Here is a 57,671-nt window from a genome sequence, read left to right on the forward strand (position 1 = left end):
CCTGTGGAGCATCTTGATTATTGCTGATGGTCAATTGCCCCAGGTTAAATTGATAACCTTTTAAATCTTTATCATTTTCAAAATAGAGTTTAATACCGTAAATTGTTTTACCTGCCAAGGCACTCAAATCAAAATCATCGGTAGTCCAGTTATCTGAAACTGTCAATTCTTTACGGGCAGCTTCATCACCGTAGGTATAATCTTTCTTGGTTGCAAATTCTACATAAACCTTGCTCCCTTTGCCTCCTTTGTGGGCAACATGTAATTTGGTTGTATCTGTCACCTTCAAGCGAGTAGAGTACAAATTAACATCTTGCTTGGTCGCACCTGAAAGATCCCCTGCAAATTTGAGAGAAGTTCCACCATTATAAGCATCTTCAAAATCATAGCTTGCTTTCAACTTATCGCCAGTTGATTTTTGCCACCAGCGCCATGTTGGAAGAACACCTGAAACTGAACGGTAATTCCACTCAGAATCCTTAGAAACCTTACCATCTACGAACCATTTTCTACCATGACCTGTATTAAAAGAAGTAGTAAAAGTATTACCTACTGCTGGCGTACGGTCCGCAACTAGGTTAGCAATCCCATACCAATCTTTATCACCTGGTTTTTGGCCAGTAGGATCACCTTGATAACCTGTAAAGAAGATATCTTCATTCTTATGGTAATCTTCACCAGTTTTTCCTAAACTTGTAATGGTATCTGGGGCGAACAAACCAAGAGAAAGGCGCAATTTCCCATTTTCATCTAAAATGTCATTCCATTTGACCTTGGTCTTGTAGGAACCACCCTGTTGCAATTCCAAACCTGCAAATACGTCATAAGGATTACGGCCAATCCAGTTGGCAGTTGTAATAGTGTAATCATTCTTAGCCTTATCCCAGTTAAAGTTAGCAAAGAAGTTATCTGCTGGAACCTTATCTCCTTCTGGTTGCATGAATTGGTAGTTGTATTCTCCCAAACCATCTTGGTGGTAACGTCCATAGTTATAAGTCATGGCATCGTACCAAGAATACTTGATTGGATGGTTTACCTTAGCAGCATATTCCTTGGTATAGAGCATAAACTGGCGCATCTTTTCTCCAAGAGGTTCAACCAAATCTCCAGTTGTTTCCTGGTTGATGAAATAGCCATCATAGCCATAATACTTGGCCATATCTACCAATTTACGGGCAATTGGGAAGCTACCATCTGCGTCTTGCTTCAAAGCTTCAGCGAATTTTTCTTGATCTGCAATACTATTAGACCAGTTAAAGAAGAGTGTACCATATACAGGAACCCCGTTACGGTGACCTGCATCAATAACGTCAGGAGTTGGAACAAGACCTTCCCAGAAGACCATTGAATCTAGATATTGCCAATAGTCAAAAGCATAGGCCTTGAACTCTTCTCCACCAACAGAAGCATGGTCTTTTGCTTTAGAATTGGTGTTGGATAGAGCTTGAACTTTTGCTTCCTTGCTAGCTTTTTCATTGACTAAATGACCTGTCCGACGTGAAGCGAGGGCGACAGACCCGCGGTTAATAGCATCATCTTCACGAGCACCTGGTTCCCATTTTAACAATTCTTCCCAAGAATTAAATTTGATTTCCTTTGGTTTTAATGTTTTTTCTGTATTTTTAGGGACATCTGGCTGGACTTCTTTTTCAGTCTTATTAGCTTCTGCTGCTGGCTTAGACTCATCTCCTTGGCTAGTTGCTTCAGGCTTTGCTTCCGTTTCCTTGTCAGACTTAGGTTTTGCTTCTGCAGATGGTGTTTCTGCAACCACCTCACTTGCTTTTTCCTCTGGTTTAGCTGCGCTAGCTGCTTCTGCAGTTTCAGTAGTTGCAGCTTCATTGCTTGCTGGCGAAGCAGTTTCAGATGCTGTCGCTACTCCTTCTGCCTTTTCTGGCTTGTTTTCTCTAGCCTGTTCTCCTTCATGCTGCTTGTCAGCTTCATTAGTTGGATACTCACTCTCTCCTGAAACAAGCTCTGTATTGGCTCCGTTATTTTCAGGAACTGCAGTTTCTTCAGCCAAGGCTGGACCAGCAAATAAAACAGCACCAATCATCAGCGAGCAGGCTCCTACTGATAACTTACGAATACTGTAACGACAACGTCTTTCAAAAAATGGATTCTTCATTTTCTCCTCCTAAAAAATTGATTTTGTTGCACAAAAGAAAGCGCTTAACTTTCTTTATAAAATTTTTATCCCAATCACAGGGACCAAGATAATTCCTCCCTCATTTTAAAATATTTCTTTTAAATGTCAATATATAAAAGGAAATACCTATATCTAGGTTAGAAATTGGTAAAATTAATATAATCAAGGCCCATTCTAACGAATTTTCTTTCTAAAATCTTAGCTTAACACTTGTTAGATTTACTTTTATCCTTTAAAATAGAATAGGAGAAATTCCGTTATTATTTTTCGGAGGAAAAAGAAATGTCCATTAATTGGCAGGAAATTTTATTTCACTTTTTAGGTGGTCTGGGACTATTCTTATATAGTATCAAGACCATGGGAGACGGTTTGCAACAAGCTGCTGGAGATCGCCTTCGTTTTTACATTGACAAGTACACTAGCAATCCGTTCTTCGGTGTGCTAGTTGGTATCGGTATGACGGCGCTAATTCAGTCAAGTTCTGGGGTCACAGTCATTACAGTGGGGCTAGTCAGCGCAGGACTTTTGACCTTGCGTCAAGCTATCGGTATTGTCATGGGTGCCAATATTGGAACTACCGTTACATCCTTTATCATCGGTTTTAAGCTAGGAGATTACGCCTTACCAATGCTTTTCATCGGAGCGATTTGTCTCTTCTTCACCAAGAATCGCTCTATCAATAACATCGGACGTATCATTTTTGGTGTAGGTGGTATCTTCTTCGCTCTCAATCTTATGAGCGGTGCAATGGAACCTCTAAAAGACCTGCAAGTCTTTAGAGACTATATGGTTGAACTAAGTAAGAGTCCTATTCTAGGTGTCTTTGTCGGAACTGGACTAACCCTACTCATTCAAGCTTCTTCCGCAACTATCGGTATCCTACAGAATCTTTACGCAAGTGGTTTGATTGATCTACAAGGTGCCCTACCAGTCTTGTTTGGTGATAATATCGGAACGACCATTACAGCTATTATTGCTTCTCTTGGAGCCAATATCGCTGCCAAACGTGTTGCTGGTGCCCATGTCGCCTTTAACGTGATTGGTACGGTTATCTGTATTGTCTTCCTTGTACCTTTCACTGGCTTGATTCAATGGTTTGAATCTACACTCAATCTGGCTCCAGAAATGACCATTGCCTTCGCCCACGGAACCTTTAATATCACAAATACTATTATCCAATTTCCATTCATCGGAGCCTTGGCCTACTTTGTAACCAAGCTCATCCCTGGTGAAGATGAAGTTGTCAAGTACGAGCCACTTTATCTTGATGAGCATTTGATTAAACAAGCACCATCAATCGCTCTCGGAAATGCCAAAAAAGAACTCCTTCACTTAGGAAATTATGCTTCTAAAGCCTTTGACCTTTCATACAACTACATCATTGACCTTAATGAAAAGGTTGCTGAAAAAGGGCACAAGACAGAGGAAGCTATCAATACCATTGATGAAAAATTGACTCGTTACCTTATTACTCTTTCAAGCGAGGCACTTAGCCAGAAAGAAAGTGAAGTGCTCACCAACATTCTTGATTCATCCCGTGATTTGGAACGGATTGGGGACCACGCAGAAGCCCTAATCAATCTGACCGACTATCTTCAACGTAAAAATGTTGAGTTCTCTGAAGCTGCTTTACAAGAACTAGCTGATATCTATCAAAAAACCACTGGCTTTATCAAGGATGCCCTTGATAGTGTAGAAAACAATGATATTGAAAAAGCTCAAAGTCTGATTGAACGCCATAAAGAAATCAACAATATGGAACGTGTTCTCAGAAAGACCCACATCAAGCGCCTCAACAAGGGCGAGTGTTCAACACAAGCTGGGGTCAACTTTATCGACATCATTTCCCACTACACTCGTGTATCAGACCATGCTATGAATCTAGCTGAAAAGGTCATCGCTGAACAAATCTAAGAACCAAGAAGCTATCCTGAATGGGATGGCTTTTTTCTTTTCCTAACCAAGAATTGCCTTTCTACCATATAAAAAATGCTTTGATCCACAATGGAATCAAAGCATTTTAAAGAGCTCCCCATACATAATCGCAGAAGCTGCAGTTCCTCTGTACTTAGCTTCTTCTCTTTTGATAAAGCGAGCCAAGTTGAGCAACTCAGGTGCCGGATGTTTGGGATTTAGGAGCAATTCACGATTGACCAGGCCTGAGAGACGAACTTCCAGCAATTGCTCATTTGTAGTAGGCAGTTTTTTAGCAGTCTCTAGGAGAGCAGCAACTAAATCTTCACTCAAATCATGTCGAGCATGATTGTAAAGATCTTTTACAAGGCTTTCTAGGTTTGGTTCTACCATCCCTACCACCTCCCTTATGTTTAATAATTTTTAATCAAATCAACTGTTGAACGATCCAATTTTTTCACCAAGGCTTGCAAGAAAGCTTGCGCTTCTAAGAAGTCATCCATTGCATAGAGGGTTTGGTGAGAATGGATATAACGAGCGCAAACACCGATTGTTGTAGATGGGACACCACCATTTTTCAGATGAGCTGCGCCAGCGTCTGTTCCGCCTTTACCACAGTAGTATTGGTACTTGATACCAGCTTCTTCAGCCGTTGTCAAAAGGAAATCCTTCATCCCTGGGAGAAGCAAGTGACCTGGGTCGTAGAAACGAATCAAGGTTCCATCTCCAATCTTGCCTTGACCGCCATAAACATCACCAGCAGGTGAGCAGTCAACTGCTAGGAAAACTTCTGGGTCAAACTTGGTTGTAGATGTATGAGCACCGCGGAGACCAACTTCTTCTTGGACGTTAGAGCCAAGATAGAGTTCATTGCCAAGTTTTTGACCTGACAGAGCTTCTGCTAACTCACTAACCATGAGCACACCGTAGCGGTTATCCCAAGCTTTTGAGATGATATTTTTTTCATTGGCTGTCAAGATTGCAGAGCTATCTGGTACGATGGTATCGCCAGGACGGATGCCAAAGCTTTCTGCCTCAGCCTTATCCGCAAAACCGCCATCAAAGACGATATCTGCAATAGCTGGCATAGTTGGTCCAACCTTTCCACGAGTCAAATGTGGAGGGACAGAACCCGAAATCACAGGAATTTCACGACCATCACGAGTCAAGAGTTTGAAACGTTGGCTGCTAACCACCATAGGATTCCAACCACCGATTTCTACGACACGGAAGGTACCGTCTGGCTTAATCTCACTAACCATAAAACCAACTTCATCCATATGAGAAGCGACCAAGACGCGTGGTGCATCCGCAGCTTCTGAATGTTTGATCCCGAAAATACCACCCAAGCCATCTGTCACCACTTCATCCACGTGCGGTGTCAACTTTTCACGAAGATAGGCACGAACAGGCGCTTCATGACCTGAGATCGCAGCAAGTTCTGTTACTTCTTTGATTTTTGAAAATAATGTTGTCATTTCAGTTCCTTCTTTCTTTCATCCATTTTACCACTTTTTATAGGAGAAGGATAGCGGGAAGGTGGATTTCTAAATTAGTATCTTAGTCTTACTGTATCTTAGAAAAAGCTTGTATTTTCTTGCATGTGAGGTGAAATCTAAGAACTATTCCAAGACAAACCAAACTATTAATTCACAAACAAAAAAACAATCCAATGCTATATTTGTTCAGTTTTTCATGAAATTTGCAGAAAACAGTTGACTTTGCCTTCTTATTTCTTTAAAATAGTACAAAACTAGGAAAAGGAAAAAATCATGACCAAAACAATTCTTGTTACAGGTGGAGCTGGCTACATTGGCTCCCATACCGTTAAAGCTCTTTTAAATGCTGGCTATCAGGTACATGTTCTAGATAATCTCTCTACAGGAAATCGTTCGGCTGTAGATAGTCGTGTTAGCTTTAAACAACTGGATGTTTATGATGCTAGTTCCCTAAAAGCTTATTTAGAAGAAAATCAGATTGATGCTGTTCTTCATTGTGCAGGTGAAATTGTTGTGAGCGAAAGCATTGAAAACCCAAGCAAATACTTCACTGCCAATGTTGCTGGTATGAACCAAGTTCTCAAAGTCTTATCTGAAGTTGGTATTCAAAAAATCATGTTCTCTTCGACTGCTTCCCTCTATGGTAATAACTGTATTGACAAGCCTGCAACTGAAGATACCCTGCTCGACCCTGTCAACCCTTATGCAGAAACAAAACTGATGGGTGAACGAATGATTTACTGGATGGCCAATCGCTACGATTGGAAATATGTCATTTTCCGTTACTTTAATGTAGCTGGGGCTGAAATGGATGCTTCAAACGGTCTGCGAGTGAAAAATCCAACTCACATCATTCCCAATATCAACAAGACCGCATTGGGACAAAATGATAGCCTAAAAATATTTGGAGATGACTACGATACACGTGATGGTTCATGTATTCGGGATTACATTCATGTCTTGGACCTTGCACAGGCTCATGTTAAAGGAATGAACTACCTATTTCAAGAAGACAGTTCTTCTCAAATCTTTAACTTGGGAACTGAAAAAGGCTATACCGTCAAAGAAATCTTTAAAACTGCTGAAGAATTACTGAATCAAAAAATACCACACGAAATTGTTGCTCGCCGTGCTGGTGACCCAGCCAGCGTCCTAGCAGACGCATCAAAAGCTAAAAAATATCTTGATTGGAAGGCTAGCTACTCCCTCGAAGATATTATTTTATCAGATTATCGTTGGCGTGTTAAAGAAGGCAAAAACATTTTAGAATAGGAGAACAGAGGAGAAGGTCCTGGTACTCTCTCCTTGTTTTATTCATTAAATTGTCAGAAAATTTATTGACAGATTAAAGAAATCGTGTTACAGTAATATCCGCAGGTATCTTTCGATACCAAATCTACATAAAAGGATGGGGTATGAAACTTTCTCATTATTTAATTGGCTTACTTCTACTCCTAGTCTTTCTCTCTATTAGCATTGGGACCAGTGATTTTTCATGGGGAAAGCTCTTTGCTTTCGACCAGCAGACCTGGCTTCTCTTTCAAGAGTCCCGTCTTCCAAGGACCATTAGCATTCTCCTGACTGCCTCTAGTATGAGTATGGCAGGACTTCTCATGCAGACTATCACTCAAAATCAGTTTGCTGCTCCGAGTACAGTTGGAACGACTGAAGCCGCCAAACTGGGAATGGTATTGAGCCTCTTTGTCTTTCCGTCGGCTAGTCTGACCCAAAAGATGCTCTTCGCTTTTGTTTCATCCATCGTATTTACTCTCTTCTTCCTAGCCTTTATGACCATTTTTACCGTAAAGGAAAGGTGGATGTTGCCTCTGATTGGGATCATTTATAGTGGAATTATCGGTTCTGTGACAGAAGTTATCGCCTATCGTTTCAATCTGGTTCAGAGTATGACAGCTTGGACCCAGGGCTCCTTCTCCATGATTCAGACCCATCAGTATGAGTGGCTCTTCTTAGGGCTCATTATCCTGATTGCCGTTTGGAAATTGTCCCAAACCTTTACCATCATGAATCTAGGAAAGGAAACCAGTGAAAGTTTGGGAATTTCCTACTCCCTACTTGAAAAACTGGCCCTCTTTCTGGTTGCGCTAACGACAAGTGTCACCATGATTACCGTGGGTGGCTTGCCTTTTCTCGGGGTCATCGTTCCCAATCTTGTTCGCAAGCGCTACGGAGATAATCTAAGTCAAACCAAACTCATGGTCGTACTGGTTGGGGCCAATCTGGTTCTGGCCTGCGATATCCTATCCCGAGTTCTGATTCGACCCTATGAGCTGTCTGTCAGCCTCTTGCTAGGAATCATCGGTAGCCTCGTCTTTATCCTACTTCTCTGGAGAGGGGGACAAAAAGATGCAGTCTAAAAGCAAACATAGCAAACTCTTCTGCCTTCTCATTATTCTGGCCATCGGAGCTTGTCTCCTCTACTTTTGGCCCATCACTCACTTGTCAGCCTTTGCTTGGAAGTTGCGTTCACAAAAGATAGTTGTTTATCTCTTGGTAGCCATCGCGACAGGAATTTCGACCATTAGTTTTCAAACCCTGACGGAAAATCGCTTCCTGACACCTAGTATTTTGGGAATCGAATCCTTCTACGTCCTACTACAAACCCTACTACTGGTTTTTGAAAGCAAATTTCTTCAACTTGGGAAGTCTCCTATCTTAGAATTTCTAGTCTTGCTTTTGCTTCAATCCCTCTTCTTTCTCGCCTTACAAGGCTACTTGAAGACGCTGATGAAGCAAGATCTGGTCTTCATTCTGCTAATCTGTCTAGCACTCGGAAGTCTCTTTCGAAATATCAGTACCTTCCTCCAAGTCCTGATGGATCCAAATGAATACGATAAACTGCAGAACAGTCTCTTCGCTTCCTTTCAACATCTCAACACTTCCATCCTAGCCATCGGTTCTCTGATCATCCTCGCTTTGACAATATTTTTCTTTCGAAAAGCAGTCATTCTGGATGTCTTGCACCTGCAAAGAGAAACGGCTCAGATACTGGGACTCGATGTTGAAAAAGAACAGAGAGAGCTCCTCTGGGGCATCGTGCTTTTGACTTCAACGGCCACTGCCTTGGTAGGGCCTATGGCCTTCTTCGGCTTTATGCTGGCCAATCTCACCTACCTGATTGTCAAAGATTATCGGCACAAGTTGCTCTTTATCGTGGCTATTCTGATTGGATTTATCAGTTTGACCTTGGGGCAAGCCCTCATTGAACGAGTCTTTGCACTGGAAATTCGCATCAGCATGATCATTGAGAGTGTGGGTGGCTTCTTATTCTTTATCTTACTTTACAGGAGGGCGCGTCAGTGAAACTGGAAAACATTGGCAAATCCATTCAAAAACAAGATATTTTGCAAGGCATTACCCTTGAAGTCAGTCCTCAGAAACTGACAGCCTTCATTGGTCCAAATGGTGCTGGGAAATCAACTCTCCTCTCCATCATGAGCAGACTAACCAAGAAAGATCAGGGAATTCTTAGTATCAAAGGCCGTGAAATCGAAAGCTGGAATTCACAAGAACTGGCTCAAGAACTGACTATCCTAAAGCAGAAAATCAATTACCAAGCCAAATTGACGGTTGAAGAACTGGTCAGTTTTGGACGTTTTCCCTACAGCCGAGGTCTACTGAGACCAGAAGATTGGGAAAAAATCCGAGAAACTATGGACTATTTAGAACTGACCAACTTAAAAGACCGCTACATCGATAGCCTGTCTGGAGGACAACTCCAGCGGGTCTTTATCGCTATGGTACTGGCCCAGGATACAGACTTTATCTTGCTGGACGAACCACTCAACAATCTCGATATCAAGCAAAGCGTCAGTATGATGCAGATTCTCAAGCGACTGGTGGAGGAACTCGGAAAGACCATTATCATCGTCCTCCACGATATCAACATGGCCAGTCAGTATGCAGATGAAATTGTCGCCTTCAAGGACGGTCAAGTCTTTTGCAAAGGAACGACAAATCAAATCATGCAGGCCGACCTGCTCAGTCAACTTTATGAGATTCCCATCACGCTGGCGGATATCAATGGCAAAAAGATCTGTATCTATAGCTAGCCATTCTGAGCCCCTGTTAGAGAAAGCTCTGTCTCTTAATAAACATCACTAAGAGACTCCCTACATCGTTATCACATTTTAAAAAGGAGAAATCATGAAAACATCCCTTAAATTTTATCTTACTGCCCTAGTGGCCAGCTTCTTGCTCCTACTTGGTGCATGTAGTACCAACTCAAGCACTAATAAAACGGAGACAAGTAGCTCTGCTCCAACAGAGGTGACCATTAAAAGTTCACTAGGTGTAGTCACACTTTCAAAAGTCCCTGAAAAGATTGTGACCTTTGACCTCGGTGCTGCGGATACTATTCGCGCTTTAGGTTTTGAAAAGAATATCGTCGGAATGCCTACAAAAACTGTTCCGACTTATCTTAAAGACCTAGCTGGAAAAGTTAAAAATGTTGGTTCTATGGTTGAGCCAGACCTAGAAGCCCTTGCTGCTCTTGAACCAGACCTAATTATCGCTTCACCACGTACCCAAAAATTCGTAGATAAGTTCAACGAAATCGCTCCGACTGTTCTCTTCCAAGCAGGCAAAGATGACTACTGGACTTCTACCAAGACTAATATCGAATCCTTAGCAAGCGCCTTTGGTGAAACTGGTACACAGAAAGCCAAAGAAGAATTGGCCAAGCTAGACAAGAGCATCCAAGAAGTCGCAACTAAAAACGAAAGTTCTGACAAAAAAGCCCTTGCTATCCTCCTCAATGAAGGAAAAATGGCAGCCTTTGGTGCCCAATCTCGTTTCTCTTTCTTGTACCAAACCTTGAAATTCAAGCCAACTGATACTCAATTTGAAGACTCACGCCACGGACAGGAAGTCAGCTTTGAAAGTGTCAAAGAAATCAATCCTGACATCCTCTTTGTTATCAACCGTACCCTTGCCATCGGTGGTGACAACTCTAGCAACGATGGTGTCCTAGAAAATGCCCTCATCGCTGAAACTCCTGCTGCTAAAAATGGCAAGATCATCCAACTAACACCAGACCTCTGGTATCTAAGCGGAGGCGGTCTAGAATCAACAAAACTCATGATTGAAGACGCACAAAAAGCTTTGAAATAAGTTGCTTCAAACTCAATCACATCTTTACATGATAAAACGCATCCTATCAGACTCACTCAAACCTGATAGGATGCGTTTTTATCATTTTGAAATCTGTTTGTCCAACCTCATTCCCCTTCTTGATTCCGTTTAAGGGCAAAATGGTCTGGGACGGGGTCCTTGCCTGTTTTCGACCAGGGATGGCAACGTAAAATCCGAGCCAAGCCCATCAAAACACCCTTGAAGCCATGTTTTTCAATAGCCTGAATCATGTAGTTGGAACAAGTCGGCTCAAAGCGACAAGAGGGTGGAAAGGCTGGTGAGATAAAACGTTGGTAAAAGCGCACAGGCGCTATTAAAATTCGTTTCATTATTTCTTGGTTACAGCCATGGTGTGTAGTTGGCTGATTTCTTTTTTATTAAGACGACGGGATTCTCCTGGACGGAGTCCTGTCAAGTCTAGATGTCCAAAACGAGTCCGTGACAACTTGTCCACTTGGAGACCGACAGCTTCAAACATCTTTTTAACCTGGTGGTTACGCCCTTCATGGATAGTCAACTGCACCACAGAGCGATTTTTGACTGGATCCACTTTAAGAATCTCATAGACAGCCGGCTTGGTTTTCTTACCATCAATCTCAAGTCCACGGGTCAAGGGGCGGAGATTATCCTTATTGGCCACACCTTTAACACGCGCGACATAAACCTTGTCAATCTCATTACGAGGGTGAATCATTTCATCCGTAAAATCTCCATCATTGGTCAAAATCAAGACTCCTGATGTATCCCAGTCCAAACGACCTACAGGGTAGATACGCTCTTTCACGTTGGGCAAGAGGTCAACAACAGTCTTGCGGCCCTTGTCATCTGTCACACTGGAAATGACACCGCGTGGTTTGTTAAGCAGATAATAGACCTTTTCTTCGTTGTAGATAGGTTGACCTTCAACTTCGACCTTGTCGCCTGACTTGATGGTCGTTGCTAGTTCACGTACCACCTGGCCGTTAACCGTCACCAAACCTTGCTTAATCAGCTCTTCTGCTTTTCTCCTACTGGCCACACCTGCGTGGGCAATATACTTATTGATTCTCATCTTCTTCTATCCTTTCACCAAATAATTGGCTTTCTTGGGCTTGAATCTCAAGCTCATCAATCACTGGTAATTCTTCTAAATGGTTTATCCCCATGTAATCTAGGAAATAATCTGTAGTCACATAGAGGTTGGGACGACCCAAGACTTCTTTTTTCCCGTCTTCCTTAATCAAGTCAAAGGCCTGCAACTTTGCCAAGGCCCCACTCGAGTTAACCCCACGGATGGCATCAATTTCGATCCGCGTAATCGGCTGCTTGTAGGCAATGATGGACAAGGTCTCAAGGGCAGCCCGAGATAAACTCTGGTTGATAGGCGCCTTGGAATATTCCTTCAAAATCTCTGCAAATTGAGGCTTGGTCACCAATCTGTAAGCCCCACCTGTCTCAATCAGAGCCAAGCTGGAATCTGGGTCCTTTTCATACTTCTGGGCTAATTTTTCTAAACTCTGTTGGATGCCTGTCGGTGGCAGAGAGAGGAGTTCAGCTAACTGGCGGACTCTAATCCCATCTTCACCCGCTACAAACAAGAGCGCTTCTATTTTTGCTAAAGTACTCATCTTTCCTCTCTATCAAGTCTAGCTTTGGGTCACTTGACTTTCTTCCTTCTTTTCCATGAGATAAATATCTCCGAAACTCTCCTCTTGCACGAGGATCAACTCCTGGGTTTTGATTAACTCTAGGGTTGCCAAAAAGAGGGTAATGACCTCTTGCACATTCTGGGCTTCCTTAAACAAATCCTGCAAGCGCAATTGATCTCGTCCAGTCAAGGACTCTTTCACGATAACCATCATGTCCTCAATCTTATACTCATCCCGCAAGATAGTCGTGTGATTCTGTGCAAACTCCTCTTTTTTCTTGGCTAGGATATTTGAAAAAGCCAAAAAGAGGTCAATGGTCGTCTTGTCATGCACAAGCTCCGCATCTTCGTAAATCAACTCTGTCGGCGCTTTGGAATAGTGCTGGGCCCGTTCTTGGTGCTTGGCTTCCAAGTGCTCACCCAAGAGCTTGAACTTGCGGTATTCTTCGATTTGAGAGAGAAGATCCTGCTCTAGGTCATTCTCCAAGTCTGTCACTTCTGCTACCTTTGGCAAGAGCTTGCGGCTCTTGATCAGCATGAGCTGACTGGCCATAACCATGTACTCACCCGTCACTTCCAGACGCATGGCCTGCAGGGTTGAGACATAAGCTAGATACTGTTCGATGACTTCTGTAATAGGCACATCGTAGATATCCATCTGGTACTTAGAAACCAGGTGCAAGAGCAAGTCCAGGGGCCCTTCAAAATCTTTTAATTTAATATCCATTATCTATATTTTTCTAAGGTGAGGACTGTTTTTAATCCTAATTTTTTTGCAATTTCGTACAAATCGACCTTGTTTTCAATTTGTCGTAGAATGAACTGTTCCCGCAAGGCTTGGGCTGATAAGGCTGGAAAACCTTTCTCCTTGACAAAAGCTTCTAACTGACGAAAGGCCCACTGACGAGAATAGGCTTTCCCTGCCCTTTCAAAGAGGTAGGTCTGGGCCATCAAGGGTTCCAATTCTGACAGTAAGGTCGTAGGAATGGTGACAATCCTCTGTTGGGAAGCCTTCTTGATTCGCAACACCTGAAAATCCAGATTGATATCCTCAACCTTGAGAGCCAAAATCTCACTCGGCAAGAGCCCCATTTCTAGGATAAGAAGAGCCAGTAAACGGCCCTCTGGATAGGCACTTTCCTGCCAAAAAGAGTCTAGATCTAAAATTTCTGGCTTTTCTGTCTTCTTTTCAGCTTGTTTAGCTAATTCCAAGCGGTAAAAACTATCCACTTCTCCTTTTTGATAGAGAAAGTAGAGAAATTGGTTACAGGCCGAAATCTTTCGCTTCTGGGCGCTGATTTTTAGATTGGCTAGCTGGGCTTGGTAAATCTTGAGACTGGTCTCCGAAATGCGCTCGCCCACGACGTCTAAAAATTGCTCCAGATCATACTTATAGGACTGCTTGGAATTTGCAGACAAGCCCTGCTTTTCTTCTAAAAAGGCTGAAATCCTATCTCTCATTTGCATCGAATCTCATATTCCTTACTAAAGTCATGCAAGAGGGCATTGACTGCCTTGAGGATAGACTTGCGCGTGATAATTCCTTGGAAAATACCAGACGCATCCACAACCGGCAAGAAGGACTCATCTACCAACTTGTGCAAGACCTCTGTAATGGTAAAATCAGGCGAGACGACCGCTACGTCCGTTTTGGTCATATGAACGATATCCGTATCCGCCATAATTTCTTGACTCAAGTCATGCTCCATCTGATAAGCCATAATATCTCTGAGCCCAATCGTCCCAACAAACTGTTTTTCATCTGTCACAACAGGAACACGGGTATAGGTCATCTGACTGAGCAAGAGGGTCGCATGATCCGCATTGTGGGTATCAATCAACACGGCTAGATTTTCAGCAGGGGACAAAAAAGTTTCCTCCTGCCCCAACAAGAAAGTCTCAAACTCCTTGGCAATCATCGGCTAAACTCCTTGGACAAGCCCGGATACACCTCATGGTCTCGTGTCAAAAAGTCCACTTTGAAATAACTGTCATCAATCTCCACACGAGCATAGAGACATTCTCTGACGGTACCACGTGGTTGACTGATAGAACCTGGGTTTAGAAAAAGAGTCTTTCCTTCCATCCAAGCATTTGGCACATGCAAGTGACCATAGAGGCAGATATCGGCTTCTTCTTCCTGAGCCCAGTAGTCCAACTTTTGAAAATTGAAATTGATATCAAACAAATGACCATGAGTTTGGATAATCTTGGTCGAACCAAGCTCAGTCACCAGACGTTCTGGATAGCCTGCGTAGAAGTCCATGTTCCCTTTAACAACACGGATGCCTTCCCAAAGGGAAGAATCAGGACGCAGTTCAGAATCGCCGTTATGAAAAACGGCGTCAACTTTGCCCACATAGCGATCACGGATTTCTTCCACAATCAAGCTATCGCCATGGGAATCGCTCATTACAATGATGGTTTGCTTTGCCATGATGGAAATACCTCCAAAAGTTTCTTAACGGCTAAGGCACGGTGAGATTGACTATTTTTTTCTTCAAGGGTTAATTCAGCTGAGGACTTGCCTGTCTCTCCTACAAGGAAGAGAGGGTCATAGCCAAAGCCATTTTCACCCTTAGGTTCAAAGTTAATGTAGCCTGACCAGTCTGCTTCGACAACCAAACTTTCCTTGTTTGGGCTGGCTACGACTAGGGTTGTATGGAATTGAGCCGAGCGGTCCTTGAGTTCAAAGACCATGGCCAATTCGTGTAAGAGTTTGGCATTATTTTCACGGTCAGTAGCTCCCACACCTGCAAAACGAGCTGACCAGACACCTGGCAAGCCACCTAGAACATCAACTTTGAGTCCAGAATCATCTGCCAGAACCATCTTGCCCGTTAATTGGGAAATAGTTTCTGCCTTGAGGCGGGCATTTTCTTCAAAAGTCATGCCTGTTTCTGCTACTTCAGGCAGGTCAGGGTAGTCATTAAGATTTTCCACATCGTAGCCTAGCTTGTCAAAGATAGCTCGGAATTCCTTGGTCTTGCCCTCGTTACGAGTCGCAATCAATAAGGTTTCTCTGACCTTGTTTGTCTCAAAGAAATCATGAACATCGACCCCTTCTTTGGGCAATTCCACATACAAGAGTTGCCCATTTTCAACCAAGAGCAGAGCCCCTTGACGTTGGATGACTTCCACATTTCGTCCCATTTCTTGGTTGAGGATATCTACCACAAAAGACAATAAACGGTAGAGAGAACCATAGCGTAAAACAGTAACAGAAACAGGAAAACCTCGATCCTCATCTCGAAATCTTTGGGCAAACTCCAATAGAGGAAAATCCAAGTCATCATCCGTCAACGTCCGGACGCCACCAAAAATAGCATAGGACCCGACATACCAGTCCTGGTCATCCTTGTATTCATAAATTTTATTTGTCATAATTCTACATGCTCCACATGAATCTCTTTTTCAAGCCATTCTTCACCAATTTGTGCAAAACTTTGGCTGCTGGCTGTTGTGTAAAAACGGTGATGGAGTGGTCCGGCATCGCGACCACGATTGATTTCAAAATAATTAAGTAAGACTGAGATATCCCGTACGCACTCTGCCCCACTATCGATGAGCTGAACCTTGGGTCCCATGACATTTTGAATAATGGGTCTGAGGAGTGGATAATGGGTACAACCCAAAATCAGGCTATCCACCTTTCCAACCAAGGGACGTAGGGTTTCATAAACTACTTTCTTAGTGACACTGGTTGACAGAGCCCCAGACTCCACCAAGGGAGCAAACTTGGGACAGGCCAAACTCTCCACCTGTAAGTCCGGATCCAGATCATTGATTTTCTGTCGGTAGATGTCAGATTGTACCGTCATAGGCGTTCCAATGACTCCGATTTTCCCACCTTGGCTGGACTTGATGGCTGCCGAAGCTCCTGGCAAAATTACACCTAGGACAGGAATATCTAGTTGAGCCTTGATTTCTTCCCAGACGACCGCAGTCGCTGTATTACAAGCAATGACAATCATTTTGACATCCTTGGTCAAAAGAAAGTTGACCAACTGCCAAGTATATTCACGAATTTGCTCAGCAGGACGGGGCCCGTAAGGCGCGCGTGCCGAATCTCCAATATAGACGATTTCTTCATGGGGAAGTTGGCGCATGAGCTCGCGCACAACGGTCAAGCCCCCGACACCCGAATCCAAAAAACCAATTGGTCGATTATCCATACAGTCTTCTTTCTAGTCTTTTTTCTGATTGATAGTTCATTATGATTATTGATCCTTATGAACTGAATGACATCCTAATCAACAACTATCTCTCTTAATCATAATCAAATATCAATAGAATGCAAGGAAAAAGTCTCATCCCTAAAACCATAGCCAACATAGTGAGAAGTCTGGAACTTTCATCCCAGACTTTTCCTTATTTATTTTTTCTTTTTATTGTTAGCAAGGGCTGCCTTTTGTTGGCGGATGATTTGGTGGTAAACTTGTTGTACCTTAGCTTCGCTTGGTTTTTGACCATTTGCACTCAAAAGAGTACGAACTGCTTCAGCATTCAAACGTGGGTTGTCAGCGAATTCTTTTTCAATTTGCTTACGAACCAAGTACATTCCTCCAAGAGCTCCTCCTAGAAAAGCTAGCACAATCAATACAATTGCTAAAAGTAAATCCATCATTTTTCTCCTGTTTCTTTTTGAGTCTCTTTCATTATACCACAAACTAGCCACCCTGACTAGTTTGTTTTACGCTTTCAGGGATGGAATAAATAGCAAAAAGAACCCTGCTTTTCTGCAAAAGAGGGCTCCTTACTGAGTTTATACTCAATGAAAATCAAAGAGTAAACTAGGACGCTAGCCGCAGGTTGCTCAAAACACTGTTTTGAGGTTGCAGATAGAGCTGACACGGTTTGAAGAGATTTTCGAAGAGTATTAATTTCATATTTCTGCCTATCCATTTATACTAATAAAAGACTGAGACACCAGATCTCAGCCTTTTTCTTTATCCCAAAACCAATTCATCACTGACCAGACTTTGACCACTATTTTTCTGGAAGAGATGCATGAGATTTTCAACCGTCAGATGCTTTTTCTCCTCTCCCTTGACATCCACCACTATCTTACCCTGATAGAGCATAATGATACGATTGCCGTACTCAATCGCATGGTTCATATCGTGGGTAATCATCAAAGTCGTCAACTGATGGTGTTCCACAATCTTTTGCGTCAAGTCCATCACCATTTGACTCGTTTTCGGATCAAGCGCCGCAGTGTGTTCATCCAAAAGCAAAAGTTTAGGTTTCACCAGAGCTGCCATGACTAGGGTCAAGGCCTGTCTTTGTCCTCCTGAAAGGTATTGGGTATCCACTTTCAAGCGATTTTCAAGGCCAATATTCAACTCTTTCAAGGCCTCTTGGAACTGGATTCTCTCCTTCTCCTTCACGCCCCAACCAAGCCCTCTCTTCTGCCCACGTCTCAAGGCAATAGCCATATTCTCCTCAATCGTCAAACGAGAAGCTGTTCCCATCTTAGGATCTTGAAAAACACGGGCAATATCCTTGGCTCTCTTTCTTACACTAAGATTTTTAATGGATTTGCCTGCCAATAAAAGGTCCCCTTCATCCACCGATAGATTGCCAGCCAAGATATTCATCAAAGTGGATTTCCCTGCTCCATTTCCACCAATCACAGAGATAAAATCTCCCTCTTCAACCTCTAAGTCTAATCCTTTGAGGACATGGTTCTCATTGACCGTCCCTGCTTCAAAGGTTTTGTGAATATTTTCAAGTGTTAACAAACTTGCCATAACTTTCTCCTCCTATTCATTTCTCAGTTTCAAACCACGAATCTTTAATCTCTTTTGCAGTTCTGGTGCAAATAACACTAAGGCTAGCAAGATTGCATTAAAGAGACGTACCAGGTTTTGATCTAGATTTGGAATTTCATAGATATTTAAAATAATCAAACGGTAAACAATGGCACCGATTCCGATAGATAACAAGCGACCTCCAATGGTCAAGTCGTGTATCAAAACTTCTGCAATAATAACTGCACTCAAACCAACAACGATGGTTCCTGTCCCAGAGGTTACGTCTGAAAATCCATCATTTTGAGCGAACAAGGAACCACACAGGGCAATCAAACCATTTGAAATCATGTAACCAACAATCTTCATGGTGTCTACATTGACCCCATTAGCCTCACTCATCGGAATATTGTCCCCAGTCGAACGCAAGACCAATCCAATCTCCGTTTTCATCAAAAGAGTCAAGACCAAACAAACAAGTAGGAGACAGGCCAAACTGAATGAGAAAACAGCTTCTTCATTTGTCAGCCCCAAGCTCGCCAATTGTTTAAAGACAGTTGAAGAATCTCCCAAGGAAAGGTTGGGCACACTGCCCATGATTTTAATATTGATTGAATAAAGCCCTGTCAAGGTCACAATCCCTGTCAAGAGAGCTGGGATTTTCATCTTGGTGTGGAGCATTCCTGATACAAGACCAGCTACCATACCTGCCAGCAAAGCAAGTAAGGTCGCAATCCAAGGATTTGTCCCTGCCTGTATCTGCGATACAACGACAGCTGCCCCCAAAGGAAAGGCTCCTTCAGCAGTCATATCCGCAATATCCAAAATACGGAAAGTCAAGTAAACTCCAATGGCCATAATCGACCACAACAAACCTTCTGATAAACTAGATAATACAAAACTCATCTTAAACCTCCCTATTCCTTGCTTTCCAACTTACTAATATCAATTCCTAGTGCATCTGCTATTTCTTGATTTGTATGCAATTCCAGTTTTTCAGGCAACTCAACTGCTATATTTTCTGGCTTCTCACCTTTTAAGACACGAACCAGCATTCTTGCTGTCTGACGTCCCAATTCTTCATAATTGGTTCCGTAGTTATACAAGCCACCAACAGCAATCATTTCTGTTGAACCACCAAATACTGGAACCTTGTGTTTAATAGAAACCTGCTTGACTGTTTCCATGGTTGATGAAATGATATTATCCGTTGGTACAAAAACCATATCCACCTCTGCCATCAAGCTTTCTGCTGCAGCCTTGACGTTGTTAGTATCCAAGATTGTTTTTTCAACAACGGTAAAGCCTTTTTCTTCCAGAAGACGCTTAGCTTCATCCTTTTGAACAACTGAGTTTGGCTCGCTCTGAGTATAGAGAATTCCAATCGTTTTAGCTTTTGGCAACACTTTCTTTATCAAATTGATTTGGGTTGAAATGGCATCTGATGACTGGTCACTTGTCCCAGTTACATTGCCCCCAGGGTGTTCTCTTGACTCAACCAACTTGGCACTGACAGGATCTGTTACCGCTGAAAAAATAACCGGTGTCGTTTGTGTTGTATTGGCCAAGCTCTGAGCAGAAGGCGTTGCGATGGCTAGAACGACATCACTAGATTCTGCTAGCTGCTGGGAAATTGTTTTTAGGTTTCGTTGTTCTCCCTGTGCATTTTGCAAATCAATCTCAATATTTTTACCCTCAACATAGCCTTGTTTAGCTAGTTCATCTACAAACCCTTCTCTAGTAGCGTCCAAAGATTGATGAGTAATAAATTGCGAAATACCGATACGAAAAACGTCTTTTTTCTTATCTGCCTTCAACTGATGCAAACTAATCAGAGAGGTCAAGAGGATCCCCACTACCAAGAGAGGGGCTAGTAATTTTCGAACAACTTTCATAATGAAACTCCTTCTCAGAAAAGATAAAACAAAAAACCGCCTAGATACTATCTAAACGGATGCTTGAAATAATCTAACAAGTTATAACTTTGCTAGTCCATTTAGATATTCATCTATATGGACCACAATCAAAAATCTTAGCCACATAGATACAAACAAATTGCTTGAACTGTTTGTATCCATGGTGACATGTCTACAAACACTATCTAAAGTAGCTAAAGTAAAAGTTTTGATTCATCGTTACAGCTTGTTTCTTATTCATTTCTTTTTCTGCTTTCTTTTTTGATGTTTCTTATCTTACCACCTTTTTCATCACCTGTCAAGAATATTTCAGAATTTTTTAAAATTTTTCGAAAATTCTTTCATAATTCTTTCAATTCTTTTAGGATAATTTCAAAGATTTGCCCATTAGACAAAATAGAACGATTTGAAGACTTTTATGGTATTTAGTTGTACTAGAGTCTTTTAAAAGTGTTTTGATGGCTTGTATTTCTTCTTTGGTTGATTTCATATCACTATTATATAATGCATTTTGATTTTAGTGTAGTATTAAACTGACTCTTGGCAGTCGGACAAAAAATCGACAGTTATTTTATACTGTTTAAAACCATTAGTCAATACGACAATCTCTTTACTTTTCGGTTATCAACTCTGTAGATTGCTAACATATCCAACATAAGCCAAGTATCCCGAGGATAGGCAGCAGAAATGAATTATTTATACTCTGGATACCACTTAAAATCACGAACTGCTTTGGCCATATCTGTTTCCTTAGCGCGTGCAAGACCTTGCTCTTGTGCTTTTTTAGCGACTGCTTCTGCTACTTTAATAGAAACATCTGCTACATACTTGAATGGTGGCAAGACAGGAGCTCCTGGTTGGCCTGGATTGACAATACCACTCAATGAATGCGCCGCTGCTCCAATCATTTCATCAGTCAAAAGACTTGCTTCAGAAGCCAGCATACCTAGACCAAGACCTGGGTAAATCAGGGCATTATTTGCTTGACCAATCACATAGTCTACACCTTTATAAGAAACCGTATCAGCAGGAATTCCTGTTGCGACAAAAGCTTTACCATCTGACCATTCAATCAAATCTTTGGCACTAGCTTCTGCCAATTTAGTTGGGTTTGACAAAGGGAAGATCATTGGATGTTCTGTGTTTTCACACATAGCTTCTACTATTTCTTTAGTGAAGGTATTAGGCTGAGTTGAAGTTCCTACAAGAATGGTTGGCTTCACAGTCTTCACTACTTCAAGCAGGTCAGTCAACTTATCTGCGTTACTAAAGTCAGCACGTTTCTTAGCAAATGGTTTTTGCTCTGGTGTCAAGTCATCCATGTCATCAAAGAGAAGACCTTGTTTATCAACCATAAAGAACCGTTTATAGGCTTCTTCTTCAGAAAGACCTTCACTTACCATTTCACGAAGAACACGAGAGGCAATTCCTGCACCCGCAGTACCACCACCATAGCAAAGATAAACTTGATCTATTAATTTTTCACCACTAATATCCAGCGAACCAAAGATACCACCCAAGGTAACGATTCCTGTACCTTGAATATCATCATTAAAGGTCGGAATTTGTTTCCGGTATTTTTCAAGAATATTGGCAGCATTCAAGCGGCCGAAGTCTTCCCAGTGAAGGTAGAGTTTAGGAAAGAGACGTTCTGCTGTTTGAACAAATTGGTCAATGAAGTCGTAGTAACGATCTCCGCGGACCCTTTCGTGACGATTTCCTAAGTAATTAGGATTGTCACGAAGTTCTTCGCGGTTAGTCCCTGCATCAATGACTAAAGGAAGGACCATCGAAGGATCGATTCCAGCAGCACCCGTATAGACCATCAATTTCCCAACAGAAATATCGACACCATTTGTTCCCCAGTCGCCAATTCCAAGGATTCCTTCTGCATCTGTTACAACAATGAGACGAATCTCGCGATCCCCGGCAGCGTTTTTCAAAGTAGCTTCAATATTTTCAGGATGATTGATATCAAGATATCCCGCATATTGGGGATCTACAAAAAGATCACTATAGCCTTCAATCGTATCTGCAATGGTTGGATCATATACAATTGGATTGAATTCTTTCAAATGTTGAGAAAAGAGGTAATAGAAAAGAGTCCTGTTGGTATTAAAAATTTCCATTAGGAAAAGACGTTTTTCCAAATCATTGGCTTTTGTTTGCATTTGTGCATAAGTTTGCGCCGCTTGTTCTTCAATCGTTTGAACATACGGTGGCAGTAAACCAATAAGGCCTAGTTCCTTTCGCTCCTCTAAGGTAAAGGCAGTACCTTTATTGAGGAAAGGATTGTTTAAAATATCATGTGCAGTCATAGTGCAAGCTCCTTTTTACTTATATTATACCACATGAAACGAATTGTTCGTAAAACGTTGTTGTTTAAATAATACAATTGTATACGCATATGTTATAAATTTCTGAACTCATCAAACTCTCGATGATCTCTCTTTACTAAAAGTTTCGAGTAAAATAAACCAATCATACAAATTGACAATCCTAATTAAAATAAATATCATCTAGGTATATTATGTAATACTTTGTATTTTTTAAGGTGTTTTTTGTCATATAAAACTTGTATTCTATTTATATGACAACTAAAAACTATTTACAACAATATATTTCCCAAAAAGTGAAATAGTTTCGAACACAGAATAAAATGAGCCAGGAAGAACTTTCGGAACAAGCAGGACTCGGGCTTAAGTATATCAATCAACTTGAAAACCAAAATGTGAATCTGACCATTCACATTCTTGAAAAAGTGATTGATGCCCTAGAAATGACCCCAGAGGAATTTTTCAATTTTGATAGCCTTGAATCAACCTCTGATAAGAGTGACAATCTTTCACTCAAAAGAATCAACATGAAGATTAAACAGCTCCCTATTGATAAACGAGAAAAAATGTTGGTCATTTTTGAGAGTATCTTAGATAATCTTTGAGATCCCTGACTCACTTACATTTTAACTGGTGAATACTCGTATAGTCAAATTGTAGGATACGGATAAAAATTATTTATCTGCTGTTTTCCACTTATTTTCCTTCTCCAACTAATGAAAGTGAACCCATATGAATTTAAAAGATCTACAATATTTTTATGACCTCTGCCAGCTTCAATCCTATACGGAAGTAGCAAAACAACATAAAGTCAGCCAACCATCTATTTCTTATGCTATCAAGCGCTTAGAGGAATACTTTAACTGCAAATTGATTCACCATGACCCCTCGCATCGTTCCTTCAAGCTAACTCCTCAAGGACAAATCCTTCTAAAGCATACAGAACTGATTTTACCTGAGGTCATTTCTACTCGCAAAGAAATTAATCGCTCCTTGGCACAATACTCTACTGTAGGATTCCCTCCTATTATCATTCAGTATCTCTTTGCTGCCTTAAACGAAAAAGATAAATTCGATTTTTTAAAAAAGATACGCCCTATCCGCGGTGGCTCCGTAGAGTTATTAAACCTTCTCCTTAAGGGAGACCTTAATGCAAGCCTACTCGGTTTGATTGAACCTCTCAACTATCCTTCAATAGAGTCACACGAGCTATTTCATAAAGAACTGTATGTCGTTTTATCTAAGAACCATCCTTTTGCCACTGTTCCTTCCCTCGCTTTTGAAGAATTAGTAGATCAATCCTTTATACTCTTAGACGAACACTTTGTTCACCTGAAAGCTTTTGAAATGCTTAATCAAAAGCATCAAAACAAGGCAGAAATATTCTTTAAGACGGATGATATTGTCATTCTTAAAGAACTTTTAAAGAAAGGGATTGGCCTTAGTTTACTAGCTGATATCGCACTTTCTGATGAAGATGATGATTTAATAAAAATCCCTCTTATGATAAGATAACTTTTACAGTTTATTACGCTTACCTTAAATCAGCTACACCGTCATCAGAAATAGAAGCCTTATTTAAACTCCTTAAATCATATGAATAGAAAAACTCTAACTATCAATGAACTGATAGCTAGAGTTTTTTACATTGTAGATATTAGACTCAATGAAAATCAAAAAGCAAACTAGGAAGCTAGCCGCAGGTTGCTCAAAACACTGTTTTGAGGTGGCAGATAGAGCTGACGTGGTTTGAAGAGATTTTCGAAGAGTATTAGACTATAGTAGATTGAAGCTAGAGTAATACGCCGCGACTTCTAAAACTTTTCTAGAAATTAATTTGACTTTCCTAATCGAGTTGTTAAGATTTTATTTCATCTCACTATGATTCAATGATTTCTAAGAATTCTATTTCTTTCGAAAACTCTTTCAAAGTTTTTCCAAATCAATCCAACAAAAAAAGGTTTATAATTCCCATAAAAATTGATATGGAAATTATAAAACCATTATTAGTTTAACCCTTGTTGGTAACGCGCCAATTCGGCTTGGTTAGCCCAAACATAGTGACCTGGACGGATTTCTACCATAGATGGCTTATCTGTCTCATAATCATGTTGATCTGGATCATATACTTTCAAGACCTTCTTACGTTCCAAGATTGGATCTGGAATTGGTACCGCTGAAAGCAAGGCTTGAGTATATGGGTGAATTGGATTGTTAAACAATTCTTCTGTTTCTGCAACCTCTACAATAACACCCTTGTAAATAACTGCGATACGATCTGAAATAAAGCGAACGACAGACAAGTCATGGGCAATAAAGAGATAGGTCAAACCAAGTTCTTTTTGGAATTTTTTAAGCAAGTTCAAGACTTGGGCACGCACAGAAACGTCCAAGGCTGAAATGGGCTCATCCGCAATAACAAAGTCTGGTTGCATGACCAAGGCACGGGCAATACCGATACGTTGACGTTGACCACCTGAGAATTCATGAGGGTAACGAGTCAAGTGCTCAGCAAGAAGACCCACTTCACGGATAATATTTTGAACTTTCTCTTTACGTTCTTCTTCATCCTTAAACAAACGGTGATTGTAAAGACCTTCAGAAATAATATAATCAACAGTCGCACGTTCATTCAAACTTGCGGCAGGGTCTTGGAAAATCATCTGGATACGACGAATCAATTCCGCAGCTTGTTCACGCGATTTCTTACCATTAATCTTTTGACCATCAAAAATAATATTCCCATTACTTGTATCATTAAGACCGATGATGGCACGACCAATAGTTGTTTTCCCACTACCTGACTCACCTACAAGCGAGAAAGTTTCTCCCTTGTTGATAAAGAAGTTAGCATTTTTAACCGCGACAAACTTCTTACTTCCTTCACCGAAGGAAATTTCTAAATCTTTGATTTCTACTAATTTTTCAGACATTTCCTTCCTCCTAGTCAGCCAGATGGGCAAATCCCATTTTATCACGGATCTTATCGTGAAGATTTGCAATCACAGCTGGTTTTTCTACTTTTGGAGCATCCTCATGAAGTAGCCAAGTTTTAGCCCAATGTGTCTCTGATACTGAGAATTGAGGAGCTTTTTGTTCAAAGTCAATCTGCATTGCATAGTCAGAACGCAAGGCAAAGGCATCCCCTTTCAGGTCAGTATAAAGTGACGGAGGTGTTCCTGGGATTGAGTAAAGTTCCCCTTTATCATCAGCAAGCTGAGGCAAGCTAGACAAGAGACTCCATGTATATGGATGGCGAGGGTCATAGAAGACTTCCTCAACAGTTCCATACTCAACGATTTCTCCCGCATACATAACTGCTACCTTATCCGCAATACTTGCTACCACACCAAGGTCATGGGTGATAAAGATTGTTGTGAAATGGTACTCGTTTTGTAAAGATTTTAGCAAATCAATAATCTGTGCTTGGATGGTTACATCCAAGGCAGTTGTTGGCTCATCACAGATCAAGACATCAGGTCGGCAGGCAAGGGCAATCGCAATAACGATACGTTGACGCATCCCTCCAGAATATTGGAATGGGTATTCATCAAAACGTCTATCTGCATCTGGAATCCCAACCTTATTCATGTAGTCAATCGCCAATTCTTTCGCTTCTTTAGCTGTTTTGCCTTGGTGTTTTACAATAACTTCTGTAATCTGACTACCAATTGTTTTAATTGGGTCCAAACTAGTCATTGGATCTTGGAAGATAGTCGCAATCTTAGCACCACGAATTTGTTCCCAATCCTTGTGAGAAGACAAGGCTGTCAAGTCCTGACCACGGTAGTCAATACTTCCTTGGGCAATGCGACCATTTTCTTCAAGCATACCTGTGAAAGTCTTTGTCAAAACAGATTTCCCTGATCCTGACTCACCTACCAAGGCTAATACTTCTCCTTCAACTAGTTCAAGGGAAACGCCGCGAATGGCTGTCAATACTTTGTCACGAACGTCAAATTCCACGACAATATCGCGAGCAGTCAAAATTACATTTTTTTCTTTTGTCATTTCTACTCCTATCTATGTGTACGTGGATCACTAGCATCCGCTAGGTTTTGACCAACTACGAAAAGTGACAAGGATACCAAGACCAAAGTTGTCAATGGAATCCAGAAGAGGTATGCATTTGTTGTTACGTTCTGTGAATAATCTGAAATCAATCGACCTAAACTTGGTACTGTAATAGGCAATCCAAGTCCAAAGAATGACAGAAAGGCTTCATAGGAGATAAATGCTGGAAGCATTTGTGATGTAGTCGTAACAATAACAGATACCAATTGTGGCATGATATTTTTAATGACAATTTTGTATGTTGGAGTTCCGAGTGTGCGTGAAGCAAGGTTGTACTCTAAGTCACGGTAACGCATGATTTGGATACGAATTGAGTAGGCAATCCCAATCCATGTTGTTACACTCATTGCAAAAATCAGATTCCAGAATCCAGCTCCGATTGAGTAAGTCAAGACAATGACAATCAAAAGAGATGGGATGTTTGAGATGACGTTATAAACTTCCATCATCACACGGTCTACTGATTTCGAAATTCCCCAAATACCACCGACAAAGACACCGATAACCAAGTTAATCACTGTCGCAATCACAGAAATGAGGATAGAGTTACGAGCTCCGAACCAAACACCGTCAAAGAGCGATTTACCGTTACTGTCAGTACCGAACCAATGCTCAGCATTTGGCTTAATATAACGAGCACTAAAATCGTTCACTTTGCTGACATCATTGAAATCAAACTTAGAAAACATTGGGTAGATGAAACTCATCAAAATGATAGCTACCAAGATTCCCAACATGACTACAGTTGATTTCTTCTTCATAAATTGTCTAAACACTGAACCCCAGTATGAATAAGCTGGCGCATCAATGGCTTCAGAGGCAAAATCGTCACGTTTTACAAACTGAAATTTTTCTTTATCGATTGTAGACATTATTTGCCTCCTTTCTCAGTCAATTTAATACGTGGGTCAATAATAGTCATCCAAATATCTCCCAAAAGAAGTGAGAAGATAGAAATACATGTAAAGATGAAGACAAGACCTACGACCATAGAGTTATTAGATGCTTTTACAGAGTCAATCAACATTTTACCCATACCTGGGAAGGCGAAGACTGTTTCAGTAAGGGTTGCACCACCGATAACCCCGATAACAGCACCAGGAATCCCTGAAACCAGCGGAACCATGGCATTTTTAAAGATGTGTTTGTTTGAAATTTCTTTTTCAGACAAACCTTTTGCACGAGCAAAACGAACAAAATCCTGTGATTGCAAGTCAATCATGTAACGACGAATCCAAATAGCGGTACCAGGAGCACCCAATAAACCAAGGATAACTGCTGGTAAAACATACGAACGCCAATCTCCAGCACCCAAGATAGGGAATGAATCTGGAAGACCAATTGATGATCCAATCAAACGAACAATGTAAACCAAAGCAATGGTTGGAAGAGCCATCAAGAAGGTCAAAGCCCCTGTTGAGAAGCTATCAATCCAAGTGTTCTTGAAGCGAGCCATAGCTGAACCAAGTGGCACGGCAATCGCATAAGAAATCACCAAACCGATCAATCCAACGATTGCAGAGCTAGCAATCATAGAAGGATATTGGTAGTTGCTTTCAGTTGCAGTATATGGGTCATCTTTCCCATAGTTAGCTACTTCACGAGAATCAGCCTGACTAGGCGATTTGTAGGTTCTTGAGTAGATATTAACTGAAGATGTTTTCTTACCAGTTGGGAATTGCACTTCTGATGTCTTAGTTTGACCTTGTCCTTGTGTGATAACTTGAAGCACAGGAGTATTAGCATAAGTTGGATATGAATCACCCAAATTCAAGTTCACAAAGTTTTGGTGAACAAATGGGAACTGACTATTGAAGTACAAGAGGTACTTGTGTTTAGTCCCTGAACCTACCAGAGACCAGCCGATAGCGGGATCATTTTCAAAACGCAAATAACGCTCCAAATTTGGATTTTCTGGGTCCTGAATCTTGTTTGTGTGGTCGATATCAAGCAAGTTTGCATAGAATTTAAACACACGTTCAAAAATTGGAATTTCACGTGTAGCGTAGAATTGGCCACTTTCAGTAAATTCTCCCAGGGTCCAACCATGACCGATTTGTTTGATGTATTTTTCATAGATAGCCTTGTTGGTATCATTGGCTTCAACTGTTACAGAAGCATCCATCTGGCTAGCTTTTTCTTGCAACTCTTTGGTATCGTAGTACTCGATATAGCCCATACGCTCATAAACGGTATTCTCATAGTTATCACGTTTATCAGCAGTTGTAGCAATCTTGTTATAGTTGGTATCCTGTTTGAAAATCAATTTTCGAGGAACCATTGTATAGATAATCGTGTAAGTCAAGGTTGTTACTAAGAAGATAGAAACCAATGACCGCAAAACACGCATAAAAATATATTTTTTCATATCATTTCCTTTAAAAATCCCAAAAGAACCTTCTCCTCATGGAGAGAAAGTTCTATTGAAAATTATTTACTTCACATGACTTGCCAATTCTTTTTGAACTTTTTCGTTTGATTCTTTTTTCTCTTTAATCCATTTCTCACGAGCTTGTTCATAATCAGCCTTTGTTACAACTTTGTCTTGTAACTGAATATATTTGAAGTAGAGATTTGAACCTTTGTCTCCAGATTGGCTATAAGAAGCTGAGAATGGTACAACACGAGAAATGAATGGTGCAGCACCACTAGAAGACATAGCTGGTAAGAAGAGTGAACTGTCTGTCAACCAAGCTTGAGCAGCAGCATATTTTTCATAACGTTTGTTAAGATCACTTGTTTCTTTTCCAGCTTCATCAAGCAATTTATCGTAATCTTTCACACCAACTTTAGCTGCAGCTGCATTTGATGGGTCATCATACCCCATATAAGTTTTCGTTTGCTCACTATTAGTTGATTTAAGGATATCAAGGTAAGTTGATGGATCTTCATAGTCAGGATTCCATCCAACCGCACCTGAAAGATCCCAATCCTCAGCTGCCGCATTAGCAGCATAATAAGTCGCATTAAAGAATTCATCTTTAGAAATTTGTTGAATATCGATGACAACATTTTCTTCGCCTAAAACTTTTTCAACTGATTGTTTGAACGACTGAATCCGTGCGACAAAGTTTTTAGAGGTTTGGTCTACTGGAACATCCAAGTGGATAGGGAATTTCACACCTTCTGCTTCCAGAGCAGTTTTAGCTTTAGCAAATTCTGCTTTAGCTTTGTCAGCGTTAAAGAGACCGTCTTGACCATCAGCAAAGTTTACATCTTTCCACTCATCTCCATAAGTCTTAACTTTTTCAGCAACCAAGTCACCGAAAGTTTTTTCGCCTGCAGTCACAAAGTCTGGTTTCACAAATAAATTACGAACTGCGAGAGGAGCACCTTCTTTACCGTTAACTTGAGCAGAATAACCTGTACGGTCAAAGGCAAAGTTCAAGGCTTGGCGGAAGTCTTTGTTAAGAAGAGCTTTCTTAGTAGATGTTTTCTCTTCATCTGTCGTTTTAGATGTATATTTGTAATTTTGTCGATCGATATTTACACCTAAACCTCCAATACCAGCTCCTGACGGAGTGTAGAAAATATTATCCTTGTATGACTCCTCTACCTTTGAGAAGTTTGAACTTGTTGGGTAAAGACGAGCAAAACTATAAGCTCCACTTGTAAAGTTACGCTCAAGTGATTCTTGGTCCGAACCATCAAAATATGCAAGTGTTGCTGTATCTAAATGAACATTCTCTTTATCCCAGTACTGCTCGTTCTTAGCAAATTCGATAGAAGATTTAGCAGTCAAACCTTTAAGCAAGAAAGGTCCATTATATAGCAATGATGTAGGATCTGTCGCTTTAGCAAAATCAGAGCCTTTTGATTTTTCAAATTCTTCGTTTAATGGCCAGAAAATTGAATAAACCATCTTAGAGTTCCAGTAAGGTTCTGGTTGGTTCAAAGTATACTCAAGAGTATAGTCATCAACCGCTTTAACACCTACTGTAGAGAAATCTTTTGAATTCCCAGCCAAATAATCAGATAAACCTTTAACAGAAGTTTCAGCTAGATATAGAGCTTCTGATTTCTTATCTGCCGCATGTTTCAATCCATTCACGAAGTCTTTAGCAGTCACTTCGGCATATTCTTCACCATCGGATGTCATCCATTTGACACCTTTACGAATTTTGTAGGTATATGTCAATCCGTCTTTTGATACAGACCAGTCTTCTGCAACCGCAGGAGTCAAATTCCCGTATTTGTCATTTGTGAAGAGGCCATCGATCCCGTTTGAAGTAGCCACTTTCGTACTCTCTTTTCCAGAGATAAGATAGTCCAATGTTTCTGGATCAGCTGAATAGACATAGCCATAGGTCTTTGGAGCTGTCGAATCAGATGATTTTGAATTCCCACAAGCCACTAACACACCCGTCGCAAACAAAGCAACTCCTGCTGCAACAAATACTCTACTTTTTTTCATTTATTTACTCCTCTTATAAAGTATAGGTTATCATCAATTATATCATAGATTTCAAGAAAAGTAAACGAATTTTCAGAATATTTAGGCTTATTGACACAAAAAATCTGAAAAAGCTATTGACTGAAAATCATTTTCAAGGTATAATAATAAACGTTAAGGCGGTATAGCCAAGTGGTAAGGCACGGCTCTGCAAAAGCTTGATCGTCGGTTCAAATCCGTCTACCGCCTTCTATAACTTGATTTATCAGGTTTCAAATGAACAGAAAGCCCAATTTAAAGGGCTTTTTTCTTTTTCTTCTGATAAATACATATAACTGACAAAAATTTTTGGAGCGAATTTGGGGCAAACTTCTTTTTAGGAGAAAATTTTTTGAAATAAACTGAAAAAAGCTTCGTCACGCCTGGTGACAAAAGCCTCTAGTTTACTCTGTTTCTTCTTCTATTTCGACTTCTGTAATTTGGACTTTTACCTTGGTAACACGTCCATTTTTTACCTTATCATTGGTTAGGATAAGCTGTTTGTTTTGGCTGACCAATTCATAGCTGAGTTTCTCAGTCGTTGGAATGGTCCCAACTCCTGTCAAATAATAACCAGCAATAGTATCAACGTCATCACTTTCCAGTTCAACATCAAAGTAGTCATTAAAATCATTGAGATTCATGGTGCCTTGAACAATATAAGTATCTTCTCCGATTTGATGAACTTCGATTTCTGCCTTATCTGTTTCGTCATCGATTTCCCCAACGATTTCCTCTAAGAGGTCTTCAAGTGTCACCAAACCAGCCATCCCACCGTATTCATCTAGCAAGATTGCCATTTGTCTTTGGGTATTGCGCAATTCTTTTAGCAAGTCATCCACAAAAATAGTTTCAGGAACAAAAAGTGGATCTTGTAAAATTTTCTTCCATACAATATTGTCAAAACCATCCACAAAGGCTGCCTTAAGAAGACTCTTGGTGTGAATAATCCCAATCACGTTATCCTTGTCGCCATCATAGACAGGGATACGAGAATAATTTTGTTTTAAAATACTTTGGATAATGGTTTGACTATCATCCTGAATATCCACCATAAAGGCATCCGTTCGAGGAACCATGACTTCTCTGGCCATCAATTCGTCCAGTGAAAAAATCCCCTGTAACATCTCAATTTCGTCAGCATCTAGTGTTTCTTCACTATTTGTCAGCATGTACTCAATTTCATCACGGGTCATTTTTTCGTCAGCATCGTCAAAGGTCATAGGAGTCAAGTTACTCAAGAGATTGGTAGATGCAGATAAGAGCCAAACAAAGGGACTAACTAGTTTCCCCAGCCCAATGATAACTGGCGCTGTACGAATCGCCAAGGCATCCTTTAGATTAAGAGCGATTCTCTTAGGATACAATTCCCCAAAAACGATGGAAATATAAGTCAAAAATGCTAAAGATAGAAAACTTGCAACGGCATAAGCTGTTTCGCCATTTCCAAGCCAAGATGCAATTTCTCGTCCCAGAGTGTCTGCCAAACTCGCCCCAGATAAGATCGTAATCAGGGTAATCCCTACTTGAATGGTTGATAAAAAGTGGTTAGGATTTTCTAGTACCTTCAGCAGACGAATATAGCGTCTATCTCCTTCTTCTGCCTTTTGTTCAACCCGTGCACGATTAAGAGAAACCATGGCCATTTCTGTGGCTGAGAAAAAGGCATTTAACACCGTCAAGATAAACAATAAAACAAATTGTAGCAACAAATTCTGACTACTTGGGTCTTCCATAGTTCTTCTCCTAAAATAGTATCTTATCCTTTATTATATCACAAAATATAGTCCAATACATATTATTTTTTCTCATACTCTTCGAAAATCTCTTCAAACCACGTCAGCTTTATCTGCAACCTCAAAGCTGTGCTTTGAGCAAGCTGCGGCTAGCTTCCTAGTTTGCACTTTGATTTTCATTGAGTAACAGTATCTATTGTAGCCCTGCTTAAACTAGTAAGAAAGAACTCCTATATCGACAAGTGACATAGGAGTTTATTTTGTATTTTACTGAGTAACAGTCACTTCTCCAGTTCTGTAATCCAGTTGAAGCCCCTTTTGAACATTGGGAACTAGAACATTAAATTCCAATTCTCCGTCTGAAGACTTGGCTTCAATCTGTGAAGCTGAAGGTACTAAATCCTCGTTTGAAGCATAATAAAGGGTTACACGGTAACGGACACGCTTGTTTTGGTCCAAGGCTTTACGTACCAGGCTTTCATAGTAGTTTTGCCCTGTCGAATCCTCAGCTTGCGCCTGATTTGCCCAGGCTGTTTGAACAGCAATATTTTTAGGATTGCTTGTCGAGGCATCAAAACCATCCAAGCCACCTATCAAGGCATAGCCTAATAAATGACCTCTATCGACCGCATGAGTATAAGTCCCCTTTAGATTCTTAACCTGATGCCATCCCGGAGGAGTCCATGAATTCGAACCATTCCCCGTTTCTTCACGATTTTTATACTGGCGAGTAGCCTTAGACAAGAGGGCATTTGCTACAGTTGGCACGGTTTCCTTGCCCACTGTCTTTGTTTTATTATCAGCGTAGGGTTTACTTGAAACCTTGGCATCTAGATTTGTTTTATTACCATTGACGATAAAAGCACCCGAGCCATTCCACTCCAGACTCCCTTTTACTTGACTCTTGACTGCGTCTGTTAAGACACTCTCTGCCAATGCTTGACTAGGAGCTTCAGACGCTTGTTTTTTCTGACTAAGCTTGGTTTTGGGACTATTAGCTGTCGACTGCATCTGCTTGATATAATAGCTCCCTGCAGACAAAAGCAATAACACTAGCAGTCCGATTAGTGTCTGTCTTGTTTTTTTATCCATTTTTCTCCTTATCTCTAGAAAAAGACTGGTTCTCCAGCCTAATTTCCTGTAAATTTATGAATTAATTCCTGCCATTTTGCTGGAGACAGGATAGCCCATGGATCTTGACCCTTGCCCAAGATTCCATAACCGACCATTAAACCAATTCCTAGGGCTAAAACACCTAAAATCAGTACTATGATGACTAAAAGTAAACGCTTGACTACGTAGCTTGATTTCTTATTCATCTTCATCACTTGCCTCAATCCGCTGAATCTTAGCACCTAGCTGCGCCAACTTCTCATGGAAACGGTAATAACCTCTATCCAAGTGAACCAATTTACCAACAACGGTTTCTCCTTGCGCTACCAAACCTGTCAAAATTAAGGCAGCACTGGCACGAAGGTCAGTTGAAAGAACTTCTGCCCCCTGCAAAGGTTGACCACCAACAATACGAGCTGTATCACGGATAATCTCAGAGTGCAAGCCCATGCGACGCATTTCTTCTAGATGTTGGAAACGATTTTCAAAAACTGTCTCCACCATAGTTGATTCGCCTTTTGCGACGGTCATCAAGGCTGTAAATTGGGCCTGCATATCTGTTGGAAATCCTGGGTGGGGCAAGGTTTTTACATGAACAGCTTTTAGATTTTCTAGTTGAGAGCGAACTCGAATTCCTTCAGTCTCCTCTGTCACTTCCACTCCCATTTCAAGCAATTTGGCAATCAAGGGACGGTTGTGCTCCCAGACAGCGTCTTTAATAAAGATATCACCACCAGTCATGGCAGCAGCTACCATAAAGGTTCCTGCTTCGATACGGTCTTGGACTACATTGTGAGTCGTACCATGAAGTTTCTCAACACCGGTAATGGTAATGGTCTCTGTACCAGCACCCTTAACCTTAGCTCCCATTTCATTGAGGAGAATGGCTAGGTCAACAATCTCAGGCTCACGCGCAGCATTTTCAATCACTGTCACCCCATCAGCTAGCGTCGCTGCCATCATCAAGTTCTGAGTAGCACCAACACTTGGGAAGTCCATATAGATATGAGCTCCATGTAAGCGATCAGCCTTGGCTTCGATATAACCAGCTGTCTGACTAATCTTAGCCCCCATAGCTTCTAGACCTTTCAAATGCAGATCAATAGGGCGGCTACCAATCGTACAACCACCTGGCATGGATACCTTGGCATGTCCTACACGGGCAAGAATTGGTCCCAAGACAACGATAGATGCACGCATCTTGCTGACATACTTGTAAGGAGCTTCCTCAGTGATATCGCCAGTCGCGTCCACCTCAACAAGATGATCTTCTTCATTAAAATCCACCTTGGCATTTAAACCACGAACCACCTGATTCATAGTGAAAACATCTGACAAGATAGGAACGTTCTGCAAAACAGTCTTTCCTTCACTTGCTAGAATTGTCGCTGCCAACAAGGGCAATACTGCATTTTTTGCTCCCTCGATCGTAACACTTCCTACCAGACGATTATCGCCACCTTGAACCACAATTTTTTCCATACTTATTTCCTTTACATTTGATTTTATAATAATCCTCTAAGCGCTTCTTGCCACAACTGATATAGGCTGATAAAGAAAGAACTCATGATATAGCCCATTACAATGCTGAAAAAAGCTACTAGTAAACGAACTTTTCCTGTGTTCTCAGCTGTTACTTTTAAGACTTTTTCCCATCTAACAAGATTCTTTAAAAGGTAAAAACTCACATAAATAAAGAGCATGTGACTGCTTAGAGTGAATAATAATTGAACCATTTGACTATTATACCATCTTCTCTGTTTGTGCGCTAGTTTGGAAACTTCACTTAAAAACTAGGGATTGTTTTTCAAGTAATCAATTGCATCTTGTAGGGTTTTAACTGGCACGATTTTCATATCTGTCTTGATTGTTTTGGCTGCTTCTAGGGCTGTTTGGTAGTTGTTTTTCGCATCCGGATGCGCTTTTTGTTCTTCTTCGCTAACAGGGTTATCTGGGGCAAAGAAAATCGCGGCACCTTCTCTAGCCGAAGCTACAACTTTTTTATCAATACCTCCAATATCCCCCACATTACCATCACGGTCAATGGTACCTGTACCGGCAACGATACGGCCATTTCGAAGACCTGGGTCAGCTATTTGGGTATAGATGGCCAGACTAAACATGAGACCAGCACTTGGTCCGCCGATACCAGCTGTTGAAAAGCGAATTGGGACATCACTGGTCACTTCCGTACGGTCAATCAAGCCGATTCCAATCCCATTTTTGCCATTTTCCAAGGTGATAATCTTACCTTCTGCAGACTTTGTTTGCCCATCCTCTTCATAGGTCACTTTAACTGAGTCCCCTAATTTTTGAGAATTGACGTAATCAATCAAATCTTTGGAACTATCAAAGGTCTGATCATTGACTGCTGTGACGGTATCAGAGATGTTGAGAATCCCTTTAAAGGTTGAATTATCTGTCACAGTCAAAACATAAACCCCAAGGTATTTGAGTTCAATATCCTTACCAGCTGTTTTTAGTCCTTGATACTTGGCCATATTTTGCGATGTTTGCATGTAGAATTGATTGATCCGCATAAATTCAACATCGGAAGAGCCACCTGTAGTCTCCTGAGCACTACGAATATCTGTAAAAGGCGTCAACCATGCATAAATCATATGAGCTAAAGTGGCATGTTGGACACCAACCGTAACGAATTGATAGGCACCAGCTTCCTTATCTTCTGTGTCATTGACTTTAAGGACTTGGCGAATATCTTCCGAACCACCTGGAACTTCTATATAGTAGGGCAAGGGCACTACAAATGCCAAGAAAGTCACAATTAAGGCCGCAATGACATATAAGGGCCATCTAATCTTTTTTTTCATTTTTTATTTCCTCCAAAATACTCTCAGGAACATAGCAGGTAATATCCTGACCAAACTTCAAAAGTTCTCTAACACCGGATGAACTGAGATAGAGATGTTCAGGTCGACTATGTAAATAAATGGTCTCTATATTAGGAGACAGCTGATGGTTGTAGTAATCAAAACTGGCTTCATATTGCAAATCCGACGCATTTCTCAAGCCTCGCACTAGGAAAGTAGCCCCCAGTCTTTTTGCAACATCAACCACCAATTCATCATGAGAAAACACGACTTCAACATTCCCCAAATGTTCCAAAGCCTTTTCTAGTCCCCGTTTACGATTTTCAAGAGGGAGAAATCCTTGTTTATGGGGATTGAAAAAAATACCGACATAGAGCTTATCAAAGAGTCTGCTCGCCCGTTCAATCATATCCAGATGCCCATTTGTCATCGGATCAAATGAGCCTGTGAATAAGCCAATCTTATCTGACATAAACTGTCACCTTACTAATTCCATAAATTTTTTCCTTCCAGATACCCAGGCAGGCAATTTCTTCTGGAAGTTCAACGGCCTTATCCGTCTCACACACGACCATGACATCTTCAGAAAAAAGGTCTCTCTCAGCCATTTTTTCAATATCTGCTACGATTTGTTCCTTGGCATAAGGAGGGTCTAAGAAAATGAGATTAAATTTCCCAGATACCTGTTCCAATGCCCTTTCTGCATCCATCTTGAGGAGCTCAAATTTTCCAACTTCCTTGGTCATCTGAATATTTTCAGCCACGATAGCCTGAGCCTTACGGTCTCGCTCCACCAAAACAGCACTGGACATGCCACGTGAGACTGCCTCGATAGATAAACCACCACTACCTGCATAAAGGTCCAAGACTCGTCCCCCTTCAAAGTAGGGACCAATCATGTTAAAAATAGCGCCCCTAACCTTATCCGAAGTAGGTCTTGTCGTCTTGCCTTCTAGTGTCTTGAGGGGACGTCCCCCATAGATTCCTGATACGATTTTCATACCGTTTATTATACCAAATTATGGGCAAAAAGAGAAAGAAAACCGAACCTTGCGGTTCGATTCTCTACAAAATATTTTCGTAAGTATCGCGGACTTCTTGAGGCCAAACACTTGTTTGCACTTCCCCAATATGTTTCTTGCGAAGTAGGAACATGGCCATCCGAGATTGTCCAATTCCTCCACCGATTGTCAATGGGAATAGGCCATTCAACAAAGCCTTGTGCCATTCCAATTCCAAGCGGTCTTCATCACCTGTGATGGCAACCTGACGGCGAAGCGTTTCTTCATCTACACGGATTCCCATAGAAGACAACTCAAAGGCTCCACCTAGAGATTCATTCCAGACAAGAATATCACCATTTAGACCCTTGTAGCCATTTTCAGATTCGCTTGTCCAGTCATCATAGTCTGGTGCACGTCCATCGTGCGGTTTACCGTCTGGTAATTCACCACCGATACCAATCAAGAAGACAGCACCAAATTCTTTACAGATAGCATTTTCACGTTCTTTCGGTGTCAAGTCTGGGTAGCGTTCTACCAACTCTTCTGTATGGATGAAAGTGATTTGTTTTGGCAAGACAGACTCGATGTCATAGCGAGCTTCTACTGCTAGCTCAGTCAATCGAATAGCCTTGTAAATCTTTTCAACTGTTTCTTTTAGATAAGCGATGTTACGTTTACCATTTGGAATGACTTTTTCCCAGTCCCACTGGTCAACATAAACAGAGTGGGTCGCATCCAACGAATCTTCGTCTGGACGAAGGGCCTTCATGTGGACGAAGAGACCTTCACCCTCACCGAAACCAAAACGAGCCAAAGTATGGCGTTTCCATTTGGCAAGTGAATGCACCACTTCATAGGTTTCATCAGGAATCTGCAAAACCTTGACAGATACTGGATTTTCCACACCAGACAGGTTATCCTGCATCCCGTCACCGACCTTGCTCAAGATAGGACCTTGAACTTCGACAACTTCTAGCTTATCTTTCAAATACTGGGTAAAAGTGTTTTTGACAAAGGAAATTTCTTCTTGTTGATGGATAAAACTTTTCTTCATAGGCTACTCCTCAAAAATTAATTAAAAGCATTATACACCTATTTCCAAGAAAAGAAAAGAGAAAATTTAAAAAAATCAGTGCTCCTTCGAACACTGATTTCATGGACCTTTAGTCATTGCGACCAAAGATACGTAGAATACTGAGGAAAAGATTGATAAAATCAAGATAGATACTGAGTGCCATTGAGATGATCCAACCTGTCGCTACTTGTCCTCGTGACTGCTCATAAACATAGCGAATCTTTTGATTATCCCAAGCAATCAAACCAGAGAAAACCAAGACCATGGCAATACTAATCATGTAGTCAAAGAAGCTATTGGCTAAAAATAGATTCACAACCATGGCAATGATGAGACCAACAAGCGCCGCCATCAAAGCTCGTCCCATTCCACTCAAATCCTTCTTGGTGAAAATCCCGATTGCCGCCATGACAAAGAAGAGAAGAGCGCTGGATACAAAGGCTGACAAAACTGTTCCCGGTGTATAGAAGGCTACGACAAAGCTAAGGGTGAAGCCATTCAGTAGGGAGTATACTAGAAATACTGGCAGAGCTGCTGGGCTATTTTTTGCAGCCATGCTACTTGCAACAAATACCAGAGCAAGTTCTGCAAAAGTTGCAACCATCAACCAGAGACGGCCATGCATTAAAAAGTAAGTCAATTGAGCCTGAAAGACTGTCAACATCAAAGCTGACACCAGAGCTGATAGTCCAATTCCAATCCCTACAAAGGCATAAACCTTAGCGTAAAATTGATTGAGACCTGAACGTTCTTGAATAATTGTTTGATTCATTCTGATTCTCCTTTTTCTATAACTATATCTTGATTATAACAAAGTTTTTTTAAATTAGCTGAAATAAAACATCAAAATGCCTGCGGCAACTGCCACATTGAGACTCTCCGCCCTACCTTTCATACCAATATGAACCAGCTGATTGGCACTTTCAGCCATGATAGGACTAATCCCTTGCCCTTCATTTCCCATGACTAAAGCAAAATTTTCTAGGGGAGAAAGCTCACGATAATCCTTGGAATCTCTCGATAAGGTCGTTGCCAGAATGGGCAAATTGCTCTTCTTTGCCTCTTCTATAAAGGTAGCAACAGGCATACGATAGATGGGCAAATGAAAATGGCTTCCTTGCATGGAACGCAGAGTCTTGAGACTGTAGATATCTGCTGACTTGTCTGAAACAATGACCCCTGTCAAACCTGCCGCGTCCGCAGTCCGAATCATGGTACCTACATTACCAGGATCTTGGACATCTTCTAAAAATAGAAACTTACCCTGACTAAAATCAGGCGGTCCCACTTCTTCTTTTTGAATAACTGCGACAATGCCTTGAGGTGTTTGCGTATCTGCCAAATCCCGCAAAATCTCCTCTGACACCCAGACAATTTGCGGAAAAGCAGATAACTGATCTCTATAACTTTCTAGGGCAAAAATTTTCTCAATCGTCACTCCAGCTTGAACAGTTTCTTCAAACAAGTGCCAACCTTCAATCAAATAAGTAGACTTACGGTATTTTTTTTGGTGTAATTTCTTGGCATTTTTTACCACAGAATTGGCTTTTGAGGTTATAATAGTCATAGAAATATTATAACACAATCAAAGGGGTTTGGTATGCAAAAGGTTAGAATGATCGCCCAAGGTAGGGTGCAGGGAGTCGGCTTTCGTTGGGGTGTTTACAGCTTGGCACTTGAAATTGGTGGCATCACAGGTCGAGTCTGGAATAATGACGACGGCACAGTGGAAATTTTAGCCCAAGCAGACTCATCTACTATCATGGCAAAATTTATCCAAGAAATCCGAAAAGGACCCACACCTTTTTCAAAAGTCAGCTACTTAGATGTCAAACTAAGTAACTTTCCTCCTTACCCTGACTTTAAAATCGCAAATTAGGTCTCTAGAACTATTGTATATTTTGTAAAAAAACAGTAGAATAGAAAGGTATAATTTTTAAAGAAGGAATAAAAACAGTGAAATCTATTAAACGTTTTGCACTCTCAGCTATGGGAGTGGCTATGTTGCTAGTCTTGACTGGCTGTGTTAGAGTCGATAAAGCCACAGGAAAGCCAATAGGATTTATTTGGAATACTATCGGAGCGCCTATGGCTGAAGCTATCAAGTACTTCGCTACTGATCAAGGTCTAGGCTTTGGTGTCGCTATCATCATCGTAACCATTATCGTGCGCTTGATTATCTTGCCACTTGGTATCTACCAATCATGGAAGGCAACGCTTCACTCTGAAAAGATGAACGCCCTCAAGCACGTCCTTGAGCCACACCAAACACGTCTCAAGGAAGCGACTACTCAAGAAGAAAAACTCGAAGCCCAACAAGCTCTCTTTGCCGCTCAAAAAGAACACGGCATCAGCATGTTTGGTGGTGTAGGATGTTTCCCTATCCTCCTTCAAATGCCTTTCTTCTCAGCTATCTACTTTGCTGCCCAACATACTGAAGGGGTTGCTCAAGCAAGCTACCTAGGCATTCCTCTAGGTTCTCCAAGTATGATTTTGGTTGCCTGCGCAGGTGTCCTTTACTATCTTCAATCGCTCCTTTCACTTCACGGAGTAGAAGACGAAACGCAAAGAGAACAAATCAAGAAAATGGCTTACGTGAGCCCAATCACGATTGTTGTCTTCTCCCTCATTTCACCAGCCAGTGTCACACTTTACTGGGTTGTCGGTGGTTTCATGATGATTCTCCAACAGTTTATCGTCAACTATATCGTTCGTCCAAAACTTCGCAAAAAAGTCCGTGAAGAACTGGCAAAGAACCCACCAAAAGCAAGTACTTTCTCTACACCAAGTGGACGAAAAGACGTTACCCCTGGACAACCAACTGCTATCACAAGCAAGAAAAAACATAAAAATCGCAACGCTGGAAAACAACGTTCGAGATAAGGCTACGTAAATTATCCAATAATTAAAAAAACGAATGAATGATAAATAGTTTTCATCAACTAGATATCATCATTCGTTTTTATTATCTACCGTTACATCTTATACTAATCGAAAACGTTAAATAGTTTAAAAGCTCACATATAAAAAACTATTCAATCATAAATTAACAAGTAAATCACTATGATTTAATACAATTCACAGTTATTAAAACTTCTGCTCCCGCGTCTCTATTTCTAAGCTCAACTCGGCCTTTGTGTAGTTTTGCAACTCTACATACAAAACTCAGTCCAATACCATAATGTTGCTCTTTATACGATCTAGCTTTATCCATACGATAAAAGAGCTTTCCAAAATTATTTAAAACTTCATCTGGAAATTCCGAGCCATTATTCCATATGCCTATTTTCAATTCTTTCTCCTCTTGCTCTACCCTAATGTTAATTTTAGGATTCTGTTTATCGGCGTATTCCAAAGCATTTGTTAAAATATTTTGTATGGCACGAATCAGAAGAGATGGATTTATATAATAGTTTTCAGTTCCTTTCACATTTTGTTCAAAAGAAAACTTCATCTGATTTTTTATCAAAAAAGAGACTTCTTTCTCTAATTCATTGATAAAATCTGAAGAGGAATACTCCGTCCAACCTGTCTCATCATCATAATAGGTTTTAGAATAGTGAATCAATTGATTGAAATAATCTAGTAACTGTTGACTAGCTCTTTCTATATCTGCTAAGCATTCTTGAGATTGGTCGTTTTCAGTTATCGTCTGCAAAAATTCCACATTTCCCCTAATAATGGTTAAGGGAGTTTTTAAATCATGAGAAGCTGCTGAAACCTGAAACATTAAATCTTCCTTCTGCTGTTTCTCATCAACTATTAATTGTCGAATTCTATCTTGCATCACAATAATCCGATTTCCTGTCTCGCGAAATTCTTTAACCGTTAAACTTTCTGTACATTCCTTCTCCAACCACATACTATTTTCATAAATCAAAGTCATTTCATAACTCAGTTTTTTCAACAATTTTCCAATGTGATAACTTATTAGAATAATCAATAAAACACAAATATATATCCATGATGACACATTAAAAAAGATTGATAGAACACCACTATTGTTTAAAGGTTTCCCATCTTCATTTATTTGTATAGATACTGAAGCTAAGGGAATAAGATAGGCCATTAGTAAGCCAAGACTAAACTGCCAAATAATTCTCCAACAGGTTTCTCGAATTAATTGTCTAAAACTTTTGATTCTACCCATTGATATCCTCCACCATACAAGGTTTTAATTGGATTTAATTGATAAGGTTTCAGCTTTTGACGAATTTGATAAATATACTCTGAAACCGAACGTAAAAGAGCTTCGGAACTTTGTGGATATAGATAATTATAAATTTCCTCTATAGAGTATATTCTACTTGGGGTGCTTGCTAAAAGATTCACTATATCAAATTCCCTCCTTGTCAAGGCAATCTTATCATCGTTTACAAATAGTTCCTTACTATCCGTATATAGTATAAGCTTCCCAATCTTTATTTGATGAACATTTCCTTTAGTCCGTTCTTCACGACGCAAGTGCATTTTAACACGTGCTAACAATTCTTGCATACTAAAGGGCTTCATAATATAATCATCAGCACCTGCATTGATTCCAGCTACTAAGTCTTCATCCATATCCTTGGCAGTTATAAAACAGATAGGAACAGTTATCTGCTCGCGAATCATCTGACAGATTTCTAAACCACTAACAGGCATCATAATATCTAATAGAATCAAGTCAAAGCCTGTAAAATCACAAAGATCAATCTCTTCTATCTTATTTCGTATGACTACTTCATATTTTTCATATTCTAGTACTTTTTTTATTAGGCGAAGAATAGCAAGATCATCATCTACAACCAAAATTTTATAAGCCATAACTCACCCTCCTGAATATATTATAGCACTAACTGAGAAAAAGACAGGATATCCCCTGTCTTTAGCGTACATTTTTTCCTATAAGTATCAATGTAGCAAATAGAAAAACAATTAATAACCAAACTATTTGTATCCCTAAGCCTTGCCACACTGGATAATAAAGAGACAATGGATAGGTATAAAAACAATTCATACTAGCCAGTAATGGTAAATTTCTAAAAAAAGAACTGAATTGTAATAACATTTGTCCCAACCCCAATAAAAGGGATAAACTTATTCCCAAAATTAAGATAAAAGACTGGGAAATAAATACAAAAATACCACTTAAAAGAGAGAAGGTTAGAATAGAAATACAAGCTGGAAATAGAATTGTTAGAACATGTTTAATATTACTCAAAAGATTGATATTGTAGTATCCTTGCGCGATTAGTATGCATAATGATATTACAGCAACCAATAATACAATTTCCATACATAATACAATAGCTAGTTTACAGATTATAAATATCAAACGATTTGGACATGTAAGAAAACTGGTACGAAGGCTAGAACCTGTAAATTCTTGACCTATAAATAGAACAGCCAGACTAATGAAACCCGCCTGTCCTAAATAGAGACTTTGCAGTAGCTGTTCCAAAACAAACTGTAGGGTCAACTGGTCTGGCTTATTATTTAAAAAAATAACTAACGCTGGAACACACAGTAATAGAGCACCTATAATCAACCAGTGCCACGGATTCATCATAAACTTGAGATATTCACTTTTAAGTTGCTCTTTCAACTTATTCACCTCCTCCAATATCTGACTTAAGTAAGCGGTAGATTGCTAAAGCCAAGAATGAGAAGTTCCAACAAAGTAAAAGTAAAATATTTTGTAAACTATTATATTCTAAAATTTGAGGAGATGTAGCAATCAATCCTTGCCCCAATGCAACTGGAAGAAATTTTGCAACCGATATATAGTTTGCTAAGAATGTTCCTAAATTGTAGACTTGAGGAAGCAAAAATAATAGAGGAACAATGGCTGTTTTAAATGTCAAAGCCATAATATAGGCCAGCAGTCCCAACAAAGTCCAAGCTATACTGGCTAAAAATATATAGAACCAAACTGTTCCATTTAGTAAAAAAAGCAATAAGCCATCTTGTCCTAAAACATAATGTGTCATGTTAATTGTCAAGAATATTGATAGAAAGGAAATGATAAAAGAAAATATAAGCCAAACTAATGTTTTTGAAACTAGGAAAGTACTTCGATTTGTAACAGAGAGGAGGCTTGTACGAATAGCCAAGCCTTTGTATTCCTCGGCTCCGTAAATTGAGCCTAGGATAATCATAATAAAAACACCAAATAAAGTGACATCAAAACCTAAAAATTCAATAGGAGGTAAGGCCTCTGCTAAATCTGGATTTGTCTCTGGTGTAGCATGGATACCAACTGAAACAATTTGAGAAGCACCAATATTTGCTAAAAACGTTTGAAATACCAGTATCAAGAATAGTACAACATGAGTAGCTCTATTATAAAGTAATTTCAATATTTCAGAATGAAGAGAGTAAATAAGTGCCATGTCACTTCCCTCCCTCTGTTAAACTAAAGAAGACTTCCTCTAGTGAAGAAAGATTTTTCATCACTTCTTGTAAAGTCCCTTTTATAAGAACTTTTCCTTTATTTATGATAACTACATCATCTGTTACTGCTTCCACTTCCGATAATATATGAGATGACAGTAAGACGGTCTTCCCTTCTTGAGCTTGTTTTTTTATAAACTCTCTAAACCACCGAATTCCTCTTGGATCCAACCCATTAGTCGGTTCATCCAATATCAGATATTGAGGATTTCCTAATAGAGCTGTTGCAATTCCCAAGCGTTGTCCTTCTCCTAATGATAATTTCCCAATTTTAGATTTTTTCTTATGACTAATATCCACCATATCCAAGACTTGTTCAATTCGCTGACTGGATATCCCATTACTAGCAGCAACAATTTTCAAATGTTGATAAACAGTCCGATCATCAGGAGCTCCTACACTGTCAAATGAAGCTCCTACAGTCTTTAGAGGAAATTTTAATTCCTTATAAGTTTGATCTCCAATTTTGGTAAGACCAGATGTTGCTTTGTCTAATCCTAATAAAATACGTAAGGTTGAACTTTTACCAGCTCCATTTGGACCCAGGAAAGCAGTCACTTTACCTGCTTTTGCTTCAAAAGAAATATCTTTTAAAATTTGAGTTTGGCCATACGACTTACATAAATTTTTAATGGTAATACTTTGTTCCATAGATGTTCTCCTATTCTATTTAATATTTCTAAAAGTAACTATATCTTATACACTCATTTTCGGATTTTTTTCAGAATTTAGAGAGTAAAAAAGATTTAATACTCAATGAAAATCAAAGAGCAAACTAGGAAGCTAGCCGCAGGCTGCTCAAAACACGGTTTTGAGGTTGTAGATAAGACTGACGAAGTCAGTCACATATATACGACAAAGCGACGCTGACGTGGTTTGAAGAGATTTTCGAAGAGTATAAAATTTTGTTTCATTTAATTATCTATATTTGTGTAAATTTAAAAGCCCGATGTTTCCATCAGGCTTCTTTTTTATCCATGTACACGTTTCATATAGTCTTGGTAACTTTCGGTATCCATGAGTTTTTTAGCGTTCTTGACGCGATCTGCTGTTGGTGGTTTAACCCCTTCGAGGGAATATGGAATTCCCAATTCACGCCATTTGAACTCACCCATGGTGTGATAAGGTAGAATTTCAAACTTATCAACATTTTTAAGAGTCTTGACGAACTTACCAAGTTCAATCAAGTCATCATCTCTGTCTGTCAAACCTGGAACTAGCACATGGCGAATCCAGACAGGTTTTCCAATATCTGATAGATACTGGGCACAGGCCAGGATGTTTTTATTGGTTTGGCTAGTGACAATCTTGTGCTGTTCTTCGTTGATTTCCTTGATATCCAAGAGGACCAAGTCAGTGACAGCCATGAGTTTGTTAAACTTCTCAAGGTAACGTGGTTTATTACGGAAAGGAAGGGCACAGGTATCCAAAGTACAGTGGATTCCGTGTTCTTTGGCCTTGGTAAAGAGGGCAATCAAGAAATCAATCTGCAAGAGGGCTTCTCCTCCACTGACTGTAATCCCACCCTTATTTCCCCAGAAACCACGGTAGCGCAAGGCCTCTGTCAAGACATCATCTACCGTCCGTTCACGTGATTTATTGGACTCCATAGCCCAAGTGTCAGGGTTATGGCAATACTGGCAACGCATGTGACAGCCCTGCAAAAAGACAATAAAGCGAATACCCGGCCCATCTACTGATCCAAAGCTTTCTGTCGAATGCACCATTCCTGTCACTTGTCCATAATCAATTGTTTCTTCAGACATATCGTTACCTTCCTTGAAAACGTTTTATAGTTTTATTATATCACGACTTGAAGGAAAAACAAGATTTTTGCCTATTTTTTAGAAAGCAATCTGTTTTTCAATTTCATTTTCAATTACTTATCATTTTATTCTTCAAAATCAAAGCCATACAAGGTTGCAAAGTAGTCCTCAGGGCGCTCTGCACGGCGGATTTGACGGGCTTTACCTTCTTCGGTATAGAGGATTTCCGCAGAACGAAGTTTGGCATTGTACTGGTAGCCCATTGAAAAACCATGAGCACCTGTATCATGAATTACCAGCAAATCACCGATTTCTGTATGAGGTAGTTCACGATTTACTGCAAATTTATCATTGTTTTCACAGAGTGAACCAACCACATCTACAACTTCAGCTGGTCCATCTGGATGGGTCAGATTGGTAATATGGTGGTAGGCTCCGTACATGGCTGGACGCATGAGGTTGACTGCTGATGCATCCACACCTAGATAGGTACGGTAGGTTTTCTTCTTATGGGTAACTCTTGTGACCAAAGCACCGTGAGGTGCTAACATAAAGCGACCCAATTCGGTGAAAATCTTGACTTGACCAAGACCTGCTGGCGTAAGGACCTCTTCATACACCTTACGAACTCCCTCACCAATCAAGGCAATATCATTTGGCTCCTGGTCTGGACGATAGTTGACACCAATACCGCCAGAAAGATTGATAAAGTCTAGCGAAATGCCCAACTTTTCCTTGATTTCAACAGCCAATTCAAAAAGCTGACGAGCCAACTCTGGATAATAGAGATGGGTCACGGTATTGGACGCTAGGAAGGAGTGAATCCCAAAAGTCTTAGCTCCTTTTTCCTTCAATATGGCAAAAGCTTCAAAGAGCTGGTCCTTGGTCATGCCAAACTTGGCTTCTCCAGGATTGTCCATAATATCTGTTCCTAGCTCAAAAACACCTCCAGGATTGTAACGACAAGAAATGATTTCTGGAATGCCTGCTGCTCGCTCCAGGTGTTCAATATCTTCAAAGGCATCCAAGTTAATGGTCGCACCCAATTCACGCGCATAGGCATATTCCTTATCTGGCGTGTTGTTTGAAGAGAACATGATCTCAGAACCTGGAAAATCCAGTTTATGGCTCATCAAAAGCTCCACATAACTAGAGCAGTCCACACCGCAACCTTCCTCTTGGAGAATTTTCAAAATAGCTGGAGTTGGAGTAGCCTTAACTGCAAAATATTCCTTAAAGCCCTTGTTCCACGAAAAGGCTTGGTTGACGGCTCTTGCCTTTTCACGAATTCCCTTCTCATCATACAAGTGAAAGGGAGTCGGGAACTCGGCAACAATCTTTTCCAAGTCTTCTTTATTGATAAATGGTGTTTTCATAAGTTTCCTTCTATTCTATTTGCAAAGAAAGGCTGGGACAATCGTTCCAACCTTTAGTTCTATCTCTTATTTATCTTCGTCAAAGATATTGCCAACCTCAACATCGATGGCTTGGTTCTTGACATCAATATTGGTTACCTTCAAGAGTGACTTGTAGTCAAACTGCTTTTCGCGTTCTTCTTGAGCATTATCCGCAAAGACCGCTACACCTGCCAATTCTGAATCAAACTCACGCAAGAGGCTGATCATCCCATTGACAGTTCCGCCACCTTTCAAGAAGTCATCCACAATCAAGACACGGCTGCCTGCCTTGAGACTGCGTTTTGAAAGAAACATTTTCTCAATGCGATCTCCACTTGAACCGGATACATAGTTGACGCTGACAGTTGAACCTTCGGTAATTTTCAGGTCACGGCGCACAATAACAAAGGGAACATTGAGGACATTGGCAACTGCATTTGCAAGTGGAACACCCTTAGTAGCTACTGTCATAACCGCATCAATTTTTTGGTCCATAAAGCTCTTGGCAATAATGCGACCAATATTTTTCAAGATAGCTGGTGTACTAAGCAAATCAGACAGGTAGATATAGCCACCTGGCAAGATACGGTCACTTTCTGACAACTTAGCACGCAAGTCCTCAACCATTTCCTTGGCATCATGGCTTGAGATTGATGGTGTGAAAATGACACCACCACCAGCACCAGTTACTGTCTGGATATGACCGATTTCAATTTCCTCAAAGGCTCGTTTGATAATGACGATATCCTCTGAGATGGATGATTTAGCAGATTCATACTTTTCAGCAAAAGTATTGAGACTAGTTAGTTTATAAGGATTATTAATCAAATAGTTGGAAATGACAACCATTCGATCACTTCTTCTTAATTTCATTTCTATTTCCCATTTCATTTAATTTTGATATTTTATCTATTATACCATATTCACATAAAAAAACGAACATTCTTATCCTAAAAAATGCTCATTTTTCTTAAATTGTTAATCTAAATCTGGTTTATAGAAGGAACGATTGTCCATAGCGAAGATTTTATTGGTCATCTCTCCTTTATCTACCAAAGCAAGAGCTGTTGACATCATCATCATGCTAGCATCCAGATTGTCAATCATATGGATAATCTCTGCTTCCATAATGCGTGGACGGACTGGACTTCCATACTCAAGTAAGCCATGGTGACTAAGGATTACGTGACGAAGCAGAACGACTTCTTCCTTGGTATCATCGATGCCGAGTTCCATCACTGTCTTGGTAATTTCACTATCAATCAGAGCGATATGCCCAAGGAGATTGCCTCTAACTGTGTATTCGGTCTGGTCTGGTCCCGTCAACTCGATGACTTTAGCTAAGTCATGCAGCATAATCCCTGCATAGAGCAGGCTCTTATTGAGCTGAGGATAGACTTCGCTAATAGCATCCGCCAAACGCACCATGGTCGCCGTATGATAAGCCAAACCCGTTTCAAAGGCATGGTGATTAGTCTTGGCAGCTGGATAGGAGTAAAATTCCTTATCATACTTGGTGTAGAGCTTTCGAACAATCCGTTGCCAAACAGGATTTTCAATTTTAAAAATCATTTGCGACATGTAGTCACGGATTTCCCTGACATCAACTGGCGACTTGACCTTGAAATCAGCTGGATCATTGGGTTCACCAGGCTGAGGCAAGCGGAGGGTAATTTGATTGACTTGAGGGGTGTTGTTATAAACTTCTCGGCGTCCTTTCATGTGGACAACCTTACCTGCGGTAAAGGCCTCAACGTTATGAGGTTGAGCATCCCAGAGTTTCCCTTCAATCTCGCCACTATCATCTTGGAAGGTAAAGGCTAGGTAGTTTTTCCCAGCGCGAGTTTGTCTAAGGTCAGCTGACTTGATTAGGTAAAAGCCTTCAAACAGCTCATCTTTTTTCATGTGACTAATCTTCATATTCTTCCTCATTTTCTTGGAAATGGAGTAGATCAAGCGCAGGCTCACCTTCTGACAACTCAATGTGACGGAGCGTCCGCTCGATAGCTGTGGTGCGACGGTTTAATAATTCATCAATATTGCCAGAGGCATGTTGGAGGTGTTTTTGTGCCTTGACCAGAATGCCACCAAACTTGCCAAACTCGGTCTTAACGCTAGCAAGGGTCTTGCTGATATGGTCGGCACTCTTTTGGATATTGAGAGTCTTGAAGCCAACTGATAGGGAATTGAGGAGGGCTGACAGGGTACTTGGACCTGCGACAATAATCTGTTCCTCCCGTCTCAAATCATCAAAGAAAACCGGATTGCGGACAATTTCTGAGTAGAGACCTTCTGTTGGAACAAACAAGACTCCAAAATTGGTTGTCCGAGGCGGTGCTAGATACTTATTCCTGATATCCTTAGCAAAGCGCTTGACGCTTGCTAAAAGCGATTTACGACAGCGTTCAATCTCGTCCTTATCACCTGCTTCATAGGCTTCTTCTAGACGGTAATAATCTGCCAGTGGAAACTTAGAGTCAATTGGTAGGTAGACGTATTCCTGGTCGCCTTGTCCGGGCAACTTGATGGCATACTCCACTCGTTCACTAGAGTTTTCAACCGTTGCAAATTCTCTTTCGTACTGGGCAGGTGTCATGATGTCTTCGATGATTTGCCCCAGTTGCAATTCACCCAGAATACCTCTCGTCTTGGTTCCTGAGAGAACCTTATTAAGGGCGCCGACATCGCGGGCAACAGTCTGCATTTCTCCAAGACCACGATTGACAGACTCCAATTGCTTGGAAACTGTCTCAAAGGAAGCCTGCAAGCGTGTCTGTAAGGTCTTTTCTAGTTTTTCCTCGACTGTTTGGCGCATTTGTTCCAAACGTTGCTCATTTGATTCCTGCAGAGCTTGAAGACGTTGGTCAGTCTTCTCCCTAGTTTGCAAGAGATTCTCTGTCATTTCTTGACGGACCTGAGTTAAGCCTTGGTGCAATTCGATTCGCACTTCTTGCAAACGGTCACTGACAGCCACTTCCAAATCTTTTTGGTCCAACTGACTGGCTTGTCGGGCTTGTTCAAAGCGGTAGTCCAACTGGTCTGACAGATGATCGGCCTGATCCTCCAAGTTCTTGCTGAGAAATTTTGCCTGCTTATCCTGTCTTTGCCAAATCAGAAAGAGACCACCTAGGTTGGCAATCAATAATAGAACAAGTAAACTTTCCATCCTACCTCCTGTCCTTGCTATGCAGTACAACCACATAGCCATCTGGGCAAGTCACCGAAACTTCCCTATCTATATATTCGTTAGAAGCGTACACTTTTTTAAAGAAAAAATTTTCCTCTGTCAACTCATACTTAGCTCCAAGAATGGTCAGCCGGCTATCCCGAACCGGCATAAAGGCTAGATAGTCATAGTCCGAGCGGGGTTCTAGCTGACTGGTTCCTTCTGGACAATAGGCAATCAAATTTTGCCCATCCTCAATTTCTATCTGGCGCATATAAGGCGCCAACTTGGGATTGCTAGGAAGAAAAACATTAGCCAGCATGTGATCAATACGGCCACCTAAAGCACCAAAAATAGTAACCTCAGCCTGAGGATTTTGCTCAAAGATGGTTAAGAGAGCCAATTCCAAATCTGTATCATCTTTTTCTGGTCGGGCTTGGACAAAATGCTGGGCACGTTTTTGAATCACCTGTCGTTCTTCTGCAGTTACAGAATCAAAATCTCCAACTGCTAGAGCAAGAGGAAGGTTTTCTTCCAAAACCCAAAGCGAGCCTCGATCCACACCGACAAAACTATCAAAGTCCGTCCGGTAGTGACCGCGGTCTCCTCCTGCAAAAACGGCAACCCTAGTCCAGTTGTTTTCTGAGAGTTTGTACTCGCTCATTGACATCTCCCTTAAAGACATAGGATCCTGCTACAAAAACGGTCGCACCAGCTGCTTTAGCCTGAGCAATAGTTCGATCATCAATCCCGCCATCCACTTCGATTTCAAAGTTCAAGCCTTTTTCATCACGAAGAGCAACCAACTCATGGACCTTATCCATAGTCTCTGGTAGAAAGGCTTGCCCACCAAAGCCTGGGTTAACTGTCATGACTAAAACTTGGTCAACTAGATGAAGGACGTGCTTGATGGCTTCAACTGGTGTGCCAGGATTGATAACAACTGAAGGTTTGACCCCTAGAGAACGAATTTTTTGGAGGGCGCCATGGATATGAGGTGTTGCTTCTACATGGATACTGATGATATCTGCACCTGCGCGCGCAAAGTCTTCTAAGTGGTGTTCAGGATTCGCCACCATCAAGTGGCAGTCAAAGACCATCTTGCTATGAGGTCGAAGAGCTTCGACCACACCTGCACCAAAACTGATTTGTGGTACAAAGTGACCATCCATGATATCGATATGGGCATATTCTGCACCAGTTGCTTCTAGACGTTTGATTTCACGTTCAAAGTTGGCATAATCTGCTGCCAGAATTGACGGAGCAATCTTGTATTGAGACATAGGTTTCTCCTTATTTTGGAATTTTTTTGCTGACTTTTTTATAGGTTTCTCTGCGATTTTCAATCTCACTGAGGAATTGCAGGTAGTTGTCAAAACGGAAGATGGCAATGGCACCCTCTTCTACTGCCGGCTTCACTGCACAGGACGGCTCATGGGTATGGGTACAAGTGCGGAATTTGCAGTTTCGGCTGACACTAGCAATCTCTGGAAAGGCCTGATTGAGGTCTTCCGCCGTTGATACTTCATAATCCAATGATGAAAAACCTGGTGTGTCTGCGATTTTACCTCCATTGAGATTATAAAAACTAACTGCTCGAGTAGTGTGGCGCCCGCGACCCAGACTGTCTGAAATTTCTCCTGTTTCAAGATTGAGGTCTGGTGCGATTTTATTGAGAAGTGTTGACTTCCCAACACCTGTCTGCCCCATAAAGACCGTAACCTTGCCTGTCAATAAAGGCAGGAGTTCCTCTTTACTGGTCACAAAGTCATAGCCGATATCACCATAGGTCTGTTGGTAAAAATCCAGTTCCCCTCTATCTTCCAGTAGGTCCATTTTGGAAATATAAACGATGGGATGGATGTCCTTGTGCTCCAAAAGAACCAAGAAACGATCCAGCAAATTGCTGTTAAAATCAGGTTCCTTGACTGACATGATTACTACAGCTTGGTCAATATTAACAATTGGCGGACGGACTAGGCTGTTTTTGCGTTCGTGAATCTTGAGGATATAGCCTTCTGAATTTTCCTCGGCAGAAAAATCTACCAAATCCCCAACGTAGGGAGTATGGCCTTTTTTACGAAAATTTCCACGCGCTCGTGTTTGATAAACCTTGCCATCACTCTCTACATAGTAGAAGCCTGCCAAGGCTTTAATAATTTGTCCCTGCATCTTAGAGTCCTTGCCCTTTAAGTGCATCTGCTAGGCTGGCAAATTCTGCCAAGCTGAGGGCTTCCCCACGTACACTTGGTGACAAGCCTGCTTGGTCCAAAGCCTTGGTCAGCTTGTCCTTGACCTCTTCAGTCTTGCCAAAGTAACCTGTCAAATTGTTCCACAAGGTCTTGCGGCGATGAGTGAAACTAGCCTTAGAAACCTTAAAGAAGAAGTTCTCGTCTTCCACTGCTACGGCTGGTTCTGGACGACGCACCATTTTCAAAATAGCAGAGTCCACGTTTGGCGCTGGCACAAAGACCGTACGAGGCACGATAAAGGCAACCTTGGCTGTCATGTAATACTGCACCGCAATCGACAAGCTACCGTAAGCCTTGGTATTCGGCTGGGCTGAAATGCGGTCTGCCACTTCTTTCTGCATCATAACAACAAACTCACTAAAAGGAATCCCACTCTCGATTAAGTGCATGAGAATAGGCGTCGTGATGTAGTAAGGTAAATTAGCCACTACCTTGATTGGCAGGTCAGGATTTTTGAAATTCTGGATATGTTGCGCCAAATCAACCTTGAGAATATCTTCGTTAACTACGGTCACATTATCAAAATCACGCAGGGTATCCGCTAAAATCGGTACCAAACGGTGGTCAATCTCAAAGGCCATAACTTGAGCTGCACGCTCAGCCAGAAACTCCGTCAAGGCACCAATCCCTGGCCCAATTTCGATAACATTGACCTGGTCATCAATCTCAGCCGTATCCACGATTTTTTGTAGGATATTGGTATCCGTCAAGAAATTTTGCCCGAAAGACTTTTTAAAGGTAAAACCGTGACGCTCCAGCACTGCCTTGGTCACGCTATAATCTGCAATTCTCATCTATTCTCTTTTCTATTATCTGCTACTACTATTGTAACACATTCCCCTTACATTTTGGGGCTGCTTAGCTGTTCTCATAAGATTTCATAACTTCTTCCACTTCTGCCAAAGTAACCCCAAACAACTCTAAGCGTTTGAGAAGTTGCTTGCCGTTGGAATAGCCAATCCGGAGAGCCTCTCCTAGATATTCTCGTCGCTTACGGCTGTCTGCTCCTGCTAGAAAACCAAGTCGAATCAAGTCGCTACGACTAATGTCAAACTGACTCTCATGTTCAAATTGTTCTGTCACCTGAGCTAGAGCCGTTTTCAGGTCTTCATAGCTGGCATGCTCAATTCCCAGAGAACGGCCCTTGGTCTTGGACTTGGGAACAGCTTCATCTCGCTTGAGGAAGGCATGCTGAACTGTTGGAATGGCCGTCATAATCATGCGACGAATCCGCTCCCCATTAAAATCTGGGTCTGTAAAGACAATGACTCCATGACGTTGGTGCAAGCGCTGAATCCGCTCTAGATCCTGCTCATTGATGGCAGAACCTCGTGTCTCATAGGTCTCTACATCGAAATAGCGTTTGAGATTGGCCGTATCATCGCGCCCTTCGACCACGATAACTTGGGAAATTTTTTCTTTCATTACTTGCTGTCCAATCCAAAAATTCGTTCTGCATTTTCAGTCGTTGCTGCCGCCAGTTCTTTTGTCGTCATGCCACGCAAATCCGCGATAAAATCTACTACATAGCAAGTGTAGGCTGTTTTGTTTTCGCGACCACGTTTAGGAACAGGAGCCAGGTAAGGCGCATCCGTCTCCACCAAAATCTTGTCCAAAGGTAACTCTTTAGCTGCTTCTTGGATGTCAGTTGCTTTCTTAAAAGTCACCACTCCTGAGAAGGAAATAGTCATGCCAAGCGCGACAAACTTCTCTGCCCACTCAAGCGTCCCTGAAAATGAGTGCATAATCCCACCTCGAGGACCAACTCCCTCGCTCTTAATAATCTCATAGGTATCTTCCAGCGCATCACGGGTGTGGACAACAAAAGGCAAATCCAAGGCCTTAGATAACTGAATCTGACGGCGAAAAACCTGCTCCTGCACCTCTTTTGGCGCTGTCATCCAATGGTAGTCCAAACCAATCTCACCCAAGGCAACTACCTTTGGATGCTTGAGCTTGTCAAGCAAGTAGGCTTCAATCTCCTCTGTGTAAGTCCCTGCTTCTGTCGGATGCCAACCAATAGTCGCGTAAAGTTGGTCGTACTCATCCACCAACTCCAAGGCACGCTCAATCGTCGGTTGATCAAAACCAACAATATTCATCTGTGTCACACCCATCTCAGCAGCCAAGGTAATTTCTTCTGCCTCACGACCTGCAAATTCTTCTACATTCAAGTGTGTATGTGTATCAAAAATCATCTCTTCTAACCTCGTTTTCTATCTACTATTATAGCAAAAAAACTGACCTCTCTCCTCATCTGAAAAAAATATTCTAAAACCCATCATCATCTCTTGACGCTCTTTTTCCAAAGCAGTATAATAGCACTTATTGAAATTTTCAGTAAAGGAAAATACCATGTTTACAAAATTAAAACAGACTTTTATCGGTCGTCCTCTCAAGTCCTTAACCGAAGGCGAGGGGGGACTGCTGGGAAAAATGCAGGCCTTGGCCATGTTGTCAAGCGACGCTCTATCTTCCATTGCCTATGGGCCTGAGCAAGTAGTCCTCGTCTTGGCTAGTCTCTCTCCCCTAGCTATATGGTGGAGTCTTCCTATCGGCCTCTTTGTCCTCCTGCTTCTAGCTAGCCTGACCGTTTCCTACCGTCAAATCATCCATGCCTACCCTCAAGGGGGAGGGGCATATATGGTTACTCGAGAAAATCTATCTCCTCAACTTGGCTTGATCGCTGGAGGTAGCCTGCTAGTTGACTACATGCTGACAGTAGCCGTATCCGTTGCGTCTGGAGCTGATGCTATTACAGCAGCCATCCCTGCCCTCCATCCCTACAATCTTCATATCTCTATTTTCCTAGTCTGCCTGCTCATGCTCTTGAATTTAAGAGGATTGAAAGAATCTGCCAGCTCTCTGATGATTCCTGTCTATCTCTTTATCATCAGTACTGTCTTTCTCTTGCTCTACGGAATCTTTCAACTAATGACAGGGTCTCTCAGCTATCAGGCAACTTCACCTATTGGGCATGCTGTTCCGAGCATGTCTATCATTCTCATTCTAAGAGCTTTTACCAGCGGATCTGCCTCTCTGACAGGGGTTGAAGCTATTTCAAATGCCGTTCCCTTTTTCAAGGCTCCAAAAGAAAAGAATGCTGCTCAGACCTTGACCATCATGGCCTTGATTTTAGGTTTTCTTTTTGCTGGTATCACCTTCCTAAACTACTGGATGGGGATTATGCCTCAACACGGAGAAACTATCCTCTCACAGATGGCTCAGGGAATCCTTGGTGATTCTTTCTTAGGTCACCTTGGCTATTATACCTTCCAATTCTCCACAGCCTTAATTTTGGCTGTAGCAGCCAATACTGGCTTTTCAGCCTTCCCTATGCTGGCCTACAATATGGCTAAAAACAAGTACATGCCCCACCTCTTTATGGAAAAAGGAGACCGCCTAGGCTACTCCAATGGAATTTTAACTCTGGCATTTGGAGCTATGATTCTTCTTCTCATTTTTAATGGTAATACCGAACGTTTGATTCCTCTCTATACTATCGGTGTCTTCGTGCCCTTTGCCCTTTCTCAGACTGGGATGATTCGTCATTGGAAAAAAGAAAAAGGGGCAAATTTCTTAAAACCTGCCCTTGCCAATATCCTTGGGGCCATCATTTGCTACGCGATTGTACTAATCTTGCTCTTTTTCCGTCTCAGTGATATCTGGCCCTTCTTCCCGATTATTCTCGTACTCACCCTACTCTTCTTAGCAATTCACAGTCATTACCAAAAAGTAGCCCAACAACTGCGACTCTATGAAGGAATCGAAAAACGTACCTACGATGGCAATCTTGTCCTCGTCCTCGTAGGAAATGTTACCAGAGTCAGCGTCGGAGCCATTAACTATGCCCAAAGTATCGGTGACGAAGTCTTAGCCATGCACATTTCTACTAAGGAAACAGCAGAGAAAGACCAAGAAATTCTCCAAGAATTTGCCGATTACTTCCCAACCATTACTCTGAAAAATATCAAGACCAGCTACCGCGATATCATCACGCCTACTGTCAAGTATGTCAAACGGATATCCGAGGAAGCCCAGAAAAAGA

General features: G+C 41.1%; 58 protein-coding genes, 1 tRNA gene and 4 pseudogenes (2 of these 63 running past the window's edge). 12 read left to right on the forward strand and 51 right to left on the reverse strand.

Annotated features, from left to right (window positions below; all coding sequences use genetic code 11):
* Positions 1-1,771: the 5' portion of an endo-beta-N-acetylglucosaminidase gene (locus tag ACLNCV_RS04380; RefSeq protein ID WP_424844924.1), read on the reverse strand. The gene continues 3,149 nt to the left of window position 1, outside the view; only the first 1,771 of its 4,920 coding nucleotides appear in the window; its start codon is at positions 1,769-1,771; the stop codon falls past the left edge of the window.
* Positions 1,772-2,062: 291 nt separating this feature from the next.
* A pseudogene (locus ACLNCV_RS04385) lies at positions 2,063-2,125 on the reverse strand (YSIRK-type signal peptide-containing protein); the annotation flags it as partial.
* A gap of 303 nt (positions 2,126-2,428) precedes the next feature.
* Here ACLNCV_RS04385 and ACLNCV_RS04390 point away from each other — a divergent pair.
* Complete coding sequence (locus tag ACLNCV_RS04390; protein ID WP_049499742.1) at positions 2,429-4,060, forward strand: Na/Pi cotransporter family protein; 1,632 nt, start codon at positions 2,429-2,431, stop codon at positions 4,058-4,060.
* Between the two features lie 96 nt (positions 4,061-4,156).
* Here ACLNCV_RS04390 and ACLNCV_RS04395 read toward each other — a convergent pair whose 3' ends face one another.
* Positions 4,157-4,453, reverse strand: coding sequence for a bacteriocin immunity protein (locus tag ACLNCV_RS04395; RefSeq protein ID WP_084926112.1), 297 nt, complete (start codon positions 4,451-4,453; stop codon positions 4,157-4,159).
* A gap of 20 nt (positions 4,454-4,473) precedes the next feature.
* A complete protein-coding gene (gene pepA / locus ACLNCV_RS04400) occupies positions 4,474-5,538 on the reverse strand; it encodes a glutamyl aminopeptidase (protein ID WP_237447198.1) in 1,065 nt (354 codons plus the stop codon).
* A 294-nt stretch (positions 5,539-5,832) separates the two neighbouring features.
* On the opposite strand from pepA, the gene galE reads away from it, so the two are divergent.
* The 5 genes from galE (at position 5,833) to ACLNCV_RS04425 (ending at position 10,689) form a co-directional block, all read left to right on the forward strand.
* Positions 5,833-6,831, forward strand: a complete 999-nt coding sequence (gene galE / locus ACLNCV_RS04405) for a UDP-glucose 4-epimerase GalE (protein WP_237447197.1) — start codon at positions 5,833-5,835, stop codon at positions 6,829-6,831.
* Between the two features lie 143 nt (positions 6,832-6,974).
* The gene (locus tag ACLNCV_RS04410; RefSeq protein WP_237447196.1) at positions 6,975-7,934 is read left to right on the forward strand and encodes an ABC transporter permease; all 960 of its coding nucleotides are present in this window, start codon (positions 6,975-6,977) and stop codon (positions 7,932-7,934) included.
* Positions 7,924-8,880: an iron chelate uptake ABC transporter family permease subunit gene (locus tag ACLNCV_RS04415; RefSeq protein ID WP_237447195.1), complete on the forward strand. Its 957-nt coding sequence runs from the start codon at positions 7,924-7,926 to the stop codon at positions 8,878-8,880. The genes ACLNCV_RS04410 and ACLNCV_RS04415 overlap by 11 nt, the downstream gene beginning before the upstream one ends.
* Positions 8,877-9,629, forward strand: coding sequence for an iron ABC transporter ATP-binding protein (locus ACLNCV_RS04420; protein ID WP_084926102.1), 753 nt, complete (start codon positions 8,877-8,879; stop codon positions 9,627-9,629). The genes ACLNCV_RS04415 and ACLNCV_RS04420 overlap by 4 nt, the downstream gene beginning before the upstream one ends.
* Positions 9,630-9,723: 94 nt before the next feature.
* Positions 9,724-10,689: a siderophore ABC transporter substrate-binding protein gene (locus ACLNCV_RS04425; RefSeq protein WP_084926101.1), complete on the forward strand. Its 966-nt coding sequence runs from the start codon at positions 9,724-9,726 to the stop codon at positions 10,687-10,689.
* 107 nt (positions 10,690-10,796) lie between these two features.
* Here ACLNCV_RS04425 and yidD read toward each other — a convergent pair whose 3' ends face one another.
* The 15 genes and pseudogenes from yidD to ACLNCV_RS04500 form a co-directional block, all read right to left on the reverse strand.
* Positions 10,797-11,039: a membrane protein insertion efficiency factor YidD gene (gene yidD / locus ACLNCV_RS04430; protein WP_049543751.1), complete on the reverse strand. Its 243-nt coding sequence runs from the start codon at positions 11,037-11,039 to the stop codon at positions 10,797-10,799.
* Positions 11,039-11,761: a pseudouridine synthase gene (locus ACLNCV_RS04435; RefSeq protein ID WP_001222228.1), complete on the reverse strand. Its 723-nt coding sequence runs from the start codon at positions 11,759-11,761 to the stop codon at positions 11,039-11,041. Before ACLNCV_RS04435 ends, yidD begins: the two co-directional genes overlap by 1 nt.
* Entirely contained in the window at positions 11,748-12,317 is a 570-nt protein-coding gene (gene scpB, locus ACLNCV_RS04440; protein ID WP_000105302.1) for an SMC-Scp complex subunit ScpB, read from the reverse strand. Before scpB ends, ACLNCV_RS04435 begins: the two co-directional genes overlap by 14 nt.
* An 18-nt stretch (positions 12,318-12,335) precedes the next feature.
* Complete coding sequence (locus ACLNCV_RS04445; RefSeq protein WP_049550794.1) at positions 12,336-13,064, reverse strand: segregation/condensation protein A; 729 nt, start codon at positions 13,062-13,064, stop codon at positions 12,336-12,338.
* Complete coding sequence (xerD, locus tag ACLNCV_RS04450) at positions 13,064-13,798, reverse strand: site-specific tyrosine recombinase XerD (RefSeq protein ID WP_337249296.1); 735 nt, start codon at positions 13,796-13,798, stop codon at positions 13,064-13,066. Before xerD ends, ACLNCV_RS04445 begins: the two co-directional genes overlap by 1 nt.
* On the reverse strand, positions 13,795-14,256 hold the full coding sequence (cbpB, locus tag ACLNCV_RS04455) for a cyclic-di-AMP-binding protein CbpB (RefSeq protein WP_237447193.1): 462 nt from the start codon (positions 14,254-14,256) through the stop codon (positions 13,795-13,797). The genes xerD and cbpB overlap by 4 nt, the downstream gene beginning before the upstream one ends.
* Positions 14,253-14,774, reverse strand: a complete 522-nt coding sequence (locus ACLNCV_RS04460) for a metallophosphoesterase (RefSeq protein ID WP_414369841.1) — start codon at positions 14,772-14,774, stop codon at positions 14,253-14,255. The genes cbpB and ACLNCV_RS04460 overlap by 4 nt, the downstream gene beginning before the upstream one ends.
* Positions 14,750-15,721, reverse strand: a complete 972-nt coding sequence (locus ACLNCV_RS04465) for a nucleoside-triphosphate diphosphatase (RefSeq protein ID WP_424844903.1) — start codon at positions 15,719-15,721, stop codon at positions 14,750-14,752. Before ACLNCV_RS04465 ends, ACLNCV_RS04460 begins: the two co-directional genes overlap by 25 nt.
* Positions 15,718-16,512: a glutamate racemase gene (racE, locus tag ACLNCV_RS04470; RefSeq protein WP_033684754.1), complete on the reverse strand. Its 795-nt coding sequence runs from the start codon at positions 16,510-16,512 to the stop codon at positions 15,718-15,720. The genes ACLNCV_RS04465 and racE overlap by 4 nt, the downstream gene beginning before the upstream one ends.
* A 200-nt stretch (positions 16,513-16,712) precedes the next feature.
* Positions 16,713-16,961, reverse strand: a complete 249-nt coding sequence (locus ACLNCV_RS04475; RefSeq protein WP_000364990.1) for a YneF family protein — start codon at positions 16,959-16,961, stop codon at positions 16,713-16,715.
* Between the two features lie 325 nt (positions 16,962-17,286).
* Complete coding sequence (locus ACLNCV_RS04480) at positions 17,287-18,090, reverse strand: ABC transporter ATP-binding protein (protein WP_024057379.1); 804 nt, start codon at positions 18,088-18,090, stop codon at positions 17,287-17,289.
* Positions 18,091-18,102: 12 nt separating this feature from the next.
* Entirely contained in the window at positions 18,103-18,996 is an 894-nt protein-coding gene (locus ACLNCV_RS04485) for an ABC transporter permease (RefSeq protein WP_000011439.1), read from the reverse strand.
* 11 nt (positions 18,997-19,007) lie between these two features.
* Positions 19,008-19,985: an ABC transporter substrate binding protein gene (locus ACLNCV_RS04490; protein ID WP_424844904.1), complete on the reverse strand. Its 978-nt coding sequence runs from the start codon at positions 19,983-19,985 to the stop codon at positions 19,008-19,010.
* 391 nt (positions 19,986-20,376) lie between these two features.
* Positions 20,377-20,496: pseudogene (locus ACLNCV_RS04495) on the reverse strand (IS630 family transposase); the annotation flags it as partial.
* 202 nt (positions 20,497-20,698) lie between these two features.
* Entirely contained in the window at positions 20,699-22,324 is a 1,626-nt protein-coding gene (locus ACLNCV_RS04500; protein ID WP_237447190.1) for a malolactic enzyme, read from the reverse strand.
* Positions 22,325-22,596: 272 nt separating this feature from the next.
* On the opposite strand from ACLNCV_RS04500, the pseudogene ACLNCV_RS04505 reads away from it, so the two are divergent.
* Positions 22,597-22,947: pseudogene (locus ACLNCV_RS04505) on the forward strand (helix-turn-helix domain-containing protein).
* 127 nt (positions 22,948-23,074) lie between these two features.
* Positions 23,075-23,946, forward strand: a pseudogene (locus ACLNCV_RS04510) (LysR family transcriptional regulator).
* Positions 23,947-24,348: 402 nt separating this feature from the next.
* On the opposite strand, the gene ACLNCV_RS04515 reads toward ACLNCV_RS04510, so the two are convergent.
* The 5 genes from ACLNCV_RS04515 to ACLNCV_RS04535 form a co-directional block, all read right to left on the reverse strand.
* On the reverse strand, positions 24,349-25,275 hold the full coding sequence (locus tag ACLNCV_RS04515) for an ATP-binding cassette domain-containing protein (RefSeq protein WP_424844905.1): 927 nt from the start codon (positions 25,273-25,275) through the stop codon (positions 24,349-24,351).
* A gap of 10 nt (positions 25,276-25,285) precedes the next feature.
* Complete coding sequence (locus tag ACLNCV_RS04520; protein WP_042900320.1) at positions 25,286-26,353, reverse strand: ABC transporter ATP-binding protein; 1,068 nt, start codon at positions 26,351-26,353, stop codon at positions 25,286-25,288.
* An 8-nt stretch (positions 26,354-26,361) separates the two neighbouring features.
* Positions 26,362-27,288, reverse strand: coding sequence for an oligopeptide ABC transporter permease OppC (oppC, locus tag ACLNCV_RS04525; protein WP_049486660.1), 927 nt, complete (start codon positions 27,286-27,288; stop codon positions 26,362-26,364).
* Complete coding sequence (locus ACLNCV_RS04530; protein WP_150922884.1) at positions 27,288-28,784, reverse strand: ABC transporter permease; 1,497 nt, start codon at positions 28,782-28,784, stop codon at positions 27,288-27,290. The genes oppC and ACLNCV_RS04530 overlap by 1 nt, the downstream gene beginning before the upstream one ends.
* Before the next feature lie 66 nt (positions 28,785-28,850).
* Positions 28,851-30,830: a peptide ABC transporter substrate-binding protein gene (locus ACLNCV_RS04535; protein ID WP_261050938.1), complete on the reverse strand. Its 1,980-nt coding sequence runs from the start codon at positions 30,828-30,830 to the stop codon at positions 28,851-28,853.
* A gap of 157 nt (positions 30,831-30,987) precedes the next feature.
* Here ACLNCV_RS04535 and ACLNCV_RS04540 point away from each other — a divergent pair.
* A tRNA-Cys gene (locus ACLNCV_RS04540) sits at positions 30,988-31,058 on the forward strand.
* A 194-nt stretch (positions 31,059-31,252) separates the two neighbouring features.
* On the opposite strand, the gene ACLNCV_RS04545 is transcribed toward ACLNCV_RS04540, so the two are convergent.
* The 11 genes from ACLNCV_RS04545 to ACLNCV_RS04595 form a co-directional block, all read right to left on the reverse strand.
* A complete protein-coding gene (locus tag ACLNCV_RS04545) occupies positions 31,253-32,584 on the reverse strand; it encodes a hemolysin family protein (RefSeq protein ID WP_237447187.1) in 1,332 nt (443 codons plus the stop codon).
* Positions 32,585-32,851: 267 nt separating this feature from the next.
* On the reverse strand, positions 32,852-33,676 hold the full coding sequence (gene endA / locus ACLNCV_RS04550) for a DNA-entry nuclease EndA (protein ID WP_424844906.1): 825 nt from the start codon (positions 33,674-33,676) through the stop codon (positions 32,852-32,854).
* 38 nt (positions 33,677-33,714) lie between these two features.
* Entirely contained in the window at positions 33,715-33,903 is a 189-nt protein-coding gene (locus tag ACLNCV_RS04555) for a DNA-directed RNA polymerase subunit beta (protein ID WP_025169706.1), read from the reverse strand.
* Positions 33,896-35,179, reverse strand: coding sequence for a UDP-N-acetylglucosamine 1-carboxyvinyltransferase (gene murA, locus ACLNCV_RS04560; RefSeq protein WP_261082053.1), 1,284 nt, complete (start codon positions 35,177-35,179; stop codon positions 33,896-33,898). Before murA ends, ACLNCV_RS04555 begins: the two co-directional genes overlap by 8 nt.
* A gap of 23 nt (positions 35,180-35,202) precedes the next feature.
* A complete protein-coding gene (locus ACLNCV_RS04565) occupies positions 35,203-35,433 on the reverse strand; it encodes a DUF1146 family protein (RefSeq protein ID WP_000250399.1) in 231 nt (76 codons plus the stop codon).
* 57 nt (positions 35,434-35,490) lie between these two features.
* Complete coding sequence (locus ACLNCV_RS04570) at positions 35,491-36,528, reverse strand: SepM family pheromone-processing serine protease (RefSeq protein ID WP_000727281.1); 1,038 nt, start codon at positions 36,526-36,528, stop codon at positions 35,491-35,493.
* On the reverse strand, positions 36,512-37,000 hold the full coding sequence (gene coaD, locus ACLNCV_RS04575) for a pantetheine-phosphate adenylyltransferase (RefSeq protein WP_004255857.1): 489 nt from the start codon (positions 36,998-37,000) through the stop codon (positions 36,512-36,514). The genes ACLNCV_RS04570 and coaD overlap by 17 nt, the downstream gene beginning before the upstream one ends.
* Positions 36,990-37,529, reverse strand: coding sequence for a 16S rRNA (guanine(966)-N(2))-methyltransferase RsmD (gene rsmD / locus ACLNCV_RS04580; RefSeq protein ID WP_218493845.1), 540 nt, complete (start codon positions 37,527-37,529; stop codon positions 36,990-36,992). The genes coaD and rsmD overlap by 11 nt, the downstream gene beginning before the upstream one ends.
* Before the next feature lie 64 nt (positions 37,530-37,593).
* Complete coding sequence (asnA, locus tag ACLNCV_RS04585; RefSeq protein ID WP_033681255.1) at positions 37,594-38,586, reverse strand: aspartate--ammonia ligase; 993 nt, start codon at positions 38,584-38,586, stop codon at positions 37,594-37,596.
* 109 nt (positions 38,587-38,695) lie between these two features.
* Entirely contained in the window at positions 38,696-39,379 is a 684-nt protein-coding gene (locus ACLNCV_RS04590) for a Bax inhibitor-1/YccA family protein (RefSeq protein ID WP_084861995.1), read from the reverse strand.
* A 54-nt stretch (positions 39,380-39,433) separates the two neighbouring features.
* Positions 39,434-40,174, reverse strand: a complete 741-nt coding sequence (locus ACLNCV_RS04595; protein WP_125416616.1) for a TrmH family RNA methyltransferase — start codon at positions 40,172-40,174, stop codon at positions 39,434-39,436.
* 33 nt (positions 40,175-40,207) lie between these two features.
* Between ACLNCV_RS04595 and ACLNCV_RS04600 the strand changes: the two genes are divergently transcribed.
* A complete protein-coding gene (locus tag ACLNCV_RS04600; RefSeq protein WP_033681252.1) occupies positions 40,208-40,486 on the forward strand; it encodes an acylphosphatase in 279 nt (92 codons plus the stop codon).
* A 77-nt stretch (positions 40,487-40,563) separates the two neighbouring features.
* Positions 40,564-41,490: a membrane protein insertase YidC gene (gene yidC, locus ACLNCV_RS04605; protein ID WP_020901995.1), complete on the forward strand. Its 927-nt coding sequence runs from the start codon at positions 40,564-40,566 to the stop codon at positions 41,488-41,490.
* A 178-nt stretch (positions 41,491-41,668) separates the two neighbouring features.
* Here yidC and ACLNCV_RS04610 read toward each other — a convergent pair whose 3' ends face one another.
* The 16 genes from ACLNCV_RS04610 to ACLNCV_RS04685 form a co-directional block, all read right to left on the reverse strand.
* Positions 41,669-42,757, reverse strand: a complete 1,089-nt coding sequence (locus tag ACLNCV_RS04610) for a sensor histidine kinase (protein ID WP_125416614.1) — start codon at positions 42,755-42,757, stop codon at positions 41,669-41,671.
* Positions 42,727-43,413: a response regulator transcription factor gene (locus ACLNCV_RS04615; RefSeq protein WP_020901993.1), complete on the reverse strand. Its 687-nt coding sequence runs from the start codon at positions 43,411-43,413 to the stop codon at positions 42,727-42,729. Before ACLNCV_RS04615 ends, ACLNCV_RS04610 begins: the two co-directional genes overlap by 31 nt.
* A 61-nt stretch (positions 43,414-43,474) precedes the next feature.
* Positions 43,475-44,194, reverse strand: a complete 720-nt coding sequence (locus ACLNCV_RS04620) for an ABC transporter permease (RefSeq protein WP_424844907.1) — start codon at positions 44,192-44,194, stop codon at positions 43,475-43,477.
* A gap of 1 nt (position 44,195) precedes the next feature.
* Positions 44,196-44,981 (reverse strand): ABC transporter permease, encoded by a 786-nt coding sequence (locus tag ACLNCV_RS04625; protein ID WP_020901991.1) that lies wholly within the window; start codon positions 44,979-44,981, stop codon positions 44,196-44,198.
* Between the two features lies 1 nt (position 44,982).
* Positions 44,983-45,693: an ABC transporter ATP-binding protein gene (locus ACLNCV_RS04630; protein ID WP_020901990.1), complete on the reverse strand. Its 711-nt coding sequence runs from the start codon at positions 45,691-45,693 to the stop codon at positions 44,983-44,985.
* 320 nt (positions 45,694-46,013) lie between these two features.
* Positions 46,014-46,808 carry a pyruvate formate-lyase-activating protein gene (pflA, locus tag ACLNCV_RS04635; protein ID WP_078237940.1) on the reverse strand — a complete coding sequence of 265 codons (795 nt, stop codon included), beginning with the start codon at positions 46,806-46,808 and terminating at the stop codon, positions 46,014-46,016.
* 125 nt (positions 46,809-46,933) lie between these two features.
* Positions 46,934-48,184 carry a diaminopimelate decarboxylase gene (locus ACLNCV_RS04640; RefSeq protein ID WP_424844908.1) on the reverse strand — a complete coding sequence of 417 codons (1,251 nt, stop codon included), beginning with the start codon at positions 48,182-48,184 and terminating at the stop codon, positions 46,934-46,936.
* A 66-nt stretch (positions 48,185-48,250) separates the two neighbouring features.
* Entirely contained in the window at positions 48,251-49,078 is an 828-nt protein-coding gene (purR, locus tag ACLNCV_RS04645) for a pur operon repressor (protein ID WP_004238844.1), read from the reverse strand.
* A gap of 105 nt (positions 49,079-49,183) precedes the next feature.
* Entirely contained in the window at positions 49,184-50,125 is a 942-nt protein-coding gene (locus tag ACLNCV_RS04650) for a 3'-5' exoribonuclease YhaM family protein (protein WP_078237939.1), read from the reverse strand.
* Positions 50,115-51,371 (reverse strand): DNA recombination protein RmuC, encoded by a 1,257-nt coding sequence (rmuC, locus tag ACLNCV_RS04655; RefSeq protein WP_424844909.1) that lies wholly within the window; start codon positions 51,369-51,371, stop codon positions 50,115-50,117. Before rmuC ends, ACLNCV_RS04650 begins: the two co-directional genes overlap by 11 nt.
* A gap of 1 nt (position 51,372) precedes the next feature.
* Complete coding sequence (locus ACLNCV_RS04660) at positions 51,373-52,035, reverse strand: thiamine diphosphokinase (RefSeq protein ID WP_033684740.1); 663 nt, start codon at positions 52,033-52,035, stop codon at positions 51,373-51,375.
* Positions 51,998-52,654 (reverse strand): ribulose-phosphate 3-epimerase, encoded by a 657-nt coding sequence (rpe, locus tag ACLNCV_RS04665; protein ID WP_033684738.1) that lies wholly within the window; start codon positions 52,652-52,654, stop codon positions 51,998-52,000. The genes ACLNCV_RS04660 and rpe overlap by 38 nt, the downstream gene beginning before the upstream one ends.
* 10 nt (positions 52,655-52,664) lie before the next feature.
* Positions 52,665-53,543, reverse strand: a complete 879-nt coding sequence (gene rsgA / locus ACLNCV_RS04670) for a ribosome small subunit-dependent GTPase A (RefSeq protein WP_173875761.1) — start codon at positions 53,541-53,543, stop codon at positions 52,665-52,667.
* A 1-nt stretch (position 53,544) separates the two neighbouring features.
* On the reverse strand, positions 53,545-54,417 hold the full coding sequence (gene rsmA, locus ACLNCV_RS04675) for a 16S rRNA (adenine(1518)-N(6)/adenine(1519)-N(6))-dimethyltransferase RsmA (protein WP_004255823.1): 873 nt from the start codon (positions 54,415-54,417) through the stop codon (positions 53,545-53,547).
* 64 nt (positions 54,418-54,481) lie between these two features.
* Positions 54,482-55,048, reverse strand: a complete 567-nt coding sequence (gene rnmV, locus ACLNCV_RS04680; RefSeq protein ID WP_424844910.1) for a ribonuclease M5 — start codon at positions 55,046-55,048, stop codon at positions 54,482-54,484.
* Positions 55,048-55,821, reverse strand: coding sequence for a TatD family hydrolase (locus ACLNCV_RS04685; RefSeq protein ID WP_424844911.1), 774 nt, complete (start codon positions 55,819-55,821; stop codon positions 55,048-55,050). The genes rnmV and ACLNCV_RS04685 overlap by 1 nt, the downstream gene beginning before the upstream one ends.
* 157 nt (positions 55,822-55,978) lie before the next feature.
* Between ACLNCV_RS04685 and ACLNCV_RS04690 the strand changes: the two genes are divergently transcribed.
* Positions 55,979-57,671 carry the 5' portion of an APC family permease gene (locus tag ACLNCV_RS04690; RefSeq protein WP_424844912.1) on the forward strand. It continues 152 nt past the right edge of the window, so the window shows 1,693 of its 1,845 coding nt (coding positions 1-1,693); it begins with the start codon at positions 55,979-55,981; its stop codon lies beyond the right edge, outside the window.

Source organism: Streptococcus sp. CL5.50 (assembly GCF_049738015.1).
Taxonomy (GTDB): Bacteria; Bacillota; Bacilli; order Lactobacillales; family Streptococcaceae; genus Streptococcus; species Streptococcus mitis_CA.

Coding starts and splice junctions, on each gene's coding strand:
- ACLNCV_RS04615 (WP_020901993.1), bottom strand. CDS start 43,413: ATGGCTTATAAAATTTTGGTTGTAGATGATGATCTTGCTATTCTTCGC.
- rmuC (WP_424844909.1), bottom strand. CDS start 51,371: ATGGAAAGTTTACTTGTTCTATTATTGATTGCCAACCTAGGTGGTCTC.
- ACLNCV_RS04445 (WP_049550794.1), bottom strand. CDS start 13,064: ATGGATATTAAATTAAAAGATTTTGAAGGGCCCCTGGACTTGCTCTTG.
- pflA (WP_078237940.1), bottom strand. CDS start 46,808: ATGTCTGAAGAAACAATTGATTATGGACAAGTGACAGGAATGGTGCAT.
- ACLNCV_RS04600 (WP_033681252.1), top strand. CDS start 40,208: ATGCAAAAGGTTAGAATGATCGCCCAAGGTAGGGTGCAGGGAGTCGGC.
- ACLNCV_RS04415 (WP_237447195.1), top strand. CDS start 7,924: ATGCAGTCTAAAAGCAAACATAGCAAACTCTTCTGCCTTCTCATTATT.
- yidD (WP_049543751.1), bottom strand. CDS start 11,039: ATGAAACGAATTTTAATAGCGCCTGTGCGCTTTTACCAACGTTTTATC.
- ACLNCV_RS04410 (WP_237447196.1), top strand. CDS start 6,975: ATGAAACTTTCTCATTATTTAATTGGCTTACTTCTACTCCTAGTCTTT.
- asnA (WP_033681255.1), bottom strand. CDS start 38,586: ATGAAGAAAAGTTTTATCCATCAACAAGAAGAAATTTCCTTTGTCAAA.
- ACLNCV_RS04565 (WP_000250399.1), bottom strand. CDS start 35,433: ATGGTTCAATTATTATTCACTCTAAGCAGTCACATGCTCTTTATTTAT.
- ACLNCV_RS04480 (WP_024057379.1), bottom strand. CDS start 18,090: ATGGCAAGTTTGTTAACACTTGAAAATATTCACAAAACCTTTGAAGCA.
- scpB (WP_000105302.1), bottom strand. CDS start 12,317: ATGAGTACTTTAGCAAAAATAGAAGCGCTCTTGTTTGTAGCGGGTGAA.
- ACLNCV_RS04545 (WP_237447187.1), bottom strand. CDS start 32,584: ATGGAAGACCCAAGTAGTCAGAATTTGTTGCTACAATTTGTTTTATTG.
- ACLNCV_RS04520 (WP_042900320.1), bottom strand. CDS start 26,353: ATGACAAAAGAAAAAAATGTAATTTTGACTGCTCGCGATATTGTCGTG.
- ACLNCV_RS04515 (WP_424844905.1), bottom strand. CDS start 25,275: ATGTCTGAAAAATTAGTAGAAATCAAAGATTTAGAAATTTCCTTCGGT.
- ACLNCV_RS04610 (WP_125416614.1), bottom strand. CDS start 42,757: ATGGGTAGAATCAAAAGTTTTAGACAATTAATTCGAGAAACCTGTTGG.
- ACLNCV_RS04435 (WP_001222228.1), bottom strand. CDS start 11,761: ATGAGAATCAATAAGTATATTGCCCACGCAGGTGTGGCCAGTAGGAGA.
- murA (WP_261082053.1), bottom strand. CDS start 35,179: ATGGAAAAAATTGTGGTTCAAGGTGGCGATAATCGTCTGGTAGGAAGT.
- cbpB (WP_237447193.1), bottom strand. CDS start 14,256: ATGATTGCCAAGGAGTTTGAGACTTTCTTGTTGGGGCAGGAGGAAACT.
- coaD (WP_004255857.1), bottom strand. CDS start 37,000: ATGTCAGATAAGATTGGCTTATTCACAGGCTCATTTGATCCGATGACA.
- ACLNCV_RS04595 (WP_125416616.1), bottom strand. CDS start 40,174: ATGACTATTATAACCTCAAAAGCCAATTCTGTGGTAAAAAATGCCAAG.
- rnmV (WP_424844910.1), bottom strand. CDS start 55,048: ATGAAAGAAAAAATTTCCCAAGTTATCGTGGTCGAAGGGCGCGATGAT.
- rsgA (WP_173875761.1), bottom strand. CDS start 53,543: ATGCAGGGACAAATTATTAAAGCCTTGGCAGGCTTCTACTATGTAGAG.
- ACLNCV_RS04460 (WP_414369841.1), bottom strand. CDS start 14,774: ATGGCAAAGCAAACCATCATTGTAATGAGCGATTCCCATGGCGATAGC.
- galE (WP_237447197.1), top strand. CDS start 5,833: ATGACCAAAACAATTCTTGTTACAGGTGGAGCTGGCTACATTGGCTCC.
- ACLNCV_RS04570 (WP_000727281.1), bottom strand. CDS start 36,528: ATGAAAAAAAAGATTAGATGGCCCTTATATGTCATTGCGGCCTTAATT.
- ACLNCV_RS04555 (WP_025169706.1), bottom strand. CDS start 33,903: ATGAATAAGAAATCAAGCTACGTAGTCAAGCGTTTACTTTTAGTCATC.
- ACLNCV_RS04490 (WP_424844904.1), bottom strand. CDS start 19,985: ATGAAAGTTGTTCGAAAATTACTAGCCCCTCTCTTGGTAGTGGGGATC.
- ACLNCV_RS04625 (WP_020901991.1), bottom strand. CDS start 44,981: ATGGCACTTATTTACTCTCTTCATTCTGAAATATTGAAATTACTTTAT.
- oppC (WP_049486660.1), bottom strand. CDS start 27,288: ATGTCTACAATCGATAAAGAAAAATTTCAGTTTGTAAAACGTGACGAT.
- purR (WP_004238844.1), bottom strand. CDS start 49,078: ATGAAATTAAGAAGAAGTGATCGAATGGTTGTCATTTCCAACTATTTG.
- ACLNCV_RS04500 (WP_237447190.1), bottom strand. CDS start 22,324: ATGACTGCACATGATATTTTAAACAATCCTTTCCTCAATAAAGGTACT.
- ACLNCV_RS04685 (WP_424844911.1), bottom strand. CDS start 55,821: ATGATTTTTGATACACATACACACTTGAATGTAGAAGAATTTGCAGGT.
- ACLNCV_RS04390 (WP_049499742.1), top strand. CDS start 2,429: ATGTCCATTAATTGGCAGGAAATTTTATTTCACTTTTTAGGTGGTCTG.
- xerD (WP_337249296.1), bottom strand. CDS start 13,798: ATGAGAGATAGGATTTCAGCCTTTTTAGAAGAAAAGCAGGGCTTGTCT.
- ACLNCV_RS04650 (WP_078237939.1), bottom strand. CDS start 50,125: ATGAAGATTAGTCACATGAAAAAAGATGAGCTGTTTGAAGGCTTTTAC.
- endA (WP_424844906.1), bottom strand. CDS start 33,676: ATGGATAAAAAAACAAGACAGACACTAATCGGACTGCTAGTGTTATTG.
- ACLNCV_RS04485 (WP_000011439.1), bottom strand. CDS start 18,996: ATGAGTTTTGTATTATCTAGTTTATCAGAAGGTTTGTTGTGGTCGATT.
- ACLNCV_RS04535 (WP_261050938.1), bottom strand. CDS start 30,830: ATGAAAAAAAGTAGAGTATTTGTTGCAGCAGGAGTTGCTTTGTTTGCG.
- ACLNCV_RS04425 (WP_084926101.1), top strand. CDS start 9,724: ATGAAAACATCCCTTAAATTTTATCTTACTGCCCTAGTGGCCAGCTTC.
- rsmA (WP_004255823.1), bottom strand. CDS start 54,417: ATGAGAATTGCAGATTATAGCGTGACCAAGGCAGTGCTGGAGCGTCAC.
- ACLNCV_RS04395 (WP_084926112.1), bottom strand. CDS start 4,453: ATGGTAGAACCAAACCTAGAAAGCCTTGTAAAAGATCTTTACAATCAT.
- ACLNCV_RS04465 (WP_424844903.1), bottom strand. CDS start 15,721: ATGACAAATAAAATTTATGAATACAAGGATGACCAGGACTGGTATGTC.
- ACLNCV_RS04640 (WP_424844908.1), bottom strand. CDS start 48,184: ATGAAAACACCATTTATCAATAAAGAAGACTTGGAAAAGATTGTTGCC.
- rpe (WP_033684738.1), bottom strand. CDS start 52,654: ATGTCTCAATACAAGATTGCTCCGTCAATTCTGGCAGCAGATTATGCC.
- rsmD (WP_218493845.1), bottom strand. CDS start 37,529: ATGAAAATCGTATCAGGAATCTATGGGGGACGTCCCCTCAAGACACTA.
- ACLNCV_RS04590 (WP_084861995.1), bottom strand. CDS start 39,379: ATGAATCAAACAATTATTCAAGAACGTTCAGGTCTCAATCAATTTTAC.
- ACLNCV_RS04630 (WP_020901990.1), bottom strand. CDS start 45,693: ATGGAACAAAGTATTACCATTAAAAATTTATGTAAGTCGTATGGCCAA.
- ACLNCV_RS04475 (WP_000364990.1), bottom strand. CDS start 16,961: ATGGATTTACTTTTAGCAATTGTATTGATTGTGCTAGCTTTTCTAGGA.
- ACLNCV_RS04660 (WP_033684740.1), bottom strand. CDS start 52,035: ATGAGCGAGTACAAACTCTCAGAAAACAACTGGACTAGGGTTGCCGTT.
- racE (WP_033684754.1), bottom strand. CDS start 16,512: ATGGATAATCGACCAATTGGTTTTTTGGATTCGGGTGTCGGGGGCTTG.
- ACLNCV_RS04530 (WP_150922884.1), bottom strand. CDS start 28,784: ATGAAAAAATATATTTTTATGCGTGTTTTGCGGTCATTGGTTTCTATC.
- pepA (WP_237447198.1), bottom strand. CDS start 5,538: ATGACAACATTATTTTCAAAAATCAAAGAAGTAACAGAACTTGCTGCG.